This is a genomic window from Pseudomonas sp. JZ114 (assembly GCF_051027705.1).
GTDB classification, from domain to species: Bacteria; Pseudomonadota; Gammaproteobacteria; order Pseudomonadales; family Pseudomonadaceae; genus Chryseomonas; species Chryseomonas luteola.
Window position 1 is genome coordinate 346,029 of record NZ_CP069257.1, and the last position, 57,671, is coordinate 403,699.

Consider the following 57,671-nt stretch of genomic DNA (forward strand, 5'->3'; position numbering starts at 1 on the left):
TCTCTGTGCTGACGAGGTACTGATCATGGCTACCAACCAAGAGCGTCCCCTGGATGGCGTTACTGTGGTGAGTCTGGAGCACGCCATCGCAGCCCCCTTCTGCACCCGGCAACTCGCGGACATGGGCGCACGCGTAATAAAGGTCGAGCGGCCCGGTGTAGGAGATTTTGCCCGCGGCTATGACACCCGTACTAATGGTCTTGCCTCGCACTTTGTATGGACCAATCGCTCCAAGGAGAGCTTGAGTCTTGACCTCAAGGCGGAGGGCGCAAGTCAGGTGCTCGAGGCTCTACTGGCAAGGGCAGACATACTGGTACAAAACCTTGCGCCGGGCGCAGCGGCGCGCGCGGGATTAAGTTTTGAGGCGCTGCATGAGCAATATCCACGGCTCATCGTGTGCGATATCTCTGGCTATGGCGCCGGCGGGCCTTATGAGAGCAAGAAGGCCTATGATCTTTTGATCCAGGGCGAAGGCGGCTTTCTGTCGGTAACAGGCGGGCCTGGAAAGGAAGAAATTGCCAAGGCAGGCTGTTCCATCGCTGATATCGCGGCTGGCATGTATGCGTTCAGCGGGATTCTCTCGGCGCTGCTGCTCCGTGGGCGTACAGGCAAAGGCAGCCAGGTGGATGTCAGCATGCTGGAAAGTCTCGTGGAGTGGATGGGGTACCCCATGTACTACGCGTACGAAGGCGCCGAACCACCGCCACGCGCGGGCGCGTCTCACTCCACCATCTACCCCTATGGCCCTTTTCCCTGCGCAGACGGTGGGACCGTTATGCTGGGTCTACAAAACGAGCGAGAATGGGCGGCGTTTTGTGAAAAGGTACTGCGCCAGCCAGAGCTTCAGGCCGACGAGCGATTTTCCGCCAACTACCGGCGCACAGCCAATCGGCAATCGCTACGAGACATTATTGTTGGGACCTTTGCTCAGCTTAGTGCTGAGCAGATTCTTGAGCGCCTGGAAGATGCGCAGATTGCCAATGCCAAGGTTAATGACATGCATGGTGTATGGGCTCATCCACAGTTGCGTGCACGCCATCGCTGGGTGGAGGTAGACAGCCCCAGAGGAAAACTGCCTGCACTATTGCCTCCTGCTACCAACAGTGCATTCACCGCACGTATGGATCCCATACCGGCCCTGGGAGAGCACAGCGAGGCGATTCTTGCCGAACTTGGGTTCACGAGCCAGGCCATCGACCAGCTCAAGCAGGCAGGGACACTATGAATCCCTTCTCGACAGGTCCGGTAAGAAGCGCCCTGTTTGTTCCTGGCAGCCGTCCTGAGCGCTATAGCAAGGCCTTGGCAGCGGGTGCAGATTGCGTAATCGTCGATTTCGAGGATGCGGTAGAGGAGCACCACAAGGTCCAGGCTCGCCACAACCTGGAAATATTTCTGCTCGAGAACCAGGACGTCAGGATAGCGGTGCGCATCAATGCACCGGGCCATGTTGAACAGGACGCGGATATTAGGTTTTGCTCTGCTCACCCTGCAGTGGCTGCAATAGTTCTTCCCAAGACCGAAAGCGCAGCACAGGTCCAGGCACTGGCCACCACCGGTAAACCCGTCTGGCCCCTTATTGAGACTGCCCGTGGCCTTCTGGCGCTCCCTGAAATTGCCGCAAGCGCAGGCGTTGAACGATTGACGTTTGGTGCTCTGGACCTGGCCGTTGATCTGGGGTTAAGGGAGGCGGGGGAAGGCATGGAAAAGGTGTTTGATCAGGTCCGTTACTCGCTGCTGGTTCATTCAATAGGCAGGGCGCTGGCGCCTCCGTTGGATACGGTATTTGCTGATATTGGCAATACCGAGGGGCTTGCGAGTGCTGCAATAAACGCCCGGGACATGGGGTTTGGCGGTTTGCTGTGTATCCATCCCACCCAGGTGGACACTGTGCATCAGATATTTCAGCCCAGTGCCGATGAGATCGAATGGGCAAGACGGGTAATGGAAGCGGCGCGTTCCGGCGAAGGCGTTATACGCCTGGAGGGCAAGATGATTGATGCGCCTGTAATCAAGAAAGCTCGACGTCTGCTTCAAGGCCTCCGACAGGCAGATTAGCGTTCAACTCTCCAATGCGCCTGGCAACAAGCAGATTCTCCTGAAAAAGGCCGTTCGCATTCTGCGGGCCGATGACAACAACAAAAGGAAAATGGCTATGCTCACATTTACCCGGGTACTTCTCTGCGCCACTTTGCTTGCAACGGCTGGTCTGGCTCAGGCCGCCGAGCCCATCACGATCAAGTTTGCCCACGTGGTTGCTGACAATACGCCGAAGGGACAGGGCGCCTTGCTGTTCAAGAAGCTGGCCGAGGAGCGTCTGGCTGGCAAGGTACGAGTGGAGGTCTATCCGAATTCCTCCCTGTTTGGCGATGGCAAGGAAATGGAGGCGTTACTGCTGGGTGACGTACAGATGCTTGCGCCGTCGCTTGCCAAGTTCGAGCAATACAACAAAAAGATCCAGATCTACGACTTACCTTTTCTGTTCGACAACTTGGAGGCAGTCGATCACTTCCAGGCCGGAAAGGGGAAGGAGTTGCTTTTAGCGATGCAGGACAAGAATATCCTGGGGCTAGCCTATTGGCATAATGGACTTAAGCAACTCTCGGCCAACAAGAGGATGGTTGAACCTAAAGATGCGCGTGGCCTTAAATTTCGTGTGCAGGCCTCCAGTGTGCTTGAAGAGCAATTCAAGGTGTTGCGCGCCAACCCCCGAAAGATGAGCTTTGCCGAGGTGTATCAGGGACTTCAGACCGGTGTGGTCAATGGCACTGAAAACACCTGGTCCAACTATGAGAGCCAAAAGGTCAATGAGGTCCAGCCATTCTTTACAGAATCAAACCATGGTCTGATCGACTACATGGTCATCACCAACGCCTCATTTTGGAAGGGGCTGACGCCGGAGGTGCGCAATGAGCTGGAAAAGATTGTGGCTGAAGTTACGCTTGAGGTAAACCGGCAGGCCGAAGCGTTAAACCAGAGTGCCAAGCAGAAAATCATCGACTCCAAAACCAGCCAGGTGGTCTCATTAACGCGTGAGCAGCGCGAAAAATGGCGCGAAACCATGAAGCCGGTCTGGAAGAAGTTTGAAGGCGAAATTGGTACAGACCTGATTGATGCTGCCCAGGCCTCAAACGAACAGGCTCAATAACCCTGACGCATGTCCGGCTCTGCCGGACGCTGTCCTTTCTACCTGAGCACTCACAGTGTGATTCATGCCCCTTCTACGGATATAGGACTATAGTTATGGCGTTTCTTTATGTAACCTCTAATAGCAACTAAGTGTAAAGGTCATCCAAGAGGTATGAGGAAGTGCTTTGGCTCAAATAGCCAATGCGAGGCAGCGGTTGCCAATGGCAATCGGTCTGGGCCAGGATAACCAATTCATGCAGGAGGTGATAAACCGAGCGTGCGAAAGATTTCTGTCCACTTTAACAGGACGTCGGTGGTTGCTTGAACCTGGTCAAGACGGGCATCAAAGTAGACACGTTCAGCGTCTAACACTTCGATAAGCGATACCGTACCAGCTTCATATTGGCGACGCGCCAGAGCGCGGGCGTTGGCTGCCGAGTGGGTAGCTAGCGCCAAAAGCTGCTGCCGCTCCATCCCTTGTCCATAAGAGGCAAGGGCGCTACGAACTTCCCGCAGCGCCTGTAGCAGAGCGGCTTGATAGGTCAGCCAGGCTTGCTGCTGACGGGCATCGCTGGCCTCGATGGCGGCACGAATCTGTCCGAAATTGACAAGGGGTTGAAAGACCTGGCCGCTGATCGACCAGGCTGGTGTTCCTGACCCCTGCTCAAAACCCACCAGCGCACCTAGCGTCAACTGCGGATAACGTAGTGCCTTGGCTGCATCCAGTTCGGCTGTCGACGCCTGAAGACGCAGCTCCGTTGCGTATACGTCGGGGCGGTTACGCAGGCTCGTGGCAGGCAAGGCCATAAGCGCCGTGACGTCTGGCATGAGAGGCTGCTTTGGCGTAACGGCCTGGGCAAGGATCGAGTCGATCTCTGTCTGATCCCGATTGAGCAGATAGGCCAGCCCATACCGGGAGGACTCGGCCTGCTCCCGGGCAGCCGGAATCGTGGCTCGGGTAATGTTGACCTGTGCTTCCAGGCGTTCTACATCAAAGCCGCTGGCCGTACCGCCCTTGAAGCGGATACGCGTGATGTTAGCCGTCTGTTGCTGGTTGTCAGCAGCCTGCTGGGCGATGGTTTCTTCCTCTCGTGCGAGGCGATAGCGCAAATATGTAGATATCACATCGGCAACCAGGCTAACGCGCAGAGCCTGATAGTCGGCTGCAGTGGCTTGCATGTTAGCTTCGGCGGCTCGGGTCTGTGCACGTAATCGACCGAACAGGTCGATTTCCCAGGTCAGGTCCACGCCATATAGATAACTCTGGTCGGCGCCATCGCTCGCGTTGTGGCTTGCCTCGGCTGAACCCGTCCCACGCAAGATAGGAAACAGAGCGCTGGAGCTCTGACGGCGAAGTGCTCGTTGCTCGCGTATGCGCTGAATGGCACTCTTCAGATCAAGGTTGTTATCTAGCGCGAGCGTGACCAGACGATCGAGCGCAGGGTCCTGGAATCCCTCCCACCAGCGCAGGGGCAGGCCTTGTATGGCGACACCCTCGGCCGGAGAAGCAGGCGGCGCTGGCGAAATAGCACAACCGCCAATACTCAAGACTAGGCAGCCCACAACCCAGGCGATACGTTTCATGCCTTATTCTCTTGAAGGAAAGACTGACGGCTGACAAAGTGTCGATCCATCATCAGGTAAATCACAGGTGTGGTTAGCAAGGTCAGCACCTGGCTAAACAGCAACCCACCGATGATGGCAACACCTAGCGGCTGGCGAAGCTCTGCCCCGGTACCAAAGGCAAGCACCAGTGGTACTGCTCCGAATAAAGCCGCCAGGGTTGTCATCAGGATAGGGCGGAAACGGGTCAGGCAGGCTTGATGAATGGCTTCGCGTGGTGCCAGCCCCTGGTCGCTCTGTGCCTGCAGGGCGAAGTCGATCAGGAGAATACCGTTCTTTTTGACGATCCCGATCAGCAGAATGAGGCCGATCAGCGCCATGATCGAAAAATTCATTCCCCAGAGCCAGAGCAGCAGCAGGGCGCCAATGCCCGCCGAAGGAATGGTGGAGAGGATCGTAAGAGGGTGGATGAAGCTCTCATAGAGCACGCCGAGGATAATGTAGACGGCTACCAGCGCCGACAGGATCAGCAAGGGCTGCGAGGCGAGCGTTTGCTGAAAGGCCTGGGCCGCTCCCTTGAACGTGCCCGTGATGCCGGTCGGCATACCCAACTCCTGCTGGATCTGTTGCAGTGCGGTAACCGCATCGCCCAGCGCGACGCCAGGGGCCAGATTGAATGACAGGTTGGCCGAAGGCAGCATGCCACTGTGGTTAATGCTGACCGGAGCGGGCTTACGGGGCTGGGTATCCGTAAAGGCACCCAAGGGTACCAACTGCCCCGTTAGAGGTGAGCGCAGCTGGAAGAGGTCAAGGCTTTCTATCTGCCGACGCTGATCCCGGCTTAGCTCGAGCACTACTTTGTACTGGTTGGAGGCGGTCTGCATTTCATTGATCTGACGCTGCCCAAACGCATCGTACAAGGCGTTGTCAACATCGCGAGCAGAGAAGCCATAGCGCGCCGCCGCTTCCCGATCAATCCTGATGGGGCTGAGCGAGGCATCAAACAGCAGGTCGTTGTTTACATCGCGGAACAGCGGACTGCGCAGTAAACGCTCGGTCAACTGTGGAGTCCAGGTGGCCAACTCTTCCAGCGAATGGGCACGCAACACGTACTGGTATTGGGCCCGGGAGGCGCGGGCACCGATATTGATATCCTGAGCGGCGCGCAGGGTAACGCGTAGATCGGGGATCTCGGCCAGCTGCGGCCGCAGGCGATCGATGATCTGCTGGGCTGACGCGGTGCGTTTATCCGGATCGCTGAGTACGACGGAAACCCCACCGATGCTATAGCTGCCATCATTACCCACGTCGGTGGTGTAGGCGATGATGTCTGGATCGCTTGCAAGGATTGCATTGAGCTGACGTTGTTTGGCTTTCATTGCGTCAAACGAGATATCGGCACTGGCTTGAGTGGTGCCGGCCAGAAAGCCGGTATCCTGCAGCGGGAAAAAACCCTTGGGCAACAATACCAAGCCTGCGATGTTTAGCAGAATGATGGCCACGAAAGCGGCCAATGTCAGGCGTTGATGATCAAGCACCCAGTTCAGAGCGATTTCATAACGGCCAATGAGCATGCTCATGAGGCGGCCATGTCCTGAATGGTCTGGCAAGGGATTCATGAACAGGGCAGCCAGGGTTGGAGCGAGGGTCAGGCAGACCACCACGGAAATGAGGATCGCCGCGGCCGTCGTCAGGGCGAACTCCTGAAACAGCCGGCCCACATAGCCACCCATGAACAGTAGCGGAATCAGCACGGCAACCAGCGAAAGGCTGATTGAGACAACAGTGAAACCGATTTCCTGAACGCCCCGTAACGCCGCCTCATACCGGCTCGCACCGGCCTCCAGGTGCCGATGGATGTTTTCCACCACCACGATGGCATCATCCACGATAAAGCCCACGGCGACGATGATGGCTACCAGCGTCAGGTTGTTGAGCGTAAAACCGGCCAGGTACATGGCCGCGCATGTACCTATGACGGAGGTACTCAGGACCGCAAAAACTACCAACGTTGCCGACCATTGCCTGAGAAACAACGCCATCACGGCGATAACCAGTGCGACGGCAATCGCAAGCGTCAGCTCAGCCTCGTGTAGCGAAGCACGGATCGTTCGGGTGCGGTCATTCAGGACCTGTACATGAAGATCCGCCGGTAAAGCGGCGGTCAACGAGGGCAAAGCTGCCTTGATGGCATCCACGGTTGTAACAATATTCGCACCCGGTTGACGGCGGATGACGATGGCTACACCCGTCGAACCATTCATGTTGGCTTGGGTGTATTCATTCTCACCACTTTGGCTAACCTTGGCGACATCACCCACGCGTACCGGCGCTCCCTGGCGATACGCTACTACTACGTCGGCGTAATTAGCGGCGGAAAAAAGCTGGCCATTGGTTTCCAGGGTAGAAAGGCGGTAGGTACCTACCAGGGCTCCCTTAGGCTGGTTACCGCTTGCGTTCTGAATGGCGGTGCGTACATCCGCCAAGGTGACGCCTGCGGCTGCCAGCAATTCAGGTCGTGCCTGAATACGAATGGCCGGACGCTGCAGACCATTCAGACGAATCATTCCGACACCATTGATCTGGCTGAGCTGACGCGACAATGATGTTTCGGTCAGATCGCTGACCTCATAAGGTGAAAGCGTCTTCGAGGTAACCGACAGGATCAGGATGGGCGTGTCGGCCGGATTGATCTTGCGCCATGTAGGTAAACTGGGCAAATCGGCCGGCAGTCGTGAGGAGGCCGCGTTGATCGCCGCTTGCACTTCCTGGGCTGCCACGTCGATATTCTTGTTGAGGATAAACTCCAGAACGATCTGGGTCTGACCCAGTGAGCTTGTGGATGAGATGTCGGCAATGCCGGGAATGGAGCTGAGCTGTGTCTCCAAGGGCGTAGCTACAGAGGACGCCATTGTCTCGGCACTGGCTCCGGGCATGTCGGCTTCTATCTCGATGGTCGGCGCGTCCACTTCCGGGAGCGGGGCGACAGCCAGGCGATTAAACGCCAGGATGCCGCATAGGATCAGTGCGATTACCAGCAGCACAGTGCCGATGGGATGATCGATACACAAGGCATAAAGGTTACGGCTCCTCATGAGCGGTTACCTTCAACCGGCTCCGTGCCTTGAGTTGACTTGACTTCTGTGCCTGGACGAAGTCTCGACTGGCCATCGACAACGACCTGATCACCCACCTGTAGCCCTTCGACAACCGCCAGTCCATCGGCGTCATGTATAAGCTTTACGGTAACCGGTGTAGCTTTGCCATGTTCCACACGCCACACATAAGTACCCTCCGCACCTTGCCGGATGGCTTGTGAGGTGATGACCAGTGCATCCTTGAGTAGTTGGGATTGAAATGCCACTACGACGGATTGATCGGGCCATAGATGTTCATCGCCATTGGCGAACAATGCTTTTACTCGAAGGGTGCCGGTGCTTTCATCTACTCGGTTATCGATAAGCGAGAGTTTCCCTTCGGCAATAAGCGCACCACCATCCTCATAGTAGGCGCGCACCGGTGCTTCGTTTTTTTGCGCCAGCATTCGCTGCAGGTCGGGCAGGCGTGACTGCGGTAGGCTCGCCTCGATGCTGATCGGGTTGGTTTGCACAATCGAAAACAGGCTTGTCGTGTCGCTGGCACGGACGAGGCTGCCTTCGAACGTATTACGAATCCCTACCCGGCCTTCGATAGGAGAGTAAAGCCGCGTATAGGACAGTTGGACCTTGGCGGCTGCCACAGCGGCTTCTCGTAGATCCAGCGTAGCCTCCAGTTGTGCGACCAATGCCTTCTGTTGATCCAGCGTCTGTGCAGGCGCTGCATGATCCCTTACAAGCCCTTGATAGCGGCGAAGGTCCGTACGAGCGATATCCAGCTCGGCGCGTGTTACATCCCGCTCGGCCTCAACCTGACGAACATTGGCACGTATCGCACGATCATCGATTTGCGCCAGCAGATCGCCTTTGCGGACCCGTTGTCCTTCTCTTACCGGCAGAGAGACAAGCAGGCCCTCGACCTGAGGGCGGACCTCGATATTACTCAACGGTCTGACATGACCTAAGGCTCGCAAGAGTACAGGGACATCCCGACGCTCAACGGTCTGGGTCACCACCGGTACGATAGTGGGTGTAGAGGATGATTGCTCAGAGGGGGGCGAATGCTGGAAATACAGACCTGTGCCTACTAACCCTATGATAATAATGACAAAAAGCACTCTAATACGGCGCATAGGTCGATTTTCAAATAGGGTTATTGGAAAATTTCAGAGTTAAACCGCTAAGTCTTTTTGGAGCGCTTGATGGATTTATCTGGAAACGTCTGTGACACATGCTGTTTTGATTTTATCAATGTCCAAGCATGCAGACCTTACATCGTACTGCAGCGGTACGGGATCAGCTAGTTACCGTTGCTCTTGCTACCGATTCAATAACCCTTCGGAACATGACTTGAACCAATATCACGGTAGAGCCTTTCAGGTTAGCTTGCCACTGCCCAGGGTCTAAAATAAACATGCTTTGCTGCAGATGTCCGCATGGGCTCAATCATCACTGGCTGGATAATAGCTCCCTGGGATTAACGTCAGAGAATTATTACCTATTCCACCTAAAGTGTTACAGTATCACGTAACCGTTTGGCATCTGAGGCTGGCGGCACAGGTGACTCAGCGATTCCTCTAGTGATCGATCTGCTCAATCCAGAGAGTTGTGCCTCGCTTTTGCCAAGTGACCTGGAAAAGGTGGGGCAGCTCGATATTTTCTATGCCAATGCTGGTAGTTATATCGGTGGGGACCTCTTGGAAGCAAACTCGGCAGGCATCGATTGCATACCCAACCTCAACGTCAATGCAGTGATGAAGAATGTCCACGATGTGCTTCCGCATATGATTGAGCGCGGCACTGGAAACATTGTGGTGAACGGGTCAGTTGCAGGCCATTTCCCGGTGTCCTGGGAGCCGGTCTATGCCATGTCCAAGTGGGCGATCAACAGTTTTGTCCAGACTGTACGGCGTCAGGTCAACAAGCCGGTGTTCGCGTCTCGGCGGTTTCTCCTGGCCCCGTTCTGAGCGCTTTGCTGGCTGACTGGCCAGAGGAGAACCTCAGGAAAGCCAAGGAAAGCGGCAGTATCATCGAGCCCAAGGAAGTTGCAGATGCCGTCATGTACATATTGACGCGACCACGTAACGTCACTATCCGCGACATGATTGTGCTTCCATCCGCCTTTGATATGTGAGTACATCCTCTACTGGACTGATCCCGTGATACACCTGCCGGGATCAGTTCAGCCTTGCCTTGCAAGCGCAAAGAATCATCGTCGTTACAACCGCAGCCAGTTCCCCGTGCAGGTTCCTGAGGCGGCCTCTTGCTCCTGCTCTGATGGTCAGGCAGGAAACGACGATGCCTTTACCAGCCGTGACATATACGCCTGGAGCCTTTACAGGTTAAGGGGTAACGGTTCAGGCAGTCCGTTACTGCCTGTCCATGGCCGTCTCTTATTAGGCTAAAGCTGCGATGTAGTCTTATTAGACCATCAGTATCACGTGTGGAGTACAACTACATCGTCGATGGCGAGACTGCATCCAGGGGAAGCCAACGGCTATGGAGAGACCGAAACAAGCCCGCACGTAAGGTATGTTCTTCTAGCCTGCAGGCACAATAGGGCGGCTGAATACACAGGTAATTTCACATTACCTAAGCTTTATCTTTTCAAGTAACGTCTCATACGAAGCGCTGGTTAATGCACCGTAGTCACGCCAGATTTCCAGATGCTCCTGAAGAGTAGGCGTCATTCCGGCAGGATCCTTTGACCAGCGCTCAAACAACGCTATTACCATGTCACGCAGCATGGGGCCGTCATTGATAAGCGCTGATACAGGATCCAGGGCATCGCCGACTGCCAGGGCAAGGTAGCCCGCTCTTGGGGCACGCCTTAAGAGTGCGGCCAATAAATCCTGTTGCCGGTCTGTTAGGGGTAAGGGCATCTCATTTACCAGATACTACAGCCAGAGGTCTCTACTCCAAGTTTCTTTAGGAGTTACCGCTAAGCAACCGGAATAGCTTTACTTACAGACAACAAAAAACCCGCCGAAGCGGGTTCTTGTTGATCATACTCAACGTCCTGTCGAGCTGCCATCCAGGCGATGATCAATCATCCTTGATCTCTCTGAGCACATCCTGTGCTGCAGTTGATAGGTGTAGATTACGGCCTTTCTTTAAGGTGGGTTAGAGCAACTTACCGCTATACCATGTAAGCTTTTGGCTATACAAACGGTATAGGGTTCTTACCTACATGACCTAGGTAAAGCCCACCGGACAGGTCTTTGCATAATGCGACGCGGTCGAGCGTTCGCGGTATCCTCCAGGCGCTTGCTAGGCTGGAAGATGGAGTTGGGTTCAATCGGCTGTCGTAGGGCAGCGCTGGACAGCTGTCTTTACAGGATGGCGAGCCATAACCAGCACCACTAGGCCTGTGCCAGCCATGATCGCGCCCGCCAGTAAAGCTGTAGGATATTCCTGGCATGTGTTAATGACTGCTCCGCCCAGTGCCGTTTCAATGGTCATTGCAAAGAACGCTTTGCCCATCATCGTCCTGGGTTACATGGACTTGATGATCAGCAACTCTACTCACGTAAAACGCTGCCTCAAGGTGTCACCATTTGCATCACTTGGGCGTTAGCTTTAACTTCTTTACACCGATACGCCATGTAGAACAGGGCAGGACGACAACAACGGCAGGTTTATATCAGGTCTCGGAGATTGTCAGGACACGATTACCAGTCCTGCCATCCGAACAGAAATTCTGCATGACTAACACTATTAGAACGTTATGGCATTCACCTGTTAAGAAGTCCTACGCCCTATGGTGAAACCATTATGGGTGACGCTCATGAGTTGGGTGCTGACGCTGTACTTCTCAATAACGAAGCGGTAAACCGTTAATGACTGATCTACCAGAGCATATTTGGGAGGCTGAAGAAAACGTCCTGTAAGTTTAGAGGGGCATTGCGGCAGTACTGATGCCTATCGGGTTAGGCGTGAGTAGAGGGTTGGAAGCAGTTTTATTAACATCAAACGATACTACTTTAATAGGTCAATAATCGTTGAAAAGTAACCCTATTACATTTCTATGATAAACGGATAGAGCTGTCATGGCGGCCAATTCTCAAGCGCATATCGCTTATGCCAGCTACTAAAGGAGCCTATCCCTAGGCCAGCCTACATATAACTTCGCGGGTAGTTTTCGGGCTTTCTAGGGTTATGTCACAGCCAGCCACTTTGTCCGTTCAGCGCATCGTCAGGCCCTCAAACTCGTTAAGTTTCGGAGCATTTGGATTCCTATAGACGTACATTAACTCTTCGGCTAATGCCATTGCGCTGCGGGTGATCTGTTCCTGATTACGGTAGACCAGCGAAATGTTTAGTGGCGGCACCTCTTCCTGCAAATTAAGCACCTCCAGTTCTCGGCCAAGTTTCTGCACGTACGTTAATACACGTGAAGGCCAATAGCTGATGACATCGGTATTAAGGGCCAGCTCGCAAAACATTACTCCTGAAGAGCATTCGATAACACGCTCCGGCAAGGCTATCTGGTACTGCTCGAACATGAGGCCAATGCGGGACTTGTCCAGCGAGTCCTGTAGCAGCCATTGCTGATTCTGTAACTCACTCAGTGAGCGAGCTTTACGGCAGGGATGATCCTTACGCACCGCCAGAACGGCAGGCTGCGTATAGAGTTCTGTCCAATGGAAGCCATCGCTATAACGGCTTGCCGGTTGGGAGCAGAGCATGAGATCCAGCTGCCCCTCACGTAAACCCTCCATCAGCTTAGACGGGCGCATTTCATGGATTTGCAGATGTACATTCGGATAGCGTTTACCAAATTGCTTAACCGCGGCAATGAACTGGGCGCCGGGCGTGGCTGGTGATATGCCCACGGAGACTTTGCCGTCTATATCACCTTTAAGTATCTCAATCTCTTCGCGCGCGCGGCGAGCTTCTTGTAGCATCAGACGGCCTCGGCGTATCAGGTGTTCACCATATACAGTAGCGGTAATACCGCGATTAGAGCGTACTAGCAGCGGCACACCTAGAGCAGCCTCCAGTTCCTTGATACTTTTAGATAAGGCAGGCTGGGAGAGGTGTAATACACGTGCAGCCTCTTGAATACTGCCGCTTTCGTAAACTGCGACGAGTGCTTTGAGCTGATGCAACTTCATGGCGGCGCCTGTTAAGCGTAGGGTCAGGAGTCCCGAGAAAGCTCTTGAGAGCGATGATATGCCGCCTGGGTCGCAGACTCGACTGCGCCTCGTAGTACTCGGTCCTGCTCGAACACCGCAATCGCTGCTGCCGTGGTACCGTTGGGTGAGGTTACGGCAGTGCGCAGTGCTGCAAAGTCCGCTCCTGGTTGGTTTTGCAGAAGCGCAGCACCGAGGGCTGTCTGTGCCGCCAGGACCTTAGCGAGTTCCGGTTTTAGTCCAAGGGCTACGCCAGCCGTCTCGAGCGCTTCACTAAATAAATGATAGTAAGCAGGGCCGCTACCAGATATAGCAGTAACTGCATCCAGCAGGTCTTCATGTTCAACCCAACAGGCGAAGCCAACGGTGGAGAACAGCCGCGTAACCAAATCGCGTTTAGTTTCATTCAACGTATTATCGGTATACAGCCCGGTGCAGCCTGCACCAACCAGTACCGGGCTATTGGGCATCGCACGTACGATCGGGCACCGGTTGCGTAGGGCATTGCCGAGGCTTGGGACGGTGATCCCTGCTGCAACAGAGATCATCACAGCCTTCTGACATAACGCATCAGGTAGCCCTGCAAGAACCTCGCAGGTGTAGGCAGGCTTAACCGCAACCACGATAATGTCAAATGGTTCGGTTGGAACCGCTTTTATAGTGCTGTACACAGTAGCTTTGCCAGCAGTTTCCAGGTTTGGATCAACCGCAACAATGCGGTCAACCAGCCCGGCGGATAACCAGGCTTCACCAATAGCGCTGCCCATGCGGCCGTAGCCGAGAAAAAGAGCTCTCATATCGTTCCTTGTTGTTTGTTATTGGGAGGTGCGATCCCTCGGACGCTATACTGGTTTGTGTTTGTAGGCTTTAGCGTCTATGGCAGGGAGTAATAAATGCTCAAGTCTTTCACCATAGGTATATATTCATCGCCACCACTGAGGCTGGTATCAGTAGGATGTCAGCGGATAGCCAAAGAGGTAATCAGTCCCTCGGTTTCCCGTGAAGGGTACGGAAAACCCTGATATCTGGTTTTGATAGCCTTTATGCTTCTCAAGTTGTCCAGCCTGACAACGATTCCTACGGCCGGGAGCTTACAGTTCTTGGACTTGTCCGATTTACGAAACGCTTTGTCTGCTAGTGGAGAACCTCGCCTGGAATACCAGCGGGTCACATCGTCACGCTTAACGTCATCGGTGAAAGTAGCCATCTTATTATTACCTGTTGTGATCCTGGCTATGTCAGTAAGATCAGGTTAACCCTATGATCTTTGGAGGTGCAACCAAGGTGCAACTACTTTTTACCCTCAAAAAATCTTAATAAAGCGCTCATTTACCGCCCATGAAGTCCGAAAATGCTGCGTTTCCGCCCGATAAAAATAGCTGCCTGCCTTCACTACTATTTTTAGTTATACCTATAAGAAAAAGTGTGGTTTCACCCGTTAATGCTTGTTTTAGGATCAAAAGGTCGCAGGTGCAACCATGTGATGCTAGAGGCCGAGCAAGCGGCTTCCACCGATAACAAGCAGGACAATATTAATGAGCCATCTCATTACATCCGCCCAAACCCGACGGCGTGCCCTAATCGCCAGTCTTACCGGAAGCTCCATTGAATGGTTTGACTACTTTCTCTATGGCACCGCTGCAGCGCTGGTTTTCAATAAGCTCTTTTTTCCAAACTTTGATCCGGTGGTTGGCCTGCTGCTGGCGTACCTGTCGTTTTCGCTGACTTTCTTCATTCGTCCCATTGGTGGCGTGTTGTTTGCCCATATCGGCGATCGGATTGGCCGCAAGAAAACGCTGGTCATTACGTTGTCGCTAATGGGGGGCGCTACAGTATTGATTGGATGCTTGCCCACGTATGAGCAGATCGGAATATGGGCACCCATGCTTTTGATTCTTCTTCGAGTGATTCAAGGGTTGGGTATTGGTGGTGAATGGGGTGGGGCGTTACTGTTAGCGTATGAATATGCCCCAGGCCATCGTAAGGGGCTCTTTGGTAGCGTGCCACAGGTAGGTGTAACACTTGGAATGCTACTCGCGACGATGGCTGTTAGCTTGATGGCCATGTTGCCAGAGAAGGATTTTCTCTCCTGGGGATGGCGCGTGCCGTTCGTCATGAGTGCAGGACTGGTATTTCTTGGGCTCTGGATTCGTCATGGCCTAGATGAAACCCCCGATTTTCAGAAAGCGAAGGACACCGGTAACGTGGCCAAGCAGCCGCTAGCGGAAACCCTGCGTTACCACTGGCGGGAGGTGCTAATCGCTGCTGGACTCAAGGTTGTCGAAACCGCTCCGTTCTACATCTTCTCTACCTTTGTAGTCAGCTATGCGGTGAGCAACCTTGGCTATGAAAAAACGTCTGCGCTGCACTCGGTAATGATTGGAGCGCTGGTTGCGTCTCTGGCGATTCCAGCCATGGGCTGGCTGTCCGACAGGGTTGGTCGTAAGCGGGTGTATGTTGGCGGGATTATTGCCATCGCGCTGTATATCATTCCGTATTTCATGCTTCTTGGTACACGAAGCCAATGGGGAATCACCCTGGCAACGCTGATTGGCTTCGGTGTGCTTTGGGCTCCGATCACTGCAGTTCTGGGAACGCTGTGTTCTGAAATCTTTTCAACCAGAGTGCGTTATACCGGCATCACTCTGGGCTATCAGCTGGGTGCCGCTCTGGCAGGCGGAACGGCTCCGCTAATCGCTACATGGCTGCTAGCCAAGTACGATGGCAACTGGCACCCAGTAGCCTTATATATGCTCGTTACCGTGGCTATTTCCTTGGTAGCTATTCTGTCAATAAGAAAGCCTTCTATCGACGCGGAGATCCAGAGCGGCGCCAAGTCTACTTAACTCATGTGATAGCGACATATCTGTCAGCAGAAAGCCAATTGTTTAGTATTTGAAATATGTCTAGGCATCCAGGTATGTCGTCGTACTCGTGTCATATAGTGTTAACGGGCGCCTGCTAGCATGCTGGCGTCTGCTGTACCGTTACATACAATAAGGCATCTAGCCCCTATCTCTTTTTTGGCAAGCCCTTGGATTCGCAAGGGGCGATAGAGCTCTGGTGCTGTCCGTCGCAGGGACATGACACTTGCCGGCCTGGTCAAGCAAGAAATAACAGTGGCTACGGAAATAACAGCCGCCAGCGTATCCCACCCGCGGAAAAAGAATAAGAAAACAAACGCTATTACAAGATTCAGCCACATGGCCGGACGGGGAATTTCGAACTTATGGATGAACCTGTCCAAACAGAGCGGGGAGGGTGCCGTTACGCTGGATACCGTAGATCATCCGCGCAGTCGAGGCGGTATAGGCTGCGCCCGTTCCGCTCGGGCTGACAAAGGCGTCCGCATAGAGCAGAAAGGCCAGCCAGTTCAGGCTCAAGGCCAGCGCCAGTTGGGCAAAAGGTGAGCTGTATGCAAGACCTGCCTATCCCTCATGCAGATGCTCAGGAGGAACAGCGCCTAGAAAAGCGGCCTGGAGCAGCAGGTAAATCACTGCGGCAATAATGATTGATCCAATCACCCCTATAGGAACATTACGGCAGGGTTACGTACCTCGCCAGCTACGTACCTCGCCTGCAAGGTTTACCGGGGTATGGAAACTATTGAACTGAACACAATACCGCTAATGGCTACGGCTGTCAGGTCGGCTGAAATGCTGATGGAATGATCGCCACCGGTGATGCCGACGGTGAAGTTTTCACCGTGAAAACCTGACAGCATGAGCGCTATGGCGGTCAGTGCCGGTACCACTAACTTGAATATCGTGATTGCGCTGTTACTGCGGGCATAGAGCTTGACACCGCAAAAGTTGAGCAGGAAGTACACGACTACCAGGAGCGCGGCCAGTATCAGACCGGTTATACTCAACTCGCCATGACCGCTGACACTGTAAAGGTCCTGCGCCCATTGCCAGTGCCAGGACGTCATATACTGAACGGACGCCTCGGCCTCGACAGAGATAGAGGATACAATCGCAATCCAGTTGGCCCGCCCGCCAACAAACCCTGCCAGAGAGCCGTGCGAGTAGTGCCCATAGCGCACCATGCCGCCCGACTCTGGAAACATGGCACCCAGCTCGGCATAGGTCAGCGCGATGAAAAGAATGATCACTGCACCTAAAAACCACGCATAGATAGCCCCGGGGCCTGCCAGCTGGGCAGCATGCCAGGCACCAAACAACCAGCCGGAGCCGATGATCGACCCCAGCCCAGCAAACATTAAAGCCAGAGGCCCTAAATCGCGACGGATCGCGTGCTCATTCGACATCATGTACTCCTTGGTCAGCGCCTTGAAGGACGGACTCAGGGCCGATGAACAGAGCAACAACGGGCCAAGAGTCGCCCGTCCAATTGGCGAGGCGCCGAATCATTTCAGAATGTTTCTGCCGTGATAAGGATTAAATGTCGTTTACAGGTAAGTCCGTAAATCAACTGTCGGTTCAATCAGCCGTAAGGTTACCAAAGATAGTAACATTCCCTATGCTTTTAGTGCGGCGAGGAGATAGTGCCAACCGCGAAGCGGCCCTAATGCGGCCTGTTCTGCTACTCGATGTACTGGCGTATGACCGATAGCGGCGCCCCGCCAACGCTGCCCGCAAAGTAGCTTGGACTCCATAGGGCGTTATTAGATACGCAGCTACCACGAGTTCCGGATGTATCAGCCGCAGTCGCCTGCTAGAGACGCCCTTGAGGCTATTCACGAGTCGCGAAAGCGCTACCTTTGGCGGATAGTGCACTAGCAAATGCATATGGTCAGGCTCGCCAGTGAACTCAACGAGTTCAGCGCAGACACTATGGAAAATCCCCTCTAGCGAGAAGCGTACACTATCCGCGCCTGTTCAGCTTGCAGCTCCCCAATGGATTCAAAAGGTATCAATGGGTTGCGTATAAGAGAGTGGACCTGCTGTGAGTGCGGTGACGCTCACGATCGCGATATCAACGCGGCCAGGAATATTCTCGCGCTCGCGCTTGAACGTCCATTTGTGGGTATCCCGTCCTTTAGGGCGGGGAGGATGTCAAATGGGCAGGTCTGATAGCAATGTCGCATGAGATGCGGCTTGCCCTGTTTAAGGTGCCACGTAAATCACGTGAATAAGTAGAACCGGTATTGATCGTTGACTACCTACTGAAAGACTTCAACTGAAACCAGGCCGCTAAAACGTTCGCAGCAGAGGCGTAAATAAACTAGTGAATTTTGTTGCTAAAAATAGCAACAAAATTATAAATTCATGCTGCCGCTGCCTGCGCGAGGATAGGTTTGATTTTACCGTGACGTCGGCAGCGCTCTAGAACAGTATGGTCTTTTCCTGTTTGGCTTCTACTACACCTTTATCGCCGAAGCCTTTCCCGGCTAGCCGTAAGCTGCATACCATGTTGATGGTAGCCGCCCGTCGACGCTGTGTTACTGAATAACTGCTGCGCTCTAGGTGCCCAATAATTATGAAGCTACTTTTCAGATGAAATGGGCAGTGGGAGGAGGTGATAACCAAACCTGGAAAGAGACCTGTAAAGCAGGTCAAGCTGGCCTCAGCGACGTACTAAGTCGTAGGCCGAACACAGTTGACCGGTACAGATTAAGTGCAAGAAGGAGCTTGCATTCCAGCGGTCACAAAAGCACTCATCTGTTTTAACACCTCTTCAGAGTCTTCCGGGTGGCAGATATCCCCAGCCAGTTGCTCAAGCCGGTGGGTATCAGAAAAGGCATACATGTAGGCACCCACCATCAGCGTGACACGCCAATAGGCTTCGCACTCGCTGATGTAAGGAAGGGCCATACGAAAGGCCTCTACATAGGCTTTCGTGGACATGTCATAGGCTTCGTTTCTGAGCTTATAAGAGATTTCAGGAGGTTCGGTATGCAGACGCGCCTGGAGGCGAATAAAAGCCCGGCCCGCCTTGCTACTACGTAGCGCTAGCGTAGGCGTGAGAAAGGCATGGACAATATCAATAACTTGCAGGGGCCCCGCGCATTTCAGCTCTTCAAGCCGACGCAACCGCTCTTCGGAGATTTTTCGGCCACGGCGCAGAAACACCTCTTCAAATAAGCCGTACTTAGAACCGAAATAGTAATTGATCAGCGCTTGGGTAACCTTGGCAGCCTCGGCAATCTCGCGTAGCGTTGTTCCTGCATAGCCCAAGTCAGCAAATAAAAACTCGGCCGCGTTGAGGATCTCATCACGTACGTTACTTGACCCTTCAGGACGCCCTGGTTTGTTTTTCGCCGCGGCTCGGCTGCGCTTAATGCTTACGCCTCGACGGCCGCTGACATTCACCGTATCCATTATGCTCCAAAGCCGCAGGGTATTATTTGATTAAGTACAGTGTAACTAAGCAGACCCGGTGATGACACCGGGTCTGGTATGACCGGTTCTAATGGGCGAACTGATTCAGCAGCTCTGCAAATGAGCAGACATCAGCGTTCTTTTGCTCCATGTCGAACAGGTTCGCTTCATGCGGGGCCAGGGCGCGGTCACCTACGCAGTCGGCCAGCACCACCGGACGAAAGCCATAGGACATCGCATCCACCACACTCGCCCGCACGCAGCCGCTGGTCACGGCTCCGGCTATCAGGAGCGTTTGCACGCCGCGTTGAGTTAGCCAGGCGGAAAGTCCCGTCCCGAAAAAGGCCGACGGTACCGTCTTGCGCACTACCAGCTCGCCTTCGGCCGGTTCCAGCTCCGGCACAATGGCACTGTTGTGCTCATGCTCCTTAAGGCTAAGCATGCTGGGTACCTTGAGCGTAAAGATATTTTGATCGCTGCCGTCGTCGGCAAACACGATCCGGCTGTGCGCTACAGGCCAGCCGCGCTGTCTTGCCTCTGCCAGCACCGGCACGGTAGCCTGAATCGCCTCGGGAATATTGCCGCCGCCAAATACTTTTGAGTCGGCAAAGCCGTTCACGAAATCAATAATCAGCAGGCCAATCTGTCCCTGGATACCCAACTGAGCTCCAAATCCCTGGCGCTGGTAAACCGCTTCATCGCGTTGCATCGTCTGTCTCCTTACTCAGCAGGGTTGTCGATGATCTTTCCCTCACGTACCACCACGTTGCCGTCCAGGCTGATCGTGCAGTTGCGCATGGGAATGTCGATATGGCATGCCGTGACGCGGTCGCCTCCGGCCTCGTTGTTCGGACCCATCGAGCAAAGAAAGTTGCCCTCAAAGGCGCGGGCGTCCATGCCAATAGTGGATTCGCGGTCATATAGCGATAGGGTCGACCAGCGCGCCCGCTTCTGCAGGCCCCAGCCGATATGTGACAGCGCATAGGCTTCCGGGTCGTTGAACTCACCCATATAGTCCCTGAGCAGCTCGGCATCGAGTCCACCTTCGATAGCGGTGATATAACCTTCCTTTACCGTTAGAGTGATGGGTTCGTTCACGTAGCATTTTTGCGGCAGAAGGATATCGCCCTTGTCCAGCACGATACGGCCGTTAGCCTGCGCCTCGTTGGGCCAGGTCAGGATAAAGCCGCTGGGCCAGTGATCCCAACGGCCGGGCTCATCCACAAAGCCATACTCCTTGATGGCCGGATACTGCCCCAGCGGGCAGCGTAGGTCCGTACCGGCCCGGGAGACAACATGCATTTCCCGGGCTCCTTCGAGTTGAGCAGCGGCTCGAAATACGCGGGCTCGGTCGGCCTCGGTCGGCACCAGGCGGGCCAGCACTTCCGGCGGCTCGACTGCCAGCAAAATCCTGGTACCCGAGCTCAGGATTTCGTGCTGTTCGGGTGAGAACAGCAGCGTCATCAGATCCAGCACCAGGTCGCTTTCCTTGAGCGCGGCGATGGCAGCGCGGTTGCCGGTAAGCGGCGTGGTGCCCAGATAGGCCAGGCTGTCACGGCTATGCGCCTTCTCTCCATTAACCGGAGGCAGGTCGAGTCGATTCACCCGCGCGCCCAAGCCTGCCGCTGCGATTAGGGCGGTGCGCAAGGTTTGTGGATGTGTGGTGTCGCTGGTCAGCACGGTTACAATATCACCGGCCTTGAGCTTGGAAAGGGTGAGCACCTGTTTCCAGGCGTTGATCAGATCGATATCGCTGATAGCCATGTCGCGGTCCTCTTAAACAGGGGTACCCAGAAAGTGGCCAAAGGCCTGGTAGAAGCCTTCCTCGTCATCCCAGGGGATCATATGTCCAGCGTTTTCTACCCGAGCTACCGTCACGTCCGGCATGAGGCCCTGGATCTCCTCTATGTCTTCGGGCAGGAGCACATTGCCGCGCCCGGCCACTATCAGCAGGGTCGGCAGGTTAATGTGCGGCAGATCCTGATGGATATTGTCTTCATGAAAGCCGTTGTAGCTGGCCACGATGGCGCGCTCATCGCAGGTATGCAGCCATTCGGCCCGCAAGCGCAGCTGCTCTTCCGTCCAGGTGGGACAAAAGACACGCATATCCTCAGCACCCATGCCCTCGAGCGACTGGCGAATGGAGTCGACATACCAGGGCAGGCCGCTCGGATAGGAGCGACGGCCCGGGCCGGAAACTGGTGGGTCGACAATGATCAGACGCTCAAGGCCCTGGGGCTTGAGCCGGCAGGCCATGCGTATGGCGATACGGCCGCCCATGGAATGTCCGAGCACGGCGTAGCGCGCAAGACCCAGCACATCGGCCAGGGCGGCGACATCAGCCGCCTGAGCATCGAGACTATAGTCCAGCGTGGGTGACGCTTCCGACAAACCCCGGCCGCGTACATCCAGCACATACACATCGAAGTGGCGTCCCAGGCGCTCGGCCACAAAGCCCCAGGTCACGGCCGGGCTGGTAATTCCGGGGATCACGATGAGGGGCAGGCCCTGTCCGCCATAGCGCAGATAGTGCTGGCGAATGCCGTTGGCCTGAGCATTGGCGCCATACAGATAGTTAGTCATTGCATCCTCCTTAATAAGCACCGGACAGCAGGGCACCGCCCCCCGGCACGATGGGTTCGAGGCCAAGGGCCTTGAGCATGGCGTACGTGGTGGCGATGGCTGCCGTGATGACAGGCTTGCCGGTCTGAGCCTCGACCTTGGCCACGGCAGAGAGCGACGGCATCTGCACACAGGCCGACAGCACGATAGCGTCGACACCCTCGAGATCCAGTTCCGCGACGATACTGGGCAGGTTGGACGGATCGTGCCGGGCAACGGCAAGGTTGTCGGGGATTTCCAGGGCATGCCAGACCTTGACCTCGATACCCTCGTGCTGAATGTAATCGACCACTAGCTCGGTCAGCGGCTTCATGTAGGGCGCAACCAGGGCGATGCGCCTGGCACCCAGCACCTTGAGCCCATCGACAAGCGCGCCTGCACTGGTAATCACTGGCGCTTCAGCCTCGTTATCGCGGGTGACCTGGGTCAGGCGCGCCTGGGACTCGCGATGATAGCCCCGCCCCATGCTCATGATGGCCACAAGGCAGGCGTACCCCAGGACATCGACACGGGCATCGGACAGCTCAAGGGCGCAACGGTCGGACTGAGCATCCATGGCGGCCAGCTCTTCCTTTTTCACATGCTTCATGCGCATACGGCTGGAGTGGAAGGTAAAGCGCTCGGGACGGATCAGCTGGCGAGCGGTGAGCATTGCCGGGATCTCGGTTTCCATTGTGGTGTTGGAGCTGGGTACGATTTGCCCGATTCGATACAGCGTTTGCATGGTTATTGTCCTTATGCGTTGGCTTAGGCCGTTAACTGCTCGGCTTCAAAACGTTGGCGGCAGATAGTGGCGTCGTACTCATAGATCCACTCAGCCCGAATGCCGACCGCGTTGGGATTCTTGGCCTGCTCCTGCTGGTAGGCCAGATCACGCTTGCGCAACTCCTCGGGGGAGGAGAGGTGATAGGTCCGGCCGCGCTCGCGTGCCTGCAGTTGAACCTGAGAAGTGCGTGGGCGGCGCTCATTCTCGTAGGCCTCCAGCGCGGTCAGGACATCATCTCCAAAGTGAATAAGGGCCTGGGCCAGTACATAACTGTCTTCAATGGCCATGGCTGCGCCCTGGGAGAGGAAGGGCAGCATGGGATGTGCGGCATCACCTAAAAGCGTGGCATGACCTGCAGACCAACGTGACATGGGATCATGGTCGAACAGGCCCCACTTATACGTTTGGGTCGGATCGGTGCGCTCGAAGAGTTGGATCAGGTTTGTATGCCAACCGCTGTAAGCCTGTACTAGCTCCTCGGTAGAGCTGGGCTCCGTCCAGGATTCCTTGACCCATTCCTCAGTTTCGGCAACCGCTACGATGTTTACGGCCTTACCGCCTTTCACGTAGTAGGTCACTACGTGCGCCCTGGGACCCATCCAGAATGAAGCATCAGGGCTTACAAAGGGCAGAGGATGCTGCTCGACCGGTACCAGTGCGCGCCAGCACATGTGACCGGTGAACTGCGGCTTGTCAGTACCCCAGAGCGAATCCCTTACCGCTGAATGGATGCCGTCAGCACCTACGATCAGGTCAGCCTCAAATATTGATCCATCAGAAAAAGTGGCAGTGGCTGAATGTGAGTTACGCGTGACGCCGGTGCATTGCACACCAAAGGTTACGCAATCGTCTGGAATATCCTGGGAGAGAATGGCGTGGAGGTCCGCTCGGTGAACATGGAAAAATTCGGCGCCATAGACCTTGGGGGAGTTTTCTTTAAGAGGCGTACGAAACAGTTCGGTGGCGGTCTCCCAGTTACGGCCTACCATGGCTTCCGGCAGAAAGCCGATGCGCTGCAAGTCGCTTTCAAGACCCAGCGCGTTGAGTACCTTGACGGCATTAGGCGTCATCTGTACGCCTGCACCAATCTCGCCGAAGGCTTTGGCGCGCTCGAAGAGATGATATTCGATGCCTTGTTGTTGAAGGGTGCGGGCCAAGGCTACACCGCCAATGCCAGCACCTACTATGCCTACTCTTAGCTTACGGCTCATGATTCATTCCTTATTAACTAAGTGGTTAATTAATTTCTTGTGCAGAACGTTAGAGGTTTCCCGAGTCATGGAGTACGCCTCAAGCACCTAGATAGGCGTTAAGCACCTCCGGGTCTTTTAGCAGGTGGGCCGCATCGTCACTGGTCGTGATGCGGCCCGTCTCGACAACATAGGCCCGAGAGGCAATCGATAACGCGTTATAAACGTTCTGTTCGACGACCATGACGGTTACACCGTGAGCATTGATCTCCCGGACGACCTCGAAGACTTCATCGGCCATCTTTGGAGACAGACCCAGGCTGGGTTCGTCCAGCAGCAGCAGACGCGGCTCAGACATCAACGCACGGGCAATGGCCAGCATCTGCTGTTCACCACCGCTCAACGTGCCGGCAAGTTGTTTCTGCCGTTCACGAAGGCGCGGGAAACGGTGAAAGGCCATGCCGATACGGTCTTCAATCTCGACATTGGAGCGGCATAGGAAGCCACCCAGCATGAGATTTTCCTTGACGGTCATGGCTGGCCAGATGTGGCGCTCCTCGGGGCAATGGGCGATGCCCTGGGCCACGACCCGGTCTGCGCTCCAGCCGGTAATGCTCTTGCCCTCCCAGGTAATTGAGCCGGAAGTAGGCTTAAGTAAGCCGGAAATCGCACGCAGCGTAGTACTCTTGCCAGCACCGTTGGCACCAATCAAGGCAACAATTTCACCATAGGCAATGTCTAGATCGATGCCGTGAAGTGCGCCAGCTTTGCCATAGGCAACATGTAGGTCACGAATATGTAGCAGTGGGCCGGTGTGATTCATGCGCGTGCCTTCCCCAGATAGGCCTCAACGACCTGTGGATTGTTCTGCACCTGAGCGGGCGTGCCTTCGGCAAGCTTCTGGCCGAAGTTCATCACTACCAGGCGATCGCAAATACCCATCACCAACCCCATGTTGTGTTCGACAATAATGATTGACTGTACTTGCGTTTCTCTCAGACGTTTCAGCGTTTCGCCAAAGGCCAGTGCTTCCTGGCTGTTAAGCCCTGCGGCAGGTTCGTCTAGCATTAAAAGGGTGGGCTTGGCGGCAAGCGCAACTCCCACTTCCAGAAGGCGCAACTCACCACACGACAATACGTGGGCAGGTGTGTTAATGCGCTTGGATAAGCCCATGATCTCAACGATCTGTGCGGCGCTGTCGCGAGCCGCCTGTTCGGCCTGGCGGACATGGGTACGTGGAAAATAGGTGTTCAGGAGCGACTGCCTTGCGCTCAGGTAATGTCCGGCCAGCACATTCTCGAAAACCGTCAATGACTTAAGTACATTGGTCTTCTGAAAACTGCGTACCAGGCCTCTCTGGGCGATGGCGTATGGCTTTTTGCCTGTAATGTCTTCACCCTTGAACATCACGCGGCCGGCGGAGGGCGTATAAAAGCCCGTGATCAGGTTGAAACAGGTGGTTTTGCCAGCGCCGTTGGGGCCAATCAAGCCAAATATTTCGCCCGCTTTCACCTCAAAATTGATGTCCTGAACGGCTTTGAGCCCGCCAAAAGTCTTTCCCAGTCCATGGGCGGACAACAAGGGAGAGAGGAAAGGCTGCACGCTGCTCATACGGCGCCTCCTTGGGGTTGAATACGTTGGATATCGTCTGCGTACTCGGCTTTGCCGGTATGACGCTCACGGCGGAGAGTCAGGAAGCCCATCAGGCCCTTGGGCAGGAACAGCACCACAAGCATCACGATCAGGCCGAAGATCGACATTCTTAGCTCTTGGGCTTCGCGCAGATATTCCTCCATCAGTGTGACCAGCAGCGCGCCCACCAGCGGGCCGAGCAGGGTGCCTTTACCACCGATCAGCACCATGATGATCATGGTGGCCATAAAGCTGAAGCGGAACACATCGGCACCTACGAAGGAAATGTAGTGCGCGTAGAAACCACCAGCGAGCCCCGCGAGAAATGCCCCGAGCACAAAGGCTTGCATCGCGTAGGCAAATGGCTGGATGCCAACTGACTGAGCAACGTAGCGGTTTTCACGAACAGTTACAGCGGCGCGCCCGGTACTGGAATAGACGAAGCGGTAGGCCAGGTACAACGCCACGGCGGTAATCGCCAGGGCAATATAGAAGTAGAGGCGCTTGGAGTATAACGTCGATGCTGCCGACAGGATCTCTGGCTGGGGAATACCGGCAATACCCATAGGTCCATTGGTTACTCCAACCCAGTTATTGGCAAGGATGCGCAGTACTTCAGCGAAGGCCAGTGTGATGATCACAAAGTAGGGACCCTGCAGGCGCAGCGTAATTGCACCTATCACCGATCCCAGTGCGGCTGAGATAACCCCTGCCAACGGTACGGTCGCCCACATTGGCAGTCCGTAACGGGTTGCCAGAATTGCTGACGTGTAGGCGCCCAGTCCTAGAAAGGCCGTGTGGCCGAGGGAGAACTCGCCCACATAACCGACGATCAGGTTTAAGCTGCTGGCCAATACAGCGTAGAACAGCACCATGATGCCAATATGCAGGACGTACTGGTCGGTCACTAGCATAGGAAACAGGGCGGCCAGAACAGCGAGAATTAACAATGTATTTCGCTCAAGTTTCATGTCACGCCCTCTCCGCACGGGCTGAAAACAGGCCGTAGGGTTTGAAGATCAGCGTCAGAATCACGATGATGAAGCCAATAATGTCCACCATGCCGGTAGAAACGTAGCCACCCCACAAGGCCTCAGCTACGCCCAGCAATAGGCCGCCTGCAATGGCCCCACCAAAGCTGCCCATGCCGCCTAGAATGACTACGACAAAGGCCTTAAGGCTAACGATGCCGCCAATAGTGACTTGGGTTGAATAAATTGCACCCAGCAGCATTCCGGCAGATGCCGCCAATATCGAACCCAAGGCGAACGTGCTGGCATAGACGCGTGCTGTCTTGATGCCGGCCAACTGTGCGGCCATTGGGTCCTGGAACGTCGCGCGCATGGCTCGCCCCAGCTTGGTCTTCTTGATCAGTAAATGGGCGCCCAAAATCAGCGCCGCGCACACCGCTACGGCGAAAATTCTCATCTCGGTCAGCACGATGGGACCGAGAAAGACGGGAGCATTAGGTAGCGGCCCTTCGATTTTCTGAGGCGCCGTGCCTGCTAACAGCAGGGCAGAGTTAGCCAGGAAAATCGACAGTCCAATGGTCAGCAAAATGCCGGGCTCTTCACCTTGTCCGCGGACTCGCTCAATCAGAACACGATCCACCAGCCAGCCGAATGCAGCCATGATGGCGGCCACGACGACCAGACCGGAAAAGAAGTCCAGACCCAGGTGTGAGGTAACGAACCAACCCAGCACGCCGCCTAGCATATAGAACTCACCGTGGGCAAAATTCACGACCCGCATAAAACCAAAGATTAGCGTGAGACCCAGGGCGGACAACGCGTAGAACGTACCCGTCACCAAGCCGTTAGCGAGGAATTGCAGGAACAGATCCACGCTCATTCTCCTTTGGCGGCAAGCGCCATGGGGGCTTCGACGTAAGTAGTAGCAACGACCTTGGGCTGTTTGTTCTCAATCTGTACCAGCGCCGCGTTAAAACCATAGGCCTGGCCGTTGGCCGTGAACTGGTAATGACCATTGGGTGCCTGGTAACTGGTTGCCTTCAAGGCTTCGCGGATCTGCTCTGCATCCGTCGAGCCGGCACGCTGGATGGCATCCATCAAGATATTGGTGGCGTTGTAGCCGGCCGCGGCGTATTTGTCCGGGGCCTGCTTGTATTGCGCCTGGTAGGCTTGAACGAACCTCTGGTTGCGCTCGCCAGGCAAGGTGGCTGCGTATGGGACGGCCGCGTAAATGCCTTCGGCGGCATCACCTACCAGATTGATGAAGTCCGCTGTGGCCCAGGAGCCAACCCCGAACACTTTCATATCAATGCCGAATTCCTTGAGCTGTTTAACCAGAATCGAACCATCCTGAGTCTCTGCGGCAATGAATACCCCATCTGCGCCTGAGACCCGCAACTTGGCCAGCAAGGTGTAAAAGTCGGTAGCGCCATGGTCAAAATATTCCGTCATGGCTGTCTCGACACCATGAGCGGACAGATCCTTGGAGAATTCCTCTACGCCGCCCCGGCCCCAGTCATCATTTACACCGATATAGGCAACTTTCTTGAGCTTCAGATTTTCAGCCAAGATCTTGGCAAACGCTTGGGCGAGTAGGGCGTCGGTCTCGGCTGAGCGGAAAAAGTAGGGATTGTTCTTTTCGGTGAGGTCAGCCTTGGAAGACACTCCCGTCAGCAGTGGTAGTTTGTACTTCTGCGCAACAGGCATGATCGCAGCGGTCGCTGAGCTGCAAAAGGCGCCGGATAGGGCGACTACTTTATCTTTCTGAATCAGTTTTTCTGCGGCGTTAACCGAGTTCGCCGGACTGCACTGACCATCCTCGATAACGAGTTCGATCGGCTTGCCTAGCACGCCGCCTGCTTTGTTGCGCTCTTCTACGGCCAGCTTGGAGCCGTTGATATCTGCCGCTCCGTTATATGCCACCGAGCCTGTCAGCGGCTGAATGACGCCAATTTTAATGCTGTCTTGGGCCAAGGCCGAAGTCGAACCGAGTACTGCTGTCGCAAATACTTGAGCACAAATAAACGCACGCATTGTTGTTCTCCTGAAGAGCATTTTGTCGTCTTGCCGACAGGCAAGCCTTTTGTTGGCAGCTAAAACAGGGAGGCGGCATACAGCCTCAATGAGACCCAGCTTTTTAATTAATTAATCAGTTAGTAAATTAATTTCAGCAGGTTTTGTGCCACATATATTAAGTGATTGATCTCTTTGGCCTTTGCAAAAACTATGAGGTTTAAAGACCACAGAGACGCTCACGAATGAGGCCTTTCTACACGTAGGTGCTCGCAAATGGGGCAAGAGGAAACAATGTGATGAGGTGCCTCAAAAACATGGTTGTGCCTGGACAGGACTGCCCTGAGCCATCCATGTCTGCGCAAATCGATCAAAAAATGATTGATTTGCGCAGACATGAGAGCTTAGATTAAGGGCTTGTTGATTGGAATGCACATGAAAATGATCATTTCGATCATCCTTATGTGTTCCCGGTACACCTCGAAATAAAAACAAGGAGAATCGCGTGGCCCACATCCCAATCAAACGTAGTATCGAACGCGTACCTGGCGGCATGATGATCGTGCCTTTGCTTATCGGTTCGCTGGTCGCAACCTTCCTGCCGGATATGCCTAAGTTCTTTGGCTCGTTTACCAATGCATTATTCACTGGCTCTCTACCAATACTTGCTGTGTTCTACGTCTGCATGGGAGCCAGCATCGATATCAAAGCCACGCCCTACCTCTTGAAAAAAGGCGGTGTGCTGTTTGGAACGAAGGTGGGTACTGCTGTGCTGATTGGGGTAGTCATGGGGCACTTTCTCGGAGAGCAGCCCATCGGTTCAGGCATTTTTGCCGGTCTCTCCACATTAGCCGTCGTCGCCGCAATGAATGACACCAATGGCGGTCTTTATATGGCGCTGATGGGCCAGTACGGTCGCTCAGAAGACGTAGGTGCATACTCTGTCATGTCATTGGAGTCGGGTCCCTTCCTGACCATGGTAACCCTTGGCGTTGCAGGTCTGGCTGCGTTTCCTTGGCCTACGCTGGTAGGTGCAATCCTGCCTCTACTATTGGGCATGTTGCTGGGTAACCTGGACCGAGAAATGCGCGATTTCCTTGGCAGGGCCGTGCCGGTGATGATTCCGTTCTTTGCCTTGGCGCTAGGAGCTAGCCTTGACCTGCACAAGGTCTGGCAGGCGGGCTTGCTGGGTATCGGGCTAGGCGTGGCGGTGGTAGTTGTTACTGGTATTCCACTGTATTTTGCTGACCGACTGTCAGGCGGTACAGGTGTGGCAGGTGTCGCCGCAGCCAATACTGCTGGCAACGCTGCTGCTGTCCCTGCCTTAGTTGCTGCGGCTAATCCCGTATATGCCGACGCCGCCAGCGCCGCGACTTTATTGGTTGCCGCGTGTGTAGTGGTAACAGCGATACTGTCGCCCATTCTTACCTCAATGGCCGCCAAGCGATATAGGGCGCGTAATGGTCAGCGCGAACGGATCCCAGATGCCGAAGGGGAGACCGTGCGATGAGGCTTATGATCATTGCCGATGATTTGTCCGGCGCAGCGGACTGTGCTATCGCCTTCGCCAGCCTTGGACTCGATACGGTTGTAACGCTTGACCCCTCCCATGACACCGGGGCGGCCCAGGTTATCGCCATCGACACTGATACACGTCGTCTATCCTCCAGTGAAGCCGCCGCTCGTACAGTAGCTGCCTATCAGAAATCAAAGGCTGGACAACGGCTGTATAAAAAAATCGATTCAACGCTGCGTGGCAATTGGGCGGCAGAAGTTGCTGCCTTGCAGGCCTTGGCTGGTCTGGCAATCGTAGCGCCAGCGTTCCCGGCGACCGGCCGGACTACGCATCAGGGACAGGTACTGGTCCATGGGCAACCGTTGGAAACCACTGAAACGTGGAAGCTCGAGCATGCTGATCAATGCGCCGATCTCCACATAATGCTAGAAACCGCCGGTCTGCGCACAGCCAAATTGACTCTTGAAACCTTGCGTGGTGACGCATTCGTTCTTACTGAACACATCAAGCAGATCGCCAAAGGCGACAGCCAGGCCCTGATAGTTGATGCCGAAACTTCCGAAGATTTGCGTCGACTGGCGCAAGTCACTGCGAAAATGAGTGAAGGGCTATTCTGGGTCGGCTCTGGTGGACTGGCACGGGAAATTGCAGGTTTACCCGACCTGTTTGATTCTCCATCTCAGGATGTCAGCTTCATGCAGCGAAAACTTGCACCGATTCTCGTGCTGGTCGGTAGCCTGTCAGATGTATCTGATAGGCAATGCATAATGCTTAAGGAGCGGGCGGGTATCCAGGAGTTGACCATCATGCCAAGCGTATTACGCAAAGGCCCAGCGTATGCGGCTTGGTCAGAATGGGAGCGCCGTATTGGCGAATGTCTCAAGCGTGGCGAAGACCTTCTGTTGCGCATTGGTCGCGACGAGACGTTTGATCCTGCCGAGGGTGCTCTTCTGTCTGCGTCACTGGCAGCGATGATCCGCCCAAATTTCGATAAGGTTGGTGGACTTATAGCTACAGGCGGCGAAACCGCTCGTGCAATGCTCGGGGCGGTAGGTATCGGCAGTCTTAAACTACAGTGCGAAGTTGAGGCAGGCGTTGCCTTTGGTCGCCCCATCGCCAGTCGCGACGGTTATCGTCCTGGTGTTATCACTAAAGCGGGTGCATTCGGCACCGATCACGCCCTTTACGCATCGTGGCTCCATTTGAGCAATATCACCGAGCCCGCGAATGTTGCCGAAGGCTCCGTACATTTTCCTGCAAAACAAGGTAAGAAATCATGAGTAACTATCTCCCTATCATTGGTATTACCATGGGCGACGCGGCGGGAGTGGGGCCGGAAATTATCGTCAAGAGCCTAACCCACGACGTTGTTTACCAGCAGTGTCGTCCCCTGGTAATAGGTGATGCGCATCGTTTGGAGCAGGCAAATACGATCATTAAAGGCCGCATGAAGATTCGTAGTATCAAGCAGGCCTCTGAAGCCTTATACGAGCCTGGCATTATCGATTGTATTGACCTTAACCTTATTCCCGACGACTTGCCATTCGGCCAGTTGTCACCCATTGCTGGTGACGCTGCTTATCAATATATCGCAAGGGCCGTACAGCTGGCCGAAGCCAAAGAAATCGACGCGATTTGTACGGCACCGCTAAACAAGGAGGCATTACATGCGGGGGGCCATAAGTATCCTGGCCATACCGAGCTGCTTGCTCACCTGACCCACGTTGACGAAGTATCAATGATGCTTGTCGCGCCGCAGTTACGCGTGATTCATGTCACTACGCACATAGGCATCGTTGATGCGATTCGTAAGATTGAACCGGGTCTGGTGCAGCGTACCATTGAACGTGGCAATGCAACCCTAGTCAAGGCTGGGATTGCCAGACCGAAGATTGGGGTCTGTGGTATCAACCCGCATGCTGGCGAAAATGGTTTGTTTGGTTATGGGGAAGAAGAGGAAAAAATTATCCCAGCGGTGAAAATCCTTCAAGAGAAAGGCTTGGATATCACCGGCCCGCTACCCGCCGATACCTTGTTTTTCCGTGCCGGTCGTGGGGATTTTGATCTGGTGGTAGCGATGTATCATGACCAAGGTCACGGTCCGGTAAAGGTTCTGGGTCTGGAAGCGGGCGTTAATATAACAGTTGGGCTGGAAGTGATACGAACATCTGTCGACCACGGTACCGCGTTTGATATTGCGGGCAAAGGCATTGCAGATGAGCGCAGTCTGCTAGAGGCCTTGCGTCAAGGCGCCGAATTGGCTACGCGGCGGAGGTGAGGTCCAGGCTGTTGCTCGTGTAAGATCGTAGCTCTTCTTTCAATAAGGCTCTTCATGAAAGCGACCGATCGCCACCGCGCCATTCTGGAACTGGTTCGTCTACGTGACACAAATGTCGAACAGCTGAGCGCCGCTCTTGGCGTGTCGGAAGCTACTGTTCGACGCGATCTTGCGATACTTGCTAGGCAGCGGCATTTAGTGAGAACTCATGGCGGCGCTACGGCCTTGATAGGAGTCCACGAGCCCGAAGCGTCACTAGAAGAGCGCAAGTCGGCGCAGCGCGAACAGAAAGAAGCTATTGCCAGAGCGGCAGCTGCACACATCCAAGACGGTGACACCGTATTGCTCGATGGTGGCACCACGTGTGCTGCGCTGGCGTTGCATCTCTGCGCCCGCCAGGATGTGCATGTGGTGACCAATAATCTACTGGCGGTGATGACGCTCGCGAACGCGCCGGGGATTCGTCTGACGATGATTGGCGGCGATGTACGCGGATCGAGTCTGAGTACATTGGGACCACTGGCAGAGCTGACACTGAGTCGCATGAGCGTAGACAAGGCGTTTTTGGGAGCTGACGGCGTGGTGGCCCAGTTTGGTCTGTGTGAGGGGAGCGATCAGCAGGCATATCTAAAGGAATGTTTCATCAAACGCGCAGCACACATTTTTGTTCTGGCTGACACCGACAAGCTGGGGCGGGCGCGCCAACAGCATTGGACGCCTATCGAGCGCTCCTGGACCTTGATCACTTCATCGCAAGCAGAGGAGCCCTTGCTAGCGCCGTTTCGAGCTTCCTCGTTTATCACCATTGAGACTGCTGCCATTGACTAAAGAGGGCGCCGCAAAAACTAACCATTTCCGTTATCTTGATTGCTCATCCTTTCTTTCAAATGCAGTTATGCATCCTAAACGTGCCAGAAGGGTGAATTCAGGTCATTAGCTTGAGAGCTGAGTAGCTGACACCACTGCCCGTATGCAGCAGTTTGTCTAGACTGCTTGCTTCCCCAAGATACTCGAAGGTCATTAAGCAGCTTCGTCAGAATAACCTGAGGTAGCCAGGGCGATTATCCATTCAGATAGGCGCATAGATATATCCACACGCTACAAAAGGATTTCTGAAGCTCAGGTCAGGCATTCTCTAACCAACCCCGTTTTGGAGTTCAAATGAGCTGTTGCCATTGTGTCTATGGCCTACAGGCGTGGCGTGAAAGACCGGGGCGCCTTACGCCCCTTGATCCCTCTCTAGACCCAGCGACGCCCTCCGATGCAAGCTCGGTTAAGTAGGCGCCTCTGAAGAACTCTTTCCATCTCCCACCGTATTTTTAAATTCTTCAAAATATTGATCGGCCATGCTCCTAAGCGAGCGGCCGATGTTGGCGTATTCATACTCGTTAAGATTGGCGAGGGATACCCGGGCCGCGGGTTGTTTGGTGCCGAAGCCCTTTCCTGGAAGCAGCACGATACCGGTTTCCTTGGCGATTCGGAAAAGCAGATCGCCACTACTGAACTTAGCTTTTACCCAAGCGGCGAAGTCGTTGCCGTAAATCTTGCGAGCGAGGTCTTCTAGATCAAGCAGGGTGTAATAGTCGACCGCATTCGGATCGCTATCCGGTGCCACGCCTAATTCCCGATAAAGCGCCGCTTCGCGCCGGCGTACCAGTTTTTTCAGCTCGGCCTTGTAGCCGTCGCTTTCATCCATCAAGGCAAAAAGGGAAAACAGGACCATCTGTACCTGTTGCGGTGTCGACAAACCAGCGGTGTGGTTGAGTGCGACCGTGCGGCTGTCCGCGACGAGGCGGTCAATGAATTTCAGGCTCCGAACCTCTGGCAGCAGCGCTCCATAACGGTGGTCCAGAGACGCCTTCATGTCTTCTGGCAGTTCCTCCAGCGCCTTATCAAAGATGCTGTCCTTGTGCGCAGCGATTACGCCCAGGCGCCAACCAGTGGCACCGAAATATTTCGAGAAGGAGTACACCAGCATTGTGTTGCGCGGGCAGGTCGCAAACAGGGAGCGGAAGTCGTCTGCGAAGGTGCCGTAGACGTCGTCCGTCAATATGAACAGGTCTGGTCTTGACTCGGTAACGATACGTGCGACTGTCGCTAGACTACGGTCGTCCATCTTGACTGATGCTGGATTACTTGGATTTATGCAGAAAAAAATCTTTATCGCAGGATCCTGGAGTTTCTCCAACTCGGTATTAGGATACTGCCAGTTGGCATGCGGGTCGGCATCGATATGTACTTGCTCCAGACCAAACTCCTCCAGCTCTGGAATCTCGATGTATGGTGTGAACGCGGGCATGCCGATTGCCACTTTGTCGCCGCGCTTAAGCAGGCCGTTTTGCTGAAGAGAGTGGAAGATGTAAGTCATTGCCGCCGTGCCGCCTTCCACGGCGAAGAGGTCAATGGTCCCGGCGGGAATGAATCCGCCGACCATCTCCTTCACAATGTACTGGCGCACCACCTCTTCGGATACTCGTAGCATCCGCGGTGGAACGGGATAGTTGGCGCCCAGGATGCCTTCAACCATCTCATGAAGGAACGCCGAAGCGGATAGCCCAAGCTGGTCCCGCACGTAACTGAGGCATTTGGCGAGAAAGAGCACTCCGGGCTGGTCGCGGTGCTCAGCGGTATAGCGTTCAAAGCGGGCCTCAATCCCGCCAATCTGGGGCAAGCCCCCCACGCCGTGGGGCATGTAAGAGTACGACAGTTCGGCTTCGGCTGTGGCAAACAGCCCCAGCCGAAAAAAGGCACGCCGAGGCAATGTCGAGAGGAAATTTGGATTGCCCCGGCCAGCGTTGAGCATCAACCGGTTTTCTGTCCCAGACGCCAGCTTAATCAGCTCATCCTTGAGCTCGAACGGGCTTAGCTTGGCGTACTGCGCATAATCTTCATTCTGGTTTTGCTCGTTGCTCATTACGTTTCCCCTTTCAGTTAGGCAAAGGCCACGACTAGCGGCCCGAGCAACGTGAGAAACACGTTGGCCAAGGCGTATGTCACTGCGAACGGAGCCGTCGGTATCGAATTACCCGCCTTGTCGAGCACTTCACCAAAGGCTGGGTTGGCGCTGCGCGCACCGGATACGGCACCGGCGAAAAGTGCCAGATTGTTATAGCGCAGGACGTAGCGCCCAATAAGGATGGTGATAACGATGGGGACGATGCAGACCACCACGCCCACGAGGAAGATGGAAAGGCCCTGCGTAGCGATTGTCTGAACAGCCTGGAGTCCCGATTGCAGACCGACTACAGCTACAAAGCCCGCAAGGCCTAGATCACGTAGGAGCGTCGCCGCAGGCGTAGGTAGGTTGCCGCGCGTCATATGTCGGCTCCGGTACCAACCGAAGGCCAGCCCCGCGATCAACGCACCTCCGCCGCTACCCAACGTCAGTGGTACCGCGCCCAGTCGGATTACGAGCATACCGATAAGCAGGCCAACCACCAGCCCAAAGCCATGGAAAACAAAGTCAGTCTTATCGCTGGGCACAATGATGGAGCCGACCTGTTTGGAAACACGCTGGATGTCGTCCGGCGTGCCGTAAAGTGTAACCATGTCTCCTGACGCAATAACCGTATCCGGTTGCAAGACCAGCGGTCGACCGCCGCGTTTGACTTCTACTACATACACACCGTGGCGCAAGTGCTGATTCGCTTCCTGCCGAATTTCAGCCACCGTGCGATTAACAAAGGCTGGATTGTCAATTGTGATATCCCGCTGAACCACAACCACGTCCATGTCAGGATAGGACTGCAGCTCAGCACCTAGCTGCTTTGCGATCGCCACGACACCTGCGCGCCGGCCCACAACTAGTACTACGTCATCGGCTTGAAGGACCGTGTCCGGCGCAACACCTACCATCGCGCCACCGCGCTTAATGCGCTCTACGGTCAGTGTGGTTTGGGTGTCCCCCTGACTGAGAGCCTCAAGTTGTTCGACCGTTTTGCCAGCCGAATGCTCCACCCGGTAGATGCGTCCAACAAGCGGCGGTATCGCAGGCAACTCTCCCGGTCCGTACACCCGAGCACCTGCAAGCAATTCGGCTTCTGCCTTCGTTGCATCATCGCGGATCGAGCGTTTCATGAACCAGGGCAGGACGTTGACGCACATGATGATCGCGCCGAAGGAGCCAAAGATGTATGTCACGGCGTAGCCCACCGCGACGTTACCCTGAAGGGTCTGAATCTGATCTAACGGCAGATCGAGCTTGGCGATTGCGGCGCTGGCAGTGCCGATAATCGCGGACTGCGTCATAGAGCCAGCAGCAATGCCGGCGGCCAGCCCTTTATCTAAATCAAGAAGTTTTGCGGCGACGATAACGGTTGCAAGCCCACTGAGTGCCATGACCGCCGCCAGTACGATCTCCCGAAGCGACTGGCGCCCCAACGACCGAAAAAACTGCGGTCCGCTCTCGAAACCAACGGGCGTAGATAAACAGGGCAAACAATACCGACTTGATCCCATTATCGATGGTAACGCCGACCTGACTGATTACTACCGCCGCCAGCAACGAACCGGCGACGCCGCCAAGCTGGAATTTACCGAACTGGATGCTACCGATCCAATACCCGATCGCCAGAGATAGAAACAACGCAAGCTCGGGCGACTGGTTCAAAATTTGGTGGATATATTCCATGGTGCTACCTTTGACCAGCGACCTAAATGCAAAAGATGCGTTAGGCGTGCAGCAAAGCAGGACTATTCGCTAGGCAAAGCTGAGTGTGGCACCGGTGCGATACATCATCCGTACAGCATGCTACGAGTCACCTATGAAACGCTCATGATAGGAGCGCGCGTAGAACATGTTGCTGTCTTGTAACGTATGTGTAGCTGTAATGATTGCTAACAAACTCAAGCACACCCTGGCAGGACTGTCAAAAACGGTGCGCTATTAATTCAAGCAGGAGCTGCTCTCACGTTACTTGATGAATTTGAATACCTAGGCGGAAATTGTTGGATTGATCTGATAGATACTGACGAAGGGGCTAAACACGTCCTGGGTTACGCCTAGGGCTGGATTGCCGGCAAGGATGAGAAGCTGCATTAATAATTTATTGGTGCCTCTAATGCGCTTAAAGATCAGTATTAAGACAGTAGTTCCTCCATTTGGGTTTTGCCCGATTGAAAGCCTGGGTGAGTTCAGGCTACCAATACCAAGGCATTGAGAGTAGACGTATCCGTTACTGCCTACACCAAGCCCTGTATCCATCTGTAAGACCAGCGATATACCCCAGGGTGCTGTTGCCCGGTATGCCGTCAATTGGCAGGCCCGTATTAACCCGCATTTGACTATCTCATCCGTTCAGTGAACTTAAAGCACCCATGATGTCTCCGTAGTCTGTAGCTATCCGACTCAGGGCGCGCCTTCCATGCTTGGACAACCGTTAAAAATCGCTGCAGCTTTGATGTTCTCTTTCGCCCCGCTAATGACACTAGCGGCAGATACGTCACCTACACAGATACTTGAACAAGCCGAAGCACAGAAATCCAGTTACCTCAAAACACTTGAGCAATTGGTATCGATCGATACTGGCACTGGGCAGGAAGAAGGAATCAACAAGGTCCAGGAGATATTGGTTGATCGCCTTAAGTCGCTTGGTGCAGATGTTAGCGTGACCCCTGCCAGCCCGTCGGTAGGCGGCAATATTGTTGGGACGATCAAAGGCAGTGGTAAGGCAAGGTTTCTGCTCATGGTGCATTACGACACCGTATTTGGCCCTGGCACAGCCGCCAAGCGCCCATTTCGAGCGGACGAGGCGCGTGCCTATGGACCTGGCGTAGCTGATGCTAAAGGGGGCGTAGCAATGATCCTGCATTCGCTGCAGCTACTCAAAGCGCAGGACTTCAAACAGTTCGGGACCATTACTGTTCTCTTCAATCCAGACGAGGAAACGGGCTCAGCTGGATCAAGGGCCGTTATTGCAGACTTGGCGCGAAAGCACGACTATGTTTTTTCCTATGAACCGCCAGACAAGGAGGCGGTTACCGTAGCCACCAATGGTATTAATGCCGTTCACCTTTCAGTGAAGGGCAGAGCCTCACATGCAGGTTCAGCGCCCGAGGAGGGGCGAAACGCTGTCATTGAGATGGGGCATCAGCTGGTCAGACTCAAGGATCTGGGAAATCCAGCTAAAGGGACTACGGTAAACTGGACCATTGTTCATGGAGGCGATAAGCGAAACATTATTCCTGCGTTGGCGGTTGCTGAAGGCGATATGCGCTATTCGGATCTTTCCGAATACGACCGTGTCCTTTCGGAGGGCAACAGGCTTATTCAGGAAAAGCTAGTACCTGATACAGAGGTTAGCTTTCGTATCGATAAAGGCCGCCCACCTCTAGTGAAAAATTCAGGTTCAGAGCAGCTTGCCGAGCGAGCCAAGGGTCTTTATTCAGCCATTGGACGTACTCTGGAACCGGTGGCGATGAGGTTTGGGACAGATGCGGGGTATGCCTATGTACCAGGTGAAAGTAAGCCTGCCATTCTTGAAACCATGGGTGTTGTAGGAGCTGGGCTACATTCGCCTGAGGAGTACATTGACCTTTCTAGCATCGCACCAAGGTTGTACCTGACCGTAAGCATGATCAAGGAGCTTTCTGAAAAGGAGCTCACTGGGCCAATTAGCACCGGTAACTCAGCCAGTGGCTATGTACGAGGTGAAAAGGTAACAGGGCAGTAATCTAAAAAGATTACTCTCCTGCTGCCTCTCCGGATGGCAGGGCTGAATCCATCAGCATCCATTGCTTTGTCACACAGGGAGCTATGGAAATGGGTGTCACTATTAAGTTATCGACCTAGATCAGAAAAACCTTAATGAAAGTAGTCTTGGCTGACGATCAGTCCTGTTCCCAGTCTCCATTCAGGTCTTGTGACGCTTGGCCAAATTTTAAACAGGTAGGTAGGGGCGCTGCTTTCCGTTGCCATGCTCAGCTTCTTTAACACCTTAGTCCCATTGGTAGACTTCAACGCATGGGTTTTCTGCTATGTACAGAAAAGTGAGATCATTCGCTGTGGTTGATACCTACGGGTATCAACCACAAGGCTTGGCGCTAACCATGCATCTTAGTATTGACCTACCGCACTTCGATGCGTATGCCTGAAACGACACGACTTTGCTCCGGCTCTTCTACTGGCCAGTGTAGTTGCCTTCAATGCACAGACGCTACCATTTATAATTACTCTTTTTAGTTACAAAATAGCACTGCTGGTTCTTTTTATAGTCCAGCCCGAGCTCCTGAAGAAAGCACCGCCGCCCCGCCCCATGCGCAACCTTGACAGTAACCTAAGCGAGCTCTTGCCGGCAGGTCTGGTCGAAGATGACGAATGCCCATTCTTTCATCCACCTCTCAGGTACAGGCCCATTGCCTGGAGTGCGTATCCGAGGTAAAGGGCAAGCGGGCGTTCTGGGGATGCCCGATCAGCTCTACAAGCAGACCGGGCTGGACATGGACCTCAGCGTCCTTGCGACTCGCCTGAGCGCTAATTTAAACGCCTTCAGGCAGGGCATGACGGAGCACCGGTATATGGAAAAGCTTCAGCAGTCGGTGGCGCTGGCCAGGAGCATCAGCGCCAATGGCACGCCAGCAAGCTTTGTCACAGGCCACTAGACCGGACAGCGCATCCTGTCTGTAATGCGACCTCTTTAGGCGCAGGACGGGGAGAGTAATAATCCAAACGCATCGCTGCTGTTCAGTCGTCAACGATAACGCGTAACGGGGTAGGGTAAGTACTCCCAACGTGCGTTGATCAATACATCATCGATGCAGCGTCCCGTCACCTGCACTTCTGTTTCACCCTACCCGCATGAGGCCAGTACGGGAGAAAGAAATAGTAGGCGAGGGATAGACCAAGCCGTTAAGCGCCAGGGTTATAAAGTCATTGACGGCAACCTGCGCCGCGTACGTTCGAGAGGACCCTCGTTAGGGTAAGTCTGCTCGACGACTGGCACTAGGGCAGCAGCTAGTCGTCGAGCCAAGGGCTGCAGGACAAAGCTCACAGTAATTTGCTGGGATTCATCAACTGATTCGGGTCGATGGCCTGCTTGATGCGTAGCATGAGTTCAAGCTCGATCGGGGATTTATAGTGCTTTAGCTCATCACGACGCAGCTGACCCGCCCCGTGCTCTGCGCTAATGCTTTCCTCATGACTCACAACCCGATCATGAACCAGGCGGTTGAGCGTCTCGAAGAGCATGTGATAGCGTTCCGCAGAGGTATCCTTAGACAGTAATACGTTGTAGTGGAGATTGCCATCACCTATATTTCTGGGTTTGATCGCGCAGCGGGTAAACCCTTAAATCTGTTGGTCGTCCTGTTCCATGCTTGCCACCTTAACTTGGTTACGACCCGCCTGCTTTGCCAGATAGAGCGCATCGTCAGCGGCCTTGGAAAGGCTTACCCGCGTCTGCCCTAAACGGGCGAGGCGACATACCACGCCTATACTGACCGTAAACTGAACCGTATGGCTTTCAACTTGTATTCCCAAGTTGCTGGCCATCAGCCGGACCTCTTCAGCCACAACCGGTGCAGTTGATGGCGTAAGGGTCGTAAACAGCAGTATGAATTCTTCTCCTCCGAAGCGCGCCGCATACTCGCCTTGACGACGGGTCAGGCACTTCAGGCCCTCACCCAGCGCCGCGATGCATTCATCTCCTATCGTATGGCCGTAGGTATCATTGATGTGTTTGAAATGATCGATATCAAGCATCATGATGGTAAGGTATGCCTCTTGCGCAGCAGCCGTAATGACCTGCTGAGCAAAGATTTCATCCAAATGCCGTCGGTTATAAAGCTTTGTCAGGGGATCGGTATTACTCAGCTGGACAAGCTTACGGTTTGCCGTCTCCAGCTCCTGGGTACGCTGTAAGACTCGTCGCTCCAGATCCTCATTGGCCCTTCGCTGCGTTTTTAGGAGTTCTTCCTGCACATGCACAATCTGGAGCCGTTTTTGTGCCACCTCCTCACTGGCGTCCAGAGCGATCTTCTGAGAGATCAAACGCTGCGCTCGCTCACGGTTTATGCGTTCTGCCAGTGCAATGGAGAGAAGGAGAAACTCAAAGACGAAGCCGGAAAACTGTGTGTAATAGCTAAACCTTGAGAGGGGCAAGACGCCTTCCAGGCACAAGGTTATATAGATGGTTGCCAGAATCAGCCACAGCCAGGCGATAGTGAAATACCGGGCTGAGGGATTTTTCTTTCGCCATATGCTTACGGTTACGGTAAGGGCGAGTACGCAGGAAACGAAGCCCAATATGTCAGGAAAGAGATAGCGGATATTATCAGGAAACAGCAGCGCAACAGTTGTGGCCACGCCCCAGTACGTGATCACTAGGTTATTGATAATGGTCAACCGCTGGTACCGCGGTACGTTTAGAAAAACGCGAACAAAAATGGCAGATGAAAGAAATGTTGTACAAGCCGATAGCTGGAAAAAACGACCGGAAATCGTGGACCATTCACCCCAGATGTACACAAAGCCGTGACCGGACAGACATAGGACATACCAGAGTGAGGAGGCAAGATACGTCACGTACCAGAGATAGGACTTATCTCTGGTAAAGATAAACAGGGAAGCGTTATAGAGCAGCATGACCAGTAGCGATCCATAGAGCGCTCCAAGCAGCAATGTGTCCCATACCTGATCTTGCTGGAATGCCTTTTCGGTCACGAGCTGCAATGGAAGGATCATGTGTTCACTGGCGCGGATACGAGCATAGACGGTTACCCTTTTAGAGTTTTCCAGATCCAATGGGAACACCAGTTCACGCGCCGGGATCGGCCATTTGCTCAACGAGACGGTATCACCTGCCGTCAGCACCTTCGACCAGCTGTTGGTATCTTCATCATGGATTCTCACATCCACCTGATCAAGCATGGGCCAGTCAAAGACCAGCAGCCAGGCTTGATTGAAATGAGTATCTTTCCTAATCCTGAATCGGACCCATGCACCTTGAGGCTCTGATCCAAGGTTCAAGGTGGTTCTGGTATTGGGACGCCACTCCTCCTGCCTCCTTTCTGACGCGGCTTCCTCAAAGTCCATTGTTACAGGCGCCGGCAGGTACTCTATAGCAGGGGCAAGATCGAGGAAGTTATTACGGTCTGTGAGCAATACTGGCCTGGCCTGTGCAAATGCTTGCGATACCATCAGCATTAGCACAAACAACCATATTACTGCTGGTATGACTGAGCGCCGGACTCGAACCGCAGACGCATGCACAAGTGGGGCTGTCAGGAGTGAGCTGGAGCGTTTCATAGCCAATCTTTTAAGGCCTAGGTTTGGTCTCTTTGCATAGCCTGTCTGTTACAACTTCTCATGAGCGCACCAGCCACACCTGTTTTATCTGTATCGGTAATCATCTGCTGAACTTGATACAAGCCAGTCTAATGTAGGTTAAAGGCAGGTTTTTTCTTCTAACGGCAGCGGGAAGAAATCAGACCACTCCTCTAATTGATCAATACTACTTATGACAGACCTGCCTATAGCTTCTGGGATCGTCTACAAGTTGCACCCCTGGGAGCTGCATGGCGGTTTGTACATTGGCTCAAACCCGGCCTGGTTAATACTGGCCAAATGTGTCGCGTCTTTTAACCTGACGCAGCACGTATGGCAGAGAAATGGTTATTAAGGAGCTAGTCGAAAGAAGGGCCATGTTATTGAGTGCGATAGGTCTTTTCTACGCCTATTATCAGCTGCCGAAATAGTGCAGGCCCAAGATGAATAACTTTCTTGAACGAGCTGTATATTGATTTGAAATAAGATCTTTGCCGGACTCTGCTGCGCCTATCTGTTCCTACCTGATAGGTAGCGTTGCAAGACCTGTCGCCCTACACATCGCCATCTGTCCTGTTAGATGCACCATCCGTGCTAGTCGCACCTGATACGAAAGTCTGGAGGCAACTGCCGCCAGTGGTCTTTCAGCAAATCCTGGTGTGTCCGAGACATGGGGCTCTGAGGCGGGGCCTTTGGCCAGAGATTGCGGGCCCATTCGACGGCGTGTTGAACCATACGGCCAATGAAGCGACGGTTTAACCCGGGCGCACCTGCCCAGGCACGGAAGGGGACATCTCATACCAGCGCCTCATGCCACCCATGTTGAGCGGCAGCTCGCGTTCATCACCCCATGTACGCTCGGGTAAATACAATGTCCTAGGCAGGAGAGAGATCGGCTTGCCGCGTGCCGCGGTAGATCAGGCTCCAGTTCTTAAGATAGGCATGGCCGTTACCCAGCAGGATATTGGCCAGCAACCGCAGGGTGATCTGTCGGATGTTGTCCGGACGGTGTAGCGTCTCCGCTTTGAGTTTGTGCGCGATTTCCTCGTAGTTTTGCCTTTCGTATTTGTTTCGGACGTATTCAAAACACCTGAGCAAAATCCTCAGTGTGAATCCGTTGCCCATTGTTTCCACGATCGAACCGCTTGATACCATAGGCATAGGCCTCATCTGGCAAGGGAATGGGCGGCAGGTTATCAATCAGGGAGAGTTCGATCAGCGAGATCTCGGGAATGTCGATGCCGATCAGCGCGGCCAAGGACATGGCCGTATATTCATCGAGCGGCACATGCTGGTGTAGCGTTGAGGGTGTTTTGATGATCCAGTCACCGTGGCTGTCACCATCCTTGTAGAGATAGCGGCCGTCCTGCGCCTTCATGGAAAACTTGATCTGAACGCCGGCCAGGGAGAAATGCGCCGGTGTATAGCTCACGTCCACCGGGACGGGCAGGGTAGAGGTCCGGCCCACAAGAGCGCCAGGGGAATGTCGTGGGGATCAACGGGCCGCACCGGGTAGGTCCTCGCCGAGGTAGGCCAGGAGCGGAAACTCGTTGTCTGGATGGATCTTGAGCTGCTGGGCCAGGTGGTCACGCATGGCCCCTTCAGGCAAGAGATTACTTAACAGAGGATACAGCTTTTGCCATGTCACCAGTGGCTTTTGAAAAAATAGTTCGCCCGTGCTGGAATAGCCGTAAAGAGAGTCAGGGTGGGTCGCTCAAGTGGTGACATGGTCACGTAAGCGGTGTCAAAGGTCAGTATGTTCTTGCCACCTTCATAGCCGGCCAGATAACCAACCGTCGTGTCATGCAGACTTATCCTAGGTTCTGTACGAAAAGTACTGACGTAAGCATCGCAGCGTGCTGCCCAATGTGACCATGGCGGCAAAACTTCTTGCCAGTTTGTCGTAACGAGTACCGACTCTGCGGTTCTCCTTCAGCCAGCCGAACATCCGCTCGATGATGTTCCGTTGCTGGTATTTCGGGCGGTCGAACAGTCGAGGCAGTCCCGGTTTGGGCTTGCGTTTCATGGTTCGTAACGGAATCACAGGCTGCATTCGGTAACGGTCGCAGTATTGGCGTAAATGCTCAGCATCGTAACCCTTGTCTGCCAGCAACCAGCGGCAGCGTTTACGAAGCCGGCCTTGTTTGCCTGGGATGCGAACCTGATCCAGAACTGCTTGAGCCTTCGAGACGTCACTGGCCTGACCGGGCGAAAGCAGAAAGCGCAGAGGCACGCCGTTGGCATCACAAACCATGTGAATCTTGGTGGCCAGGCCACCTCTGCTGCGACCCAGCGCATGGTCTACTGGCTCTTCTGGCCCCCTTTTTCCCGGCGCCAGAAGAGGCTCGGGTTGCTCGCACCGCTGTGGAATCAATCATTCAGGTATCCAGATCAATCAGCCCTTCCTGATTCAGGCGAATATGCAAACGCTCAAGAACTTGGTCGAACGTACCGTCATCCCGCCAGTCGCGAAACCGCTGATACACCGTTGACCATGGGCCGAACCGCTCTGGCAGATCACGCCAGGCTGCACCTGAACACAGGAGCCAGAAGATGCCGTTGAGCATCAGTCTGTCATCACTGCGGGGCCGTCCCATCTTTTGTTCGGGGGAAACCAGATCTACGATCAGCTCCCAAGCCGCATCCGGAAGTTCGTAACGCTTCGCCATCCGGGCCTCCAGCCTGTCATGGCGCTGATTCTATCCCTCCAGACTTTTCGTACAGAACCTAAAGGGTACTTAAGTTCACGTGCAAACTTGGGGCCTGGTTTAATAGGGAGATGAGAAAACCTGGGCTAGTGAAAGGGCAAGGCGTTCGGGCATTCATCAGGCGAGATACTCGGCCGCAATCTGTGTTTTCACAAACGACTTGAGGTGATCGACGAAACTGTCATGCAAGCGGGACGAGCTGCTTGTGGCGGGCCGGAGTATGGCGAAGTCCATGGGGATGCAAGGCTCGAAACGCTTGAACACAATACCTTCCCCTCGATACTCAACCGCGGACAACACATCGATCAAGGCCACGCCCGCGCCTTGCTCAACCAAGATGCAGACGCTTGCCGAGAGCTGAGCCTCCAGCGTGAGCTGACGCTCAACGCCATAGGTAGCAAACAGCGCATCGACCTGTAATCGACTGCCAATGGACTCCGGGTAGGAAATAAACCGCTCACCCTGCAGGTCCTGCGGCACGATCCTGTCGTGGCCTGCCAATCGGTGGTCTTTGGGTAGGGCGCACAGCATTCGCGTGGTCATCAGCTGCTCACCATTGGGGCTGGGGTAGGCGTTGGGTAGCACAATCAGGCCCAGGTCGCAGCGCTGACCGACCACGCGATCAACCACAGTTTGTGATGAGTGTACTTCAAGCGTGATACGTGCCTCGGGGTGAGCCTCTACAAAGCTTGCGATAGCACGTGGTACGAAGGCCAGTCCTAACGTAGGCGCACAGGCAATCCGCAAGGAGCCACGAGCCAGGCTTCTGATCTCTTGCGCAACCCTGGCAATGCGCTCCACGCCAAGCAGGGAGCGCTGTACTTCCTCATACAGTACCAGGGCCTCCGGGGTTGGATGCAGCCGCCCTTTAAGGCGTTCGAACAGTGGAAACCCAATCTCTTCCTCCAGGTTGCCAATCAGGCGAGTAGCCGCCGGTTGAGAGATATGGAGCATTTCAGCTGCTCGGGTAACGGTCTGGCACAGGATGACGGCCCGAAAGGCTTCCAAGTGGCGAATGTTCATCAAGCCAACCCATAACCTGAATGCATGAGCTGTCGAAAATAAAGCATTTTTCAGGGCCTTTCTAATACCTCTAGCATGTAGATATCTGAAGAGGCCCAGAAACAGAGGCCTTGAGGCTCATACCTTCTGGCTATGGATGGTTTAATTTCATGCAAAAGACAGACGTGATTGTAGTGGGAGGCGGCCTGGTCGGCATGGCCATAGCCTATGGGCTTGCCTGCCGGGACATGACCGTCCGTGTGATTGATGAAGGGGATGAAGCCTTCCGCGCAGCGCGAGGCAATTTTGGTCTGGTCTGGGTACAGGGCAAAGGAGTCGGCAAGCCGTCCTATGCTCAATGGACCCGTAACTCTGCTGCACTCTGGCCAATGCTTGCCAAAGACCTCTTTGCCGAAACAGGCGTTGATGTGCAACTACAACAGCCCGGTGGTTATCAGCTCTGTCTGAGCGATGATGAAATGGTCGAAGAGACGCGGCGCCTGCACTGGCTGAGTGACGCGCTAGGCAACTACCCCTTTGAGGAGCTTGGCCGAGCAGAACTGCGCAAGCGCTTGCCAGGCATAGGACCGGAGGTGGTGGGTGCCTGTTATTCACCCATGGATGGCCATGTTAATCCTCTCAAGCTGCTGTACGCGTTCCATGCCGGCGCACAACGGCGTGGTGTCATCCTGTCTGCCGGGCGACACGTAACCGACATCATGCACAGCTCTACCGGCTTTGAGCTACGTACCAGTGAGGAGCGTTGGAAATCCGAAAAGCTGGTGCTTGCGGCGGGCCTGGGTAATCGGATCCTGGGTAGCAAAGTGGGTTTGAACATACCCGTACGTCCAAACCGCGGGCAAATCCTGGTCACTGAGCGACTAGAGCGCTTTCTCACAGCGCCCACCACCTATGTACGCCAGACTGACGAGGGCACCGTACAACTGGGCGATTCGCTGGAGTCGGTAGGCTTCAATGACCTCAGCAGTACCAGCGTCATGGGCGAGCTGGCCCGCCGCGCGGTGAGCTGCTTTCCTCGCCTGGCCAGCGTCAATGTGGTGCGCGCCTGGGGGGCTCTACGGGTATTGAGCCCAGACGGGTATCCCATCTATCAGCATTCCCCCGTCTGTCCTGGTGCATTTGCAGTGACCTGCCACAGCGGTGTAACGCTGGCAGCCGTGCATGCGCGGGTCATTGCCCCCTGGATTGCGGGTTCGACTGCACCGCCCGAACTCTCCGAGTTTAGCCATGATCGTTTTGCCGCTGTCGATCTGGAGGCCGCCTATGTCCACTGAATCGCTTTTCCAGTCACTCGAACAGGGGGCATCGGTCAGGATCTGGTTTAACGGCGAGGCGCTGGATGTCCCGGCAGGCATCAACTTGGCGGCCGCTTTATTGGCTGTCGGCATACGGCAGACCCGATCCACACCGGTCACCGGAGCACCCCGGGCGCCTTACTGCATGATGGGCGTGTGCTTTGAATGCCTGGTCGAGGTGGATGGACAGGCCAGCCGCCAGGCCTGCCTGCTCAGCGTACGTGAGGGCATGCAGGTACGCAGCCAGCAAGGGGTGCGCTCGCTTGAAGGAGCAGGCCATGAAACCTGAGCTGTTTGATGTCGTCATCGTAGGCGCAGGGCCGGCCGGAATGGGGGCGGCTCTTGAAGCGTCACGCGCAGGACTTTCCGTTGCGTTGCTGGATGAGCAGGAGCAGATCGGCGGGCAGATCTATCGCAACATCACCCAGGCTACGCCAGACCGCCACACCCTGCTTGGGCCAGACTATGCAGCTGGCGCCGCACTTGCCCGCGCCTTTACTCAGGCACCTGTTGCCTATCTGGCAGGCGCCTCGGTCTGGCAGATTACCCCCGAGCGTACCGTACATTTTTTAAAAGACGGAATGGCGCGCGTGTTCAGCGCTGACCGGATCATCCTGTGTAGCGGAGCTTATGAGCGTCCGATGCCGATTCCCGGCTGGACATTACCGGGAGTAATGACGGCAGGCGCAGGCCAAATCCTGATCAAGGGCGCGGCGCTGGTTCCCCGGCACCCTGTCGTGCTTGCGGGCTGCGGACCGCTGCTGTACCTGCTGGCCTGGCAGTACTTGCAGGCAGGTCAGTCGATAGCAGCGCTGGTGGATACGACTACCCGCCAGGATGAATTGCGTGCCGGCCGGCAACTGCTTCGAGTGCTCCTGTCACCATCGGGTCGCAAGCAGCTGGCAAAGGGGGCCGGTTTACTTCGGGCAATCAGGCAAGCAGGCGTGCCTCATTTTCGCGGGGCAAGAAACCTGGCTGTGGTGGGCGAAACCGTTGCCGAGGCGCTGACCTTTAGCGTAAATGAACAGCATCACCGCGTTCCGGCCCGTCTGGTCCTGTTGCACCAGGGCGTTGTACCGAACACACAGTTTACTCAGGCGCTGCGCGCAGAGCATCACTGGGATAAGACTCAACTGTGCTGGACACCCGTGACTGATCGGTGGGGCGAACTGAGCGTACCGGGTATTCATATCGCCGGGGATGGCGGTGGGATCGTTGGAGCCACGGCGGCCGAGCTGCAAGGTCGACTGGCCGCCCTGGGGGTAGCTGTCCGTCTGGAGCGTTTCTCCCTCAAATCGGCAGGTTCGCGGATAGGGCAGCTGCGCCAAGAGCTTAAACATCAACTCTCGATCCGCCCGTTTCTGGACACTTTATATCGCCCACTCGATTCGCTACGCGTACCGCCAGAAGATGACGTCATCGTCTGCCGCTGCGAGGAAGTTCGCGCAGGAGACCTACGCCGTTATGTCGCGCTGGGCTGCCAGGGCCCCAATCAGGCCAAGAGTTTTGGCCGTTGCGGCATGGGCCCCTGCCAGGGCCGGCTCTGCGGCCTTACCGTGAGCGAAACCATTGCCCAGGCTCGAGGCGTCTCGCCGGTCGAGGTGGGCTACTACCGTATTCGCCCCCCCATCAAACCCATCACCCTGGCCGAGCTGGCCACCGAACGCTAAAGGAATCGTAATGAACCCCATATCCCGTCTTCATAGCAATCCACGCCTGTCCCGTGTCGTCACGCACAACGGCGTTGCTTATCTTGCCGGTATCGTGGCCCCGGACTGCTCGCAGGACGCCGCCGGTCAAACCCGGCAGATCCTGGCACGTATTGACGCGCTCCTGGGAGAGGTCGGGAGCAGCAAGGAGCGTCTGTTATCCGTGCAGATCTGGATGGGCAACATGAAGCGCGATGTCGATGCCATGAATACCGTCTGGTGCGAGTGGGTGGACCCGGTCCAATCGCCTGCCCGGGCCACATGCCAGGTCACGTTCGATGATCCGGAAATCCTGGTGGAAGTCATTGTAACCGCTGCGTTGTAAAAAGCCGGGCCGCCTGGTTATCCAGGTCCACCCGATTCAACCGCTCGATCGAAGCGGACCGAGTAACACCCTGTACCTCTTGTAAACGCTGCCGACACGCAAGCCCGAAAAACACGCCAGGCTCCTGGGACCATTCACTCTGGTTCCAAGGGCTGACAAGGAGTTCTTCATGAGAAAGTCCGTTGTTTTTGCCGCTGTCGCTTTACTCGCTCAATCCGGTTTCGCTCCGTCGACCCAGGCGGAAGAAACACTGCGCCTGGGTATTGAAGCCGCCTATCCTCCGTTTGCCACTAAGGCACCTGATGGCAGCATCGTCGGGTTTGATTACGATATTGGCAACGCCCTCTGCGCCGAAATGAAAGTTAAGTGCCAATGGGTCGAACAGGAATTCGACGGCCTGATTCCAGCACTCAAGGTTCGCAAGATCGATGTGATCCTATCTTCACTGTCCGTTACCGATGAGCGCAAGCGCTCGGTAGACTTTACTAACCGGTACTATCGCATCCCGGCGCGGCTAGTCATGAAAAGTGATGCCTCCTACAGCGGCCCGGAAAGCCTCAAGGGAAAGCGTATTGGTGTGCAGCGAGCCACTAATTTTGACCGCTATGTGACCGCCAACTTTGAGCCGGCCGGCGCAACCATAGTACGTTATGCCTCACAGAGCGAAGCCTTTCTGGATCTCGTATCCGGCCGCCTGGATGCCACGATGGCAAGCTCGGTCACGCTTGATGAGGGCTTTCTCAAGACTGAGCAGGGCAAAGGCTTTGCCTTTGTTGGACCAACGTTTACACAAGAGCAATACTTCGGCACAGGTGTAGCAATTGCCGTACGCAAGGGTGATGACCGGCATCTGGACATGCTTAACAATGCCATTGCCGCATTAAGGGCAGATGGCCGTTACGATGCTATCCAGAAGAAATACTTTGATTTCAATATTTACGGCGATTGACGCCTGTTCAATACGGCAAGTATGTGGTCGTACCGGACTGCTCCTTGAGCAGTCCGGTAACAAAGGACCAGGCATCCTATACCCGAATTTCCTACCCTAGGTCTTATTTAAACAACAGCTCTGTGGCCGCCAGGATCTTTAAAGCGCTAGGCCGGCAGCCATTTTCACCAGGCTAAGATCCGTACCAGCCTTTGCCATGAGCGAGATACCCAATGGAGCGCCATCCTTTGTTGCCAATGGCAGGGTAACTTGAGGTGTGCCACACAACACGGCGATTGACAGCAGTCGATGAGACAGTTGGCGTGTGGCCTCTATTTCCTGCTCATGGGCCGTTAGCAGAGGAGCAATGTCCGGAACCGTAGGCAGCACCAGTACTCGATTACCAAGCACCGTGCTTACCGCCTGGCGAAAATGCTCTCGGAACATTCTGGCTTCACTTACCTGGCTATCAGTGACCCCGCGTGACCATTGAAAACGCTCGGCAACGTCCGGCCCAAAGACGGGTTTATGGCGCTCAATAAACCCACCCTGAGCTTCCCAGGCTTCGCGGCCTTGAATATAGCGAAACGGCCAATAGGCATCCTCAAGAGAAGGAAACGGCTGTTCAAGAGGTATCGGTGCGCCATAGACTGAACTGATCTGCTCCAGCGCTGGCGCTAGCGCTTCACGAGCTGCAACGGGAAGCAGATCGAATAGCTCCCGTGCAACCACCAGTTGCGGGACTTCAAAGGGATACTGGTCTTCACCCAGCAAACATCTGCCTACTGCCTCGAACACCTTGGCATCACGAGCGAAGAAACCGCAGGTATCCAGGCTTTCACACAGTGGCTGGCATAGTTCCAGCGAAATGCGCCCATGGGTGGGGCGAATACCAAACAGCCCGCAATAGCTGGCCGGCGTACGTACTGAGCCTCCCGTATCGGTACCTAGGGCAAAATCGCATAAACCGTTCGAAACCGCTGATGCCGAACCACTAGAAGAGCCTCCAGGAATGCGATCGGGTGCAGCGCCATTTACAGGGGTGCCGAAATGAGCGTTCTTGCCACTCATGGAAAAGGCCATTTCATTGGTCTGGGCCTTGCCGATAAATCGGGCACCCGCATCCAGCAACCGTTGCACCGTTGGTGCGGTGCGAGTCTTGATTCCAGACGTGGCCAGGACAAGGGGATTACCGCCGCCTGTAGGATAGCCTGCGACATCAAAGAGATCCTTTACCGCAAACGTCAGACCGGCAAGCGAGCCACTTTTGGCATAGGCAACGTCCACCCAGGGGTAGGGCATCAGGGCGTTGGGAGAGGAAGATGACATAATGAAAGCTCCTTAGGCGGACTCAGGAAATCGATGGCAGCTGACGTAATGCTCTGGAGAAACTGCAACCCGCCCAGGAACACTTTTTTCACAGGCCTCGCTGGCATATTTGCATCGCGCGGCGAAGGCGCAGCCTTCAGGCAGGCGGCTCAGGTCTGGGGGCGATCCGGGAATGGTTTCTAACCGGCTGCCCTTGCTCAAGCCGCCCTCCGGACGGCTGCCGAGTAGTGCGAAGGTGTAGGGATGGCAGGGGTTAGCCAGCAATGTTGCAAGGGGAGCCTCTTCAACGATACGGCCTCCATACATCACTGCAATGCGGTCAGCGATCTCAACGGCAGCGCCAATGTCATGAGTGACAAAAATAATGGATAACCCCATTTCACGTTGCAGCTCTCGCAGCAGGATAAGGATCTGAATCTGCACGGTGGCATCCAGAGCCGTAGTGGGCTCATCCGCCAGGAGAAGGCGTGGTTTGCATACAAGGGCGAGTGCAATCATTGCGCGCTGGCGCATACCCCCTGACATCTCATGAGGGTAGGCCTCTAGACGCTGCTCCGGGCTAGGAATGCGGACGCTACGCAAGGCCTCTAGCGCAACGTCACGAGCATCCTTGCGCGATAGCCTGCGATGCCGTCGAATGCTTTCGATAATCTGTTCACCTACCGTATAAACGGGGTCGAAAGCCAGCAGCGGCTCCTGAAAGATCATCGACGTAACGGGCCCCCTGAATGCATTTAGACTGTGGGAGGACATGGTCGTGACATCTGCACCGTCGATCTCGATATGCCCCTTAATGACCGTAGTCTTTTTAGGATGAAGGCGCATCAGCGAGCGCAATGTGACACTCTTGCCGGAGCCAGACTCGCCAATCAAGGCCAGCGCTTCGCCTCTGGCGACGGTCAGGCTGACACCATTTACCGCAGAAATGGTTTTGCTGGCGTTATGAAAACGGACGTAGAGGTCCCTGACAGATACTATCGGTTGTGGTACGTGAGCGTTCATTGGGTATGCCTCATGGACTGGTCATCACGTGGACTGCAGGAGTGGCCGCCACCTGGAATGTTCATGAGGCAAGCGGCTTCATGATGCTCACCGATAGGAAAAAGCAACGGCTTATTGCTCCGGCACGCCGCTTCGGCATGGGGGCAACGGGTGTGGAATCGGCAGCCAGACGGGGGATCAATCGGACTTGGCGGGTCCCCTGTCAGCGGCGATGCCAGCGTGCGATGCGCTGGGTCCATCGAAGGCATGGAGCTGAGCAGGGCGCGGGTGTAAGGGTGAGCCGCGCGGGTAAACAAGGTTTCTGCTGGCCCGATTTCCACCACTTCGCCCAGATACATTACTAATATGCGATCTGATACATAACGCACGACGTGCAGATCATGGCTGATAAATACATAGGTCAGGTCCAGGCTTTGCTTAAGGTCCAGCAGCAGATTCAATACCTGCGCCTCAACTGATTTATCGAGTGCCGATACGGCTTCGTCGAGAATCACCAGCCTTGGCTCCAGCGCCAGGGCTCGGGCAATATTGACCCGTTGGCGTTGCCCTCCAGAAAGCTCGTGCGGGTAACGCCCAGCAAAACGGACAGGTTCGAGGCCGACTTTTGCCAGCAACTCCCTTGCGCGTGCCAGCGCCACAGCAGGGGACAGGCCATGCACCCTGGGGCCAAAGGCTATTGATTGTTCAATGGTTAGTCGAGGGTTCAGGGAGGAGTAGCTGTCCTGGAAAACCATTTGTACCTGACGGCGAAAATCCCGCAGTGACAACTGATGTGAGTTGACTTCAGCCGCGTCGAAAATCAGTTCACCTCGATCCTGAGTAATCAGCTGCATCAACACGCGAGCTGTCGTGGACTTGCCACACCCAGACTCACCTACGACGCCTAGTGTTTCGCCTTTCTGAACGGTAAAGGAGACGTTATCGACCGCGCGAACTACGGTCTTCTTGCCGAGCGGCCCCTTGACCGGGAAGTGCTTGATTAACGAGCTAACCTTTAGCAGCGGTTGTGCAGGTCCGCCTAGATCATGTGTCACGAGTGCATTCATGGTCAGCTCCTAATGGCCATGGCGGCCCGCAGGCGGTCGGCCAGGATATTGAAGGAAATGGACGTAATGAAGATCATGAGCCCTGGCAGAGCCGCTACCCACGGTTGCGTGTAGATGGCGGTTCGCAAGGTGTTGAGCATGAGCCCCCACTCGGGCTCTGGTGGGCGAACCCCCAGACCAAGAAACGACAGGCCCGAGGCCAGGATCATGCAGACCGAAATCAGGCCCGTGGCAAACACGAAGATAGGTCCTAGCACGTTACCCAGCACCTGGGTGCGAATGATTGTAAAAGCGCTCGCGCCCGACGCCCGTGCGGCTTCGATGTAATCGCGGCTGCGCACCTGGGTGGTAACACTTTCGGCGACGCGGGCAATCTGGGGTACGAAAACCAGTGTGAGGGATAGCAGAGCGTTATCGATGCCTGCCCCCATGGCACCTGACAGCGCGATGGCTAAAAGCACAGACGGAAAGGCATAGAATATGTCTACTGTTCGCATGATCAGGGCATTGATCATTCCACCCGCATAACCAGCTACGATGCCAACCGCGCTGCCAATAACAAATGCCAGGATCACGGGTGTAATGCCCATGAATAGCGACAGGCGTGCCCCTAGCATCAGCCGCGAGAGCATGTCTCGCCCCAGCTCGTCGCTTCCCAATGGAAAGCCTTCGGTGCCGATGGGTCTCAGTCGTTTGAACATCGAGGTGGTGTAAGGATCACCCGGCGTCAGGTACTGGCCTAACAGAGCAAGCAGTACCAGTGCGAGAATAATGCCTCCCACGAGCCAGGCAACCTTGTCACGGGCCAGGCGATGGCCAACAGATGTCCAATATCCCGGTGATGTTTCTACAGGAACCATTTGGGCAGGAGAGGGGACTTTAGTCAGGCTCATGTTCATTGCATCAGGCCCTTTTGATACGGGGGTCGAGTAGTGTCTGCAGGATGTCCACCAGCAGATTGAGCACGACAAAAAACAGCGCCAGCACCCAGATGGTGCCTTGCAACAGCGGTAGATCGCGCTGGAAGATGGCTGAGTTCAATAGCAGGCCAGTACCTGGCCAGGCGAAAACAGTTTCTACCAGGATCGAGCCGCCCATGAGGTAGCCGAGCTGTAATCCCATGACAGCCAGGGCGGTGGGCGCGGCGTTCTTGACCACGTGCCGAAAGATGCCAGATTCGCTCATGCCTTTGGCGCGAAGGCCAACAATGAACTCCTGGGCCAACGTTTCGGCCACAAGGGCCCGAACGGTTCGGGCAATGATGCCGGTTGGTATCACCGAGAGGGTTATAGCTGGCAAGATCATGAACTGGATATGTGCCCAGTCCCACGCCCAGCCGCTAGAGCCCAATGGGCCACCCCCCGTAGCCGGTAGCAGATACAGCTGTGTGGAAAAGACAATCACCAGCAGCATGCCGAGCCAGTAGTGCGGTACGCTGACCCCGACGACCGAGAAAACCGAGGCGAGCTTGTCGAGCCATGTATCCTGGAAGTAGCCCGCAACAAAACCAAACAGGCATCCAAAGAAGAAGCCAATCAGTGTGGCCAGAAAAGCCAGCCGCAGCGAATGTATTGCGGCTGTCATCACCTCGGAGAACACTGGCCGGCTGGTTGCTATCGAGGTGCCCAGATCACCTTGCACGGCATGCCATAGCCATTTCGTAAATTGCACCGGGAGCGGCTGATCAAAGCCGTATGCGGCAATCATCTGTGCACGAAGCTCCTGGGAGGCATCTGGTGGCAGAACCGAGACCAATGGATCACCTGGAGCGATTTGGACCAGCATGAAGCAGACCAGTGCGACGCCCAGCATGATGGGAATGGCCAGTAACAGCCGGCGGAGGATATAGGCACCCATACGGCGTTACTCCATAGACATGGTGGCAAAATCGATGAACCAGCTTTGAGGCTGAACTACACCCTTGATCCTGGACGACATCGCTCGCGGACCCACATCGTGCGCCACCCAGAGGAAGGGCGCTGCATCTACCAGGGCTGCGTGTAACTGCGCTGCGGTGGCGTCCATATCCTTGGGGTCGAAGGCGTTACGCGCCTTGGTAATCAGCGCGTCCATTTCTGGGTCGCTGAAGTAGCCCCAGTTATTAGATACCGGAGGAAATGCTTTGGAGCTGGTAAAGCGCACCATGCCGAAGTAGGGATCCATTACCGCAGCGCTCACATTAATAGCGTTCGCCCCGTTAGCCGCAGGATCCTTTGCACCGAGACGCCAGTTGGTAAAGAGCGTATTCCATTCAGTCACGTCCAGCTCGACGTCGAAATAGCACTGTTTAAGGCTCTGCTGGATATACTCGTTCATCGGTAGGGGCTGCATCTGGCCCGAACCAGACGCCGAGGTTTGCACCTTGACCTTGACCGGTTTGGCCTCACTGTAGCCGGCCCTAGTCATCAGCGCCCGAGCCTGATCAGGGTCATAACTGATCTTGAAGTCAGGATTTCCTCGCCACGGTGAGCCTTGTTCATAAGTGCCGGTTGCCTCTTCCATGTAGCCACCCAGATACTCCTTGAGTTCGGCACGGTTAAGGCAGAGATTTGCCGCATGACGTACATCCTTGTTCAACCAGGGCGAGCCCTCGACAAAGGAGAACTGCCATGGCCAGAGGTGAGGCTGTGCGTTGGCGTAAAGCTTGAATCCACGACTCTTGATCTGATCAATGGCATCGGGTGCAGGGGCTTCTATCCAGTCCACCTGCCCAGAGAGCAGGGCGGCGGTCCGTGCATTGGCCTCTGGCAGTGGGAGGAGCACCACGTGGTCGATCTTTGGGACGCGGCTGGGGTTCCAGTAGTCAGGATTTCTGGCAAGCGTAAGCTGCTGACGCGGGACAAGCCTTTCTATCTTGAACGGGCCGCTGCCAACCGCGTGGGACGCGAAATTCGACCAAGCCTGCTTGCTACGCTCAGCTGCGTCTGTCACAGAAGCCGGTACGGCATCAAAGTCCTTTTGCCAGGCTGTTGGGGAGACAATAAATAAATTAGTCAGGTTATAGGGCAAAAACGCATCTGGCTCGGATGTAGTCAGCACTACCGTATGATCATCTATCTTCTCGGCCGATCTTAGAGTAGGCATGCGTGACACCGTATTGCCTACCTGCGCCGGGGCGTACTGTCTAGCATTTTTGTCCAATACCTTCTGGACGTTCCAGACGATGGCATCAGCGTTTACTGATGTACCGTCATGAAACTTCACGCCCTCACGCAACGTGAATGTCCACTTGGTATGATCCTCTGGGCTGACCGCCCACTTGGTGGCGAGGCCCGGCATCAGCGCAGCTGGCTTTTCGCTCTGCGAAAGATCCCATTCGATCAGCGCATCATAGATAGGAATTCCTGTGAAACGGTTGCCCTCGTAGCCCTGATCGGGCTGACCGAACGTAAGGGGAATATCGCCCGCCGTCATGCCAATGCGAAGGGTAGTGTCCGCAGCCACTGCGCCACTGAAGAGAGCGATTGTCGCGGTGAGGGCAAATGAGGTTTTCAAGCGACCCTTAAAACCTGATAAGGCTAAACGCATAAGATCGAACCCTTGCTGCTAAGGTTGGGGCAGGTCATCCCGCATAGCGGGTAGGTAGGCCATGGATAAAGGCCTGTCACATTGCCGGGTTAGCCCGGCTTATAGGATGCAGTGCACGAGAGGGAAAGACGTTCGACTTTCCAGCTTCGCGCTACTGGTATGGGAAGACGGAGGCCTCAAACACAGGTTGGCTGCAACCAGCCATTTCCAGCATTGCGCTCAGCAGCACGTTGCAACCAGCAGCCAGGTGTTCTGGCTGGGCGTTCTCAATCTCGTTATGACTAATTCCGTTTTCACACGGCACAAAGATCATGGCAGCCGGACCC

General features: G+C 55.0%; 47 protein-coding genes and 7 pseudogenes (2 of these 54 cut by a window edge). 18 read left to right on the forward strand and 36 right to left on the reverse strand.

Going from position 1 to position 57,671, the window contains the following annotated elements; all coding sequences use genetic code 11:
* The 4 genes from JQR90_RS21055 to JQR90_RS21070 form a co-directional block, all read left to right on the forward strand.
* Positions 1-23, forward strand: the 3' end of a protein-coding gene (locus JQR90_RS21055; protein WP_112298025.1) for an MmgE/PrpD family protein. It extends 1,333 nt beyond the left edge of the window; the window shows 23 of its 1,356 coding nt (coding positions 1,334-1,356); its start codon lies off the left edge, out of view; its stop codon occupies positions 21-23.
* Positions 24-25: 2 nt separating this feature from the next.
* The gene (locus JQR90_RS21060) at positions 26-1,225 is read left to right on the forward strand and encodes a CaiB/BaiF CoA transferase family protein (protein ID WP_112298026.1); all 1,200 of its coding nucleotides are present in this window, start codon (positions 26-28) and stop codon (positions 1,223-1,225) included.
* A complete protein-coding gene (locus JQR90_RS21065) occupies positions 1,222-2,055 on the forward strand; it encodes an HpcH/HpaI aldolase/citrate lyase family protein (protein WP_286790302.1) in 834 nt (277 codons plus the stop codon). The genes JQR90_RS21060 and JQR90_RS21065 overlap by 4 nt, the downstream gene beginning before the upstream one ends.
* Positions 2,056-2,152: 97 nt before the next feature.
* Positions 2,153-3,145, forward strand: a complete 993-nt coding sequence (locus JQR90_RS21070) for a TRAP transporter substrate-binding protein (RefSeq protein ID WP_112298028.1) — start codon at positions 2,153-2,155, stop codon at positions 3,143-3,145.
* A gap of 233 nt (positions 3,146-3,378) precedes the next feature.
* On the opposite strand, the gene JQR90_RS21075 is transcribed toward JQR90_RS21070, so the two are convergent.
* The 3 genes from JQR90_RS21075 to JQR90_RS21085 are packed head-to-tail and all read right to left on the reverse strand — an operon-like array spanning position 3,379 to position 8,917.
* Positions 3,379-4,710 carry a TolC family protein gene (locus JQR90_RS21075; protein WP_112298029.1) on the reverse strand — a complete coding sequence of 444 codons (1,332 nt, stop codon included), beginning with the start codon at positions 4,708-4,710 and terminating at the stop codon, positions 3,379-3,381.
* Positions 4,707-7,784: an efflux RND transporter permease subunit gene (locus tag JQR90_RS21080; RefSeq protein WP_434141057.1), complete on the reverse strand. Its 3,078-nt coding sequence runs from the start codon at positions 7,782-7,784 to the stop codon at positions 4,707-4,709. Before JQR90_RS21080 ends, JQR90_RS21075 begins: the two co-directional genes overlap by 4 nt.
* Positions 7,781-8,917 (reverse strand): efflux RND transporter periplasmic adaptor subunit, encoded by a 1,137-nt coding sequence (locus JQR90_RS21085; RefSeq protein ID WP_286790300.1) that lies wholly within the window; start codon positions 8,915-8,917, stop codon positions 7,781-7,783. The genes JQR90_RS21080 and JQR90_RS21085 overlap by 4 nt, the downstream gene beginning before the upstream one ends.
* 381 nt (positions 8,918-9,298) lie before the next feature.
* Between JQR90_RS21085 and JQR90_RS21090 the strand changes: the two are divergent.
* Positions 9,299-9,918, forward strand: a pseudogene (locus JQR90_RS21090) (SDR family oxidoreductase); the annotation flags it as partial.
* Positions 9,919-10,372: 454 nt separating this feature from the next.
* Here JQR90_RS21090 and JQR90_RS21095 read toward each other — a convergent pair.
* From JQR90_RS21095 to proC, 4 genes are all read right to left on the reverse strand, one after another.
* Positions 10,373-10,666: a hypothetical protein gene (locus tag JQR90_RS21095; RefSeq protein WP_112298032.1), complete on the reverse strand. Its 294-nt coding sequence runs from the start codon at positions 10,664-10,666 to the stop codon at positions 10,373-10,375.
* A gap of 412 nt (positions 10,667-11,078) precedes the next feature.
* Positions 11,079-11,246: a hypothetical protein gene (locus JQR90_RS21100; protein ID WP_312483233.1), complete on the reverse strand. Its 168-nt coding sequence runs from the start codon at positions 11,244-11,246 to the stop codon at positions 11,079-11,081.
* A gap of 722 nt (positions 11,247-11,968) precedes the next feature.
* A complete protein-coding gene (locus JQR90_RS21105) occupies positions 11,969-12,901 on the reverse strand; it encodes a LysR family transcriptional regulator (RefSeq protein WP_286790299.1) in 933 nt (310 codons plus the stop codon).
* A 23-nt stretch (positions 12,902-12,924) separates the two neighbouring features.
* The gene (gene proC / locus JQR90_RS21110) at positions 12,925-13,716 is read right to left on the reverse strand and encodes a pyrroline-5-carboxylate reductase (RefSeq protein ID WP_112298034.1); all 792 of its coding nucleotides are present in this window, start codon (positions 13,714-13,716) and stop codon (positions 12,925-12,927) included.
* A 738-nt stretch (positions 13,717-14,454) separates the two neighbouring features.
* Here proC and JQR90_RS21115 point away from each other — a divergent pair.
* The gene (locus JQR90_RS21115; RefSeq protein WP_434141062.1) at positions 14,455-15,765 is read left to right on the forward strand and encodes an MFS transporter; all 1,311 of its coding nucleotides are present in this window, start codon (positions 14,455-14,457) and stop codon (positions 15,763-15,765) included.
* A gap of 182 nt (positions 15,766-15,947) precedes the next feature.
* Here JQR90_RS21115 and JQR90_RS21120 read toward each other — a convergent pair.
* Together JQR90_RS21120 and tnpA are read right to left on the reverse strand one after the other, a co-directional pair.
* Positions 15,948-17,189, reverse strand: a pseudogene (locus JQR90_RS21120) (APC family permease); the annotation flags it as partial.
* A 275-nt stretch (positions 17,190-17,464) separates the two neighbouring features.
* A pseudogene (gene tnpA, locus JQR90_RS21125) lies at positions 17,465-17,733 on the reverse strand (IS200/IS605 family transposase); the annotation flags it as partial.
* Positions 17,734-17,736: 3 nt separating this feature from the next.
* On the opposite strand from tnpA, the pseudogene JQR90_RS21130 reads away from it, so the two are divergent.
* Positions 17,737-17,955 (forward strand): annotated as a pseudogene (locus JQR90_RS21130) (zinc ribbon domain-containing protein); the annotation flags it as partial.
* A 540-nt stretch (positions 17,956-18,495) separates the two neighbouring features.
* Here JQR90_RS21130 and JQR90_RS21135 read toward each other — a convergent pair.
* The 11 genes from JQR90_RS21135 to JQR90_RS21185 all read right to left on the reverse strand — a co-directional run bounded on the left by JQR90_RS21135 (position 18,496) and on the right by JQR90_RS21185 (position 28,418).
* Positions 18,496-19,203: a TetR/AcrR family transcriptional regulator gene (locus tag JQR90_RS21135; RefSeq protein ID WP_112298037.1), complete on the reverse strand. Its 708-nt coding sequence runs from the start codon at positions 19,201-19,203 to the stop codon at positions 18,496-18,498.
* A gap of 88 nt (positions 19,204-19,291) precedes the next feature.
* Positions 19,292-19,912 carry an isochorismatase family protein gene (locus tag JQR90_RS21140; RefSeq protein ID WP_112298038.1) on the reverse strand — a complete coding sequence of 207 codons (621 nt, stop codon included), beginning with the start codon at positions 19,910-19,912 and terminating at the stop codon, positions 19,292-19,294.
* Between the two features lie 11 nt (positions 19,913-19,923).
* A complete protein-coding gene (locus JQR90_RS21145; protein WP_122044242.1) occupies positions 19,924-20,967 on the reverse strand; it encodes a 2,5-dihydroxypyridine 5,6-dioxygenase in 1,044 nt (347 codons plus the stop codon).
* Positions 20,968-20,979: 12 nt separating this feature from the next.
* Complete coding sequence (locus tag JQR90_RS21150; RefSeq protein WP_112298040.1) at positions 20,980-21,786, reverse strand: alpha/beta fold hydrolase; 807 nt, start codon at positions 21,784-21,786, stop codon at positions 20,980-20,982.
* A gap of 10 nt (positions 21,787-21,796) precedes the next feature.
* A complete protein-coding gene (locus tag JQR90_RS21155) occupies positions 21,797-22,549 on the reverse strand; it encodes a maleate cis-trans isomerase family protein (RefSeq protein ID WP_112298041.1) in 753 nt (250 codons plus the stop codon).
* Positions 22,550-22,572: 23 nt separating this feature from the next.
* Positions 22,573-23,802: an FAD-dependent monooxygenase gene (locus JQR90_RS21160; protein ID WP_112298042.1), complete on the reverse strand. Its 1,230-nt coding sequence runs from the start codon at positions 23,800-23,802 to the stop codon at positions 22,573-22,575.
* 79 nt (positions 23,803-23,881) lie between these two features.
* Positions 23,882-24,604, reverse strand: coding sequence for an ABC transporter ATP-binding protein (locus tag JQR90_RS21165; protein ID WP_112298043.1), 723 nt, complete (start codon positions 24,602-24,604; stop codon positions 23,882-23,884).
* On the reverse strand, positions 24,601-25,392 hold the full coding sequence (locus JQR90_RS21170) for an ABC transporter ATP-binding protein (protein ID WP_434141067.1): 792 nt from the start codon (positions 25,390-25,392) through the stop codon (positions 24,601-24,603). The genes JQR90_RS21165 and JQR90_RS21170 overlap by 4 nt, the downstream gene beginning before the upstream one ends.
* Positions 25,389-26,384 (reverse strand): branched-chain amino acid ABC transporter permease, encoded by a 996-nt coding sequence (locus JQR90_RS21175; RefSeq protein WP_112298045.1) that lies wholly within the window; start codon positions 26,382-26,384, stop codon positions 25,389-25,391. Before JQR90_RS21175 ends, JQR90_RS21170 begins: the two co-directional genes overlap by 4 nt.
* A gap of 1 nt (position 26,385) precedes the next feature.
* Entirely contained in the window at positions 26,386-27,258 is an 873-nt protein-coding gene (locus JQR90_RS21180; protein WP_112298046.1) for a branched-chain amino acid ABC transporter permease, read from the reverse strand.
* Between the two features lie 2 nt (positions 27,259-27,260).
* On the reverse strand, positions 27,261-28,418 hold the full coding sequence (locus tag JQR90_RS21185; protein ID WP_112298047.1) for an ABC transporter substrate-binding protein: 1,158 nt from the start codon (positions 28,416-28,418) through the stop codon (positions 27,261-27,263).
* Positions 28,419-28,902: 484 nt separating this feature from the next.
* On the opposite strand from JQR90_RS21185, the gene JQR90_RS21190 reads away from it, so the two are divergent.
* The 4 genes from JQR90_RS21190 to JQR90_RS21205 are packed head-to-tail and all read left to right on the forward strand — an operon-like array spanning position 28,903 to position 33,019.
* Positions 28,903-29,907, forward strand: coding sequence for a 2-keto-3-deoxygluconate permease (locus JQR90_RS21190; protein WP_122044249.1), 1,005 nt, complete (start codon positions 28,903-28,905; stop codon positions 29,905-29,907).
* The gene (locus tag JQR90_RS21195; RefSeq protein ID WP_112298049.1) at positions 29,904-31,193 is read left to right on the forward strand and encodes a four-carbon acid sugar kinase family protein; all 1,290 of its coding nucleotides are present in this window, start codon (positions 29,904-29,906) and stop codon (positions 31,191-31,193) included. Before JQR90_RS21190 ends, JQR90_RS21195 begins: the two co-directional genes overlap by 4 nt.
* Positions 31,190-32,191 (forward strand): 4-hydroxythreonine-4-phosphate dehydrogenase PdxA, encoded by a 1,002-nt coding sequence (gene pdxA, locus JQR90_RS21200; RefSeq protein WP_112298050.1) that lies wholly within the window; start codon positions 31,190-31,192, stop codon positions 32,189-32,191. The genes JQR90_RS21195 and pdxA overlap by 4 nt, the downstream gene beginning before the upstream one ends.
* 54 nt (positions 32,192-32,245) lie before the next feature.
* A complete protein-coding gene (locus JQR90_RS21205) occupies positions 32,246-33,019 on the forward strand; it encodes a DeoR/GlpR family DNA-binding transcription regulator (RefSeq protein WP_112298051.1) in 774 nt (257 codons plus the stop codon).
* Between the two features lie 445 nt (positions 33,020-33,464).
* Here the strand turns inward: JQR90_RS21205 and JQR90_RS21210 are convergent, their stop codons facing one another.
* Both JQR90_RS21210 and aspT read right to left on the reverse strand, forming a co-directional pair.
* Positions 33,465-35,105 (reverse strand): bifunctional aspartate transaminase/aspartate 4-decarboxylase, encoded by a 1,641-nt coding sequence (locus JQR90_RS21210; RefSeq protein ID WP_112298052.1) that lies wholly within the window; start codon positions 35,103-35,105, stop codon positions 33,465-33,467.
* Between the two features lie 17 nt (positions 35,106-35,122).
* Positions 35,123-36,821 (reverse strand): annotated as a pseudogene (aspT, locus tag JQR90_RS21215) (aspartate-alanine antiporter).
* A gap of 733 nt (positions 36,822-37,554) precedes the next feature.
* Here aspT and JQR90_RS21220 point away from each other — a divergent pair.
* A pseudogene (locus tag JQR90_RS21220) lies at positions 37,555-38,784 on the forward strand (M20/M25/M40 family metallo-hydrolase); the annotation flags it as partial.
* A 715-nt stretch (positions 38,785-39,499) separates the two neighbouring features.
* Positions 39,500-39,790 carry a DsbA family protein gene (locus JQR90_RS21225; RefSeq protein ID WP_146766071.1) on the forward strand — a complete coding sequence of 97 codons (291 nt, stop codon included), beginning with the start codon at positions 39,500-39,502 and terminating at the stop codon, positions 39,788-39,790.
* A 385-nt stretch (positions 39,791-40,175) separates the two neighbouring features.
* Here the strand turns inward: JQR90_RS21225 and JQR90_RS21230 are convergent, their stop codons facing one another.
* The 7 genes and pseudogenes from JQR90_RS21230 to JQR90_RS21260 form a co-directional block, all read right to left on the reverse strand.
* Positions 40,176-40,457 carry an FAD-binding oxidoreductase gene (locus JQR90_RS21230; protein WP_112298055.1) on the reverse strand — a complete coding sequence of 94 codons (282 nt, stop codon included), beginning with the start codon at positions 40,455-40,457 and terminating at the stop codon, positions 40,176-40,178.
* Positions 40,458-40,475: 18 nt separating this feature from the next.
* Entirely contained in the window at positions 40,476-42,434 is a 1,959-nt protein-coding gene (locus JQR90_RS21235) for a sensor domain-containing diguanylate cyclase (RefSeq protein WP_434141072.1), read from the reverse strand.
* Positions 42,435-43,328: 894 nt separating this feature from the next.
* Positions 43,329-43,622, reverse strand: coding sequence for a HipA domain-containing protein (locus tag JQR90_RS21240; RefSeq protein WP_412770203.1), 294 nt, complete (start codon positions 43,620-43,622; stop codon positions 43,329-43,331).
* On the reverse strand, positions 43,534-43,920 hold the full coding sequence (locus tag JQR90_RS21245; RefSeq protein WP_208825519.1) for a HipA domain-containing protein: 387 nt from the start codon (positions 43,918-43,920) through the stop codon (positions 43,534-43,536). The genes JQR90_RS21240 and JQR90_RS21245 overlap by 89 nt, the downstream gene beginning before the upstream one ends.
* Before the next feature lie 27 nt (positions 43,921-43,947).
* Positions 43,948-44,046 (reverse strand): HipA N-terminal domain-containing protein, encoded by a 99-nt coding sequence (locus tag JQR90_RS21250; protein WP_328296305.1) that lies wholly within the window; start codon positions 44,044-44,046, stop codon positions 43,948-43,950.
* Between the two features lie 222 nt (positions 44,047-44,268).
* Positions 44,269-45,121 (reverse strand): annotated as a pseudogene (locus JQR90_RS21255) (IS5 family transposase).
* Between the two features lie 156 nt (positions 45,122-45,277).
* A complete protein-coding gene (locus JQR90_RS21260) occupies positions 45,278-46,183 on the reverse strand; it encodes a LysR substrate-binding domain-containing protein (RefSeq protein WP_434141075.1) in 906 nt (301 codons plus the stop codon).
* A gap of 149 nt (positions 46,184-46,332) precedes the next feature.
* On the opposite strand from JQR90_RS21260, the gene JQR90_RS21265 reads away from it, so the two are divergent.
* The 5 genes from JQR90_RS21265 (at position 46,333) to JQR90_RS21285 (ending at position 50,461) form a co-directional block, all read left to right on the forward strand.
* Positions 46,333-47,457: an NAD(P)/FAD-dependent oxidoreductase gene (locus JQR90_RS21265; protein WP_434141077.1), complete on the forward strand. Its 1,125-nt coding sequence runs from the start codon at positions 46,333-46,335 to the stop codon at positions 47,455-47,457.
* Positions 47,447-47,767 (forward strand): (2Fe-2S)-binding protein, encoded by a 321-nt coding sequence (locus tag JQR90_RS21270; protein ID WP_434141079.1) that lies wholly within the window; start codon positions 47,447-47,449, stop codon positions 47,765-47,767. Before JQR90_RS21265 ends, JQR90_RS21270 begins: the two co-directional genes overlap by 11 nt.
* Complete coding sequence (locus tag JQR90_RS21275; protein WP_434141081.1) at positions 47,757-49,148, forward strand: NAD(P)/FAD-dependent oxidoreductase; 1,392 nt, start codon at positions 47,757-47,759, stop codon at positions 49,146-49,148. Before JQR90_RS21270 ends, JQR90_RS21275 begins: the two co-directional genes overlap by 11 nt.
* A gap of 10 nt (positions 49,149-49,158) precedes the next feature.
* A complete protein-coding gene (locus JQR90_RS21280) occupies positions 49,159-49,512 on the forward strand; it encodes a RidA family protein (RefSeq protein WP_122044262.1) in 354 nt (117 codons plus the stop codon).
* Positions 49,513-49,681: 169 nt separating this feature from the next.
* Positions 49,682-50,461 (forward strand): ABC transporter substrate-binding protein, encoded by a 780-nt coding sequence (locus JQR90_RS21285; RefSeq protein WP_122044263.1) that lies wholly within the window; start codon positions 49,682-49,684, stop codon positions 50,459-50,461.
* Positions 50,462-50,599: 138 nt separating this feature from the next.
* Here JQR90_RS21285 and JQR90_RS21290 read toward each other — a convergent pair whose 3' ends face one another.
* The 7 genes from JQR90_RS21290 to JQR90_RS21320 all read right to left on the reverse strand — a co-directional run.
* Positions 50,600-51,769 carry an amidase gene (locus tag JQR90_RS21290; RefSeq protein WP_434141084.1) on the reverse strand — a complete coding sequence of 390 codons (1,170 nt, stop codon included), beginning with the start codon at positions 51,767-51,769 and terminating at the stop codon, positions 50,600-50,602.
* A gap of 12 nt (positions 51,770-51,781) precedes the next feature.
* The gene (locus tag JQR90_RS21295; RefSeq protein WP_434141086.1) at positions 51,782-52,771 is read right to left on the reverse strand and encodes an ABC transporter ATP-binding protein; all 990 of its coding nucleotides are present in this window, start codon (positions 52,769-52,771) and stop codon (positions 51,782-51,784) included.
* The gene (locus tag JQR90_RS21300) at positions 52,768-53,817 is read right to left on the reverse strand and encodes an ABC transporter ATP-binding protein (RefSeq protein WP_289926124.1); all 1,050 of its coding nucleotides are present in this window, start codon (positions 53,815-53,817) and stop codon (positions 52,768-52,770) included. The genes JQR90_RS21295 and JQR90_RS21300 overlap by 4 nt, the downstream gene beginning before the upstream one ends.
* 2 nt (positions 53,818-53,819) lie before the next feature.
* Entirely contained in the window at positions 53,820-54,710 is an 891-nt protein-coding gene (locus tag JQR90_RS21305) for an ABC transporter permease (RefSeq protein ID WP_208859649.1), read from the reverse strand.
* Positions 54,711-54,720: 10 nt separating this feature from the next.
* Positions 54,721-55,674, reverse strand: coding sequence for an ABC transporter permease (locus tag JQR90_RS21310; protein WP_073450435.1), 954 nt, complete (start codon positions 55,672-55,674; stop codon positions 54,721-54,723).
* Positions 55,675-55,680: 6 nt separating this feature from the next.
* Entirely contained in the window at positions 55,681-57,345 is a 1,665-nt protein-coding gene (locus tag JQR90_RS21315) for an ABC transporter substrate-binding protein (protein ID WP_434141090.1), read from the reverse strand.
* 151 nt (positions 57,346-57,496) lie between these two features.
* On the reverse strand, positions 57,497-57,671 hold the 3' portion of the coding sequence (locus tag JQR90_RS21320; protein WP_245960720.1) for a Zn-dependent hydrolase. Its footprint extends 1,124 nt past the window's final position; only the last 175 of its 1,299 coding nucleotides appear in the window; its start codon lies off the right edge, out of view; it ends in the stop codon at positions 57,497-57,499.

Coding starts and splice junctions, on each gene's coding strand:
- JQR90_RS21060 (WP_112298026.1), top strand. CDS start 26: ATGGCTACCAACCAAGAGCGTCCCCTGGATGGCGTTACTGTGGTGAGT.
- JQR90_RS21065 (WP_286790302.1), top strand. CDS start 1,222: ATGAATCCCTTCTCGACAGGTCCGGTAAGAAGCGCCCTGTTTGTTCCT.
- JQR90_RS21070 (WP_112298028.1), top strand. CDS start 2,153: ATGCTCACATTTACCCGGGTACTTCTCTGCGCCACTTTGCTTGCAACG.
- JQR90_RS21075 (WP_112298029.1), bottom strand. CDS start 4,710: ATGAAACGTATCGCCTGGGTTGTGGGCTGCCTAGTCTTGAGTATTGGC.
- JQR90_RS21080 (WP_434141057.1), bottom strand. CDS start 7,784: ATGAGGAGCCGTAACCTTTATGCCTTGTGTATCGATCATCCCATCGGC.
- JQR90_RS21085 (WP_286790300.1), bottom strand. CDS start 8,917: ATGCGCCGTATTAGAGTGCTTTTTGTCATTATTATCATAGGGTTAGTA.
- JQR90_RS21095 (WP_112298032.1), bottom strand. CDS start 10,666: ATGCCCTTACCCCTAACAGACCGGCAACAGGATTTATTGGCCGCACTC.
- JQR90_RS21100 (WP_312483233.1), bottom strand. CDS start 11,246: ATGACCATTGAAACGGCACTGGGCGGAGCAGTCATTAACACATGCCAG.
- JQR90_RS21105 (WP_286790299.1), bottom strand. CDS start 12,901: ATGAAGTTGCATCAGCTCAAAGCACTCGTCGCAGTTTACGAAAGCGGC.
- proC (WP_112298034.1), bottom strand. CDS start 13,716: ATGAGAGCTCTTTTTCTCGGCTACGGCCGCATGGGCAGCGCTATTGGT.
- JQR90_RS21115 (WP_434141062.1), top strand. CDS start 14,455: ATGAGCCATCTCATTACATCCGCCCAAACCCGACGGCGTGCCCTAATC.
- JQR90_RS21135 (WP_112298037.1), bottom strand. CDS start 19,203: ATGGATACGGTGAATGTCAGCGGCCGTCGAGGCGTAAGCATTAAGCGC.
- JQR90_RS21140 (WP_112298038.1), bottom strand. CDS start 19,912: ATGCAACGCGATGAAGCGGTTTACCAGCGCCAGGGATTTGGAGCTCAG.
- JQR90_RS21145 (WP_122044242.1), bottom strand. CDS start 20,967: ATGGCTATCAGCGATATCGATCTGATCAACGCCTGGAAACAGGTGCTC.
- JQR90_RS21150 (WP_112298040.1), bottom strand. CDS start 21,786: ATGACTAACTATCTGTATGGCGCCAATGCTCAGGCCAACGGCATTCGC.
- JQR90_RS21155 (WP_112298041.1), bottom strand. CDS start 22,549: ATGCAAACGCTGTATCGAATCGGGCAAATCGTACCCAGCTCCAACACC.
- JQR90_RS21160 (WP_112298042.1), bottom strand. CDS start 23,802: ATGAGCCGTAAGCTAAGAGTAGGCATAGTAGGTGCTGGCATTGGCGGT.
- JQR90_RS21165 (WP_112298043.1), bottom strand. CDS start 24,604: ATGAATCACACCGGCCCACTGCTACATATTCGTGACCTACATGTTGCC.
- JQR90_RS21170 (WP_434141067.1), bottom strand. CDS start 25,392: ATGAGCAGCGTGCAGCCTTTCCTCTCTCCCTTGTTGTCCGCCCATGGA.
- JQR90_RS21175 (WP_112298045.1), bottom strand. CDS start 26,384: ATGAAACTTGAGCGAAATACATTGTTAATTCTCGCTGTTCTGGCCGCC.
- JQR90_RS21185 (WP_112298047.1), bottom strand. CDS start 28,418: ATGCGTGCGTTTATTTGTGCTCAAGTATTTGCGACAGCAGTACTCGGT.
- JQR90_RS21195 (WP_112298049.1), top strand. CDS start 29,904: ATGAGGCTTATGATCATTGCCGATGATTTGTCCGGCGCAGCGGACTGT.
- pdxA (WP_112298050.1), top strand. CDS start 31,190: ATGAGTAACTATCTCCCTATCATTGGTATTACCATGGGCGACGCGGCG.
- JQR90_RS21205 (WP_112298051.1), top strand. CDS start 32,246: ATGAAAGCGACCGATCGCCACCGCGCCATTCTGGAACTGGTTCGTCTA.
- JQR90_RS21210 (WP_112298052.1), bottom strand. CDS start 35,105: ATGAGCAACGAGCAAAACCAGAATGAAGATTATGCGCAGTACGCCAAG.
- JQR90_RS21225 (WP_146766071.1), top strand. CDS start 39,500: ATGACGAATGCCCATTCTTTCATCCACCTCTCAGGTACAGGCCCATTG.
- JQR90_RS21235 (WP_434141072.1), bottom strand. CDS start 42,434: ATGAAACGCTCCAGCTCACTCCTGACAGCCCCACTTGTGCATGCGTCT.
- JQR90_RS21240 (WP_412770203.1), bottom strand. CDS start 43,622: ATGAGGCCTATGCCTATGGTATCAAGCGGTTCGATCGTGGAAACAATG.
- JQR90_RS21250 (WP_328296305.1), bottom strand. CDS start 44,046: ATGCGTGACCACCTGGCCCAGCAGCTCAAGATCCATCCAGACAACGAG.
- JQR90_RS21260 (WP_434141075.1), bottom strand. CDS start 46,183: ATGAACATTCGCCACTTGGAAGCCTTTCGGGCCGTCATCCTGTGCCAG.
- JQR90_RS21265 (WP_434141077.1), top strand. CDS start 46,333: ATGCAAAAGACAGACGTGATTGTAGTGGGAGGCGGCCTGGTCGGCATG.
- JQR90_RS21270 (WP_434141079.1), top strand. CDS start 47,447: ATGTCCACTGAATCGCTTTTCCAGTCACTCGAACAGGGGGCATCGGTC.
- JQR90_RS21275 (WP_434141081.1), top strand. CDS start 47,757: ATGAAACCTGAGCTGTTTGATGTCGTCATCGTAGGCGCAGGGCCGGCC.
- JQR90_RS21280 (WP_122044262.1), top strand. CDS start 49,159: ATGAACCCCATATCCCGTCTTCATAGCAATCCACGCCTGTCCCGTGTC.
- JQR90_RS21285 (WP_122044263.1), top strand. CDS start 49,682: ATGAGAAAGTCCGTTGTTTTTGCCGCTGTCGCTTTACTCGCTCAATCC.
- JQR90_RS21290 (WP_434141084.1), bottom strand. CDS start 51,769: ATGTCATCTTCCTCTCCCAACGCCCTGATGCCCTACCCCTGGGTGGAC.
- JQR90_RS21295 (WP_434141086.1), bottom strand. CDS start 52,771: ATGAACGCTCACGTACCACAACCGATAGTATCTGTCAGGGACCTCTAC.
- JQR90_RS21300 (WP_289926124.1), bottom strand. CDS start 53,817: ATGAATGCACTCGTGACACATGATCTAGGCGGACCTGCACAACCGCTG.
- JQR90_RS21305 (WP_208859649.1), bottom strand. CDS start 54,710: ATGAGCCTGACTAAAGTCCCCTCTCCTGCCCAAATGGTTCCTGTAGAA.
- JQR90_RS21310 (WP_073450435.1), bottom strand. CDS start 55,674: ATGGGTGCCTATATCCTCCGCCGGCTGTTACTGGCCATTCCCATCATG.
- JQR90_RS21315 (WP_434141090.1), bottom strand. CDS start 57,345: ATGCGTTTAGCCTTATCAGGTTTTAAGGGTCGCTTGAAAACCTCATTT.